The following is a 55143-nucleotide window of genomic DNA, read 5'->3' on the forward strand; positions in this document are numbered from 1 at the left end:
GTAGTGCTGCTCGTGACATGTCGTACGGCAATCGGGGTCAGAAGAGGAAGTAGCGTTGTGCCAGCGGGAGTTCGGCCGCGGGAGAGGGCTCCACCAGCTCCCCGTCGATCGTGACCGCGAAGCTGTCGGGCGCCACCTCCACCCGGGGCAGGGCGTCGTTCTCCCGCATGTCCGCCTTCGTACGTCCACGGGTGGAGCGGATGGCGACGAAGCGCCGTTCGAGGCCGAGGCGCTCGGGCAGGTCGTCGTCGAGGGCCGACTGGGTCACGAAGTTCAGGGAGTTGAGCGAGGGGGCCCGGCCGCGGCCGCCGAACATCGGGCGCGGGAGCACCGGCTGCGGGGTGGGGATCGAGGCGTTGGCGTCGCCCATCTGCGCGTACGCGATCTGCCCGCCCTTGAGGACCACCTGCGGCTTGACGCCGAAGAACGCAGGTTCCCAGAGGACCAGGTCGGCCAGCTTGCCGCTCTCCACCGAGCCGACCTCGTGCTCGATGCCCTGGGCGATGGCCGCGTTGATCGTGTACTTGGCGACGTAGCGGCGGGCCCGGTGGTTGTCGGCGCGGGTGTCGCCGGGCAGGGCGCCCCGGCGGCGCTTCATCACGTGCGCCGTCTGCCAGGTGCGCAGGATGACCTCGCCGACGCGGCCCATCGCCTGCGAGTCCGACGACATGATGGAGATCGCGCCCAGGTCGTGGAGGACGTCCTCGGCGGCGATGGTGGTGGGGCGGATGCGGGACTCGGCGAAGGCCAGGTCCTCCGGGACCGCCGGGTTGAGGTGGTGACAGACCATCAGCATGTCGAGGTGCTCCTCGACGGTGTTGACGGTGTGCGGGCGGGTCGGGTTGGTCGAGCTGGGGAGCATGTTCGGCAGCGAGACCGCCGTGATCATGTCGGGGGCGTGGCCGCCGCCCGCGCCCTCGACGTGGAAGGCGTGCATCGTACGGCCGCCGACCGCGGCGAAGGTGGCGTCGACGAAGCCCGCCTCGTTCAGGGTGTCGGTGTGGACGGCGAGCTGGGCGCCCGTGTCCTCGCAGACGTTCAGACAGGCGTCGATGACGGCGGGGGTCGCGCCCCAGTCCTCGTGGATCTTGAAGCTGACGGCGCCCGCGCGCAGCTGCGCGTGCATCGAGGCGGCGTTGGTGGTGTTGCCCTTGCCGAGGAACCCAATGTTGACGGGGCTGTTCTCCATCGCGGCGAACATCCGCGCCAGATGCCAGGCGCCGGGCGTGATGGTCGTGGCCTTGCTGCCCTCGGCGGGTCCCGTGCCGCCGCCGATGAGCGTGGTGACGCCGGCGGCGAGGGCCTCGTCGACGATGGTCGGCGAGATGAAGTGGATGTGCGTGTCGATGCCGCCCGCGGTGAGGATCTTGCCGTTGCCCGCGAGGATCTCGGTCTCGGGGCCGATGACGAGCTCGGGGTGCACTCCGTCCATGGTGTCCGGATTGCCCGCCTTGCCGATGCCGGTGACGCGGCCGTCGCGGATGCCGACGTCGGCCTTGACGATGCCCCAGTGGTCGATGATGAGCGCGCCGGTGATGACGGTGTCGGGCGCGCCCTCGGCACGGGTCGTGCGGGACTGGCCCATCGACTCGCGAATGACCTTGCCGCCGCCGAACACGGCCTCGTCGCCGGAGCGTCCGGGGCCGCCCGAGCGGTCCTCCTCGATCTCGACGAGCAGGTCGGTGTCGGCGAGCCGGACGCGGTCGCCGGTGGTGGGGCCGAAGAGGTCCGCGTACGCGGCTCGGGACAGCTCAGGCACCTGATGCTCCGTTCGCTTCGCCGCCGGCGAGGCGCCCGTGCGGGCCGTCGGTCGACTGCGGTCCAGTGGCTTCGCCCGCGTCGAGCGCGCCCCCGGTCTCCCCGCGCAGTCCGGGTACGACGCGGGCGCCGGCGAGGGGGACGAGCTCCACGTCCACCGGAATGCCGGGCTCGAAGCGCACGGCGGTGCCCGCGGCGATGTTGAGCCGCTTGCCGCGCGCGGCCACGCGGTCGAAGTCCAGACCGGGGTTGGCCTCGGCGAAGTGGTAGTGGGAGCCGACCTGGACGGGCCGGTCGGCGGCGTTCAGGACGGTGAGGCGGGTCGTCTCGCGGCCCTCGTTGTAGGGGACGGGCTCCTCGGCGAACAGGATCTCCCCGGGGATCGGCCCCGGGGTCGGCCCTGGGCCCGTGCCGGTCGCGGTCGCGGTGTTCATGCTGCGCGAACTCCCGTCACACGATCGGGTCATGGACGGTGACGAGCTTGGTGCCGTCCGGGAAGGTCGCCTCGACCTGGACGTCGTGGATCATCTCGGGGATGCCCTCCATGACGTCGTCCCGCGTGAGCACCCTGCGGCCCGACGACATCAGGTCGGCGACGCTGCGGCCGTCCCGGGCGCCCTCCAGGATGTGCGAGGTGATGAGGGCGATCGCCTCGGGGTGGTTGAGCCTGAGGCCGCGCGCCCTGCGCTTCTCGGCCACGTCGGCGGCCACATGGATGAGCAGTCTCTCCTGCTCGTGCGGGGTCAGTTGCACGTCCCACCTCACAGTCCTCGCCCCGGACCGTGCGGGGTCCGGCTGCCGCGGCCACCGCGACGGGGATAGATGTAACACGCAGCGACTCGCGTGCCGGTGTCCACTTTCGCTTACGGAATCCCCAGGTGGCGTGGCAGGGCAGGCTAGTTGGACGGAGTTTCAGCGAGGTTAACCAGCCTTTGACCCGATCATGACTGTCAGCGGGGCTCCGCCATACTCATCAGACCGCGCAGGCCGCTCTGCAGCGCCTCCACCGGGACGCCGTCGAACAGCGCGATCTGCGCGGCGAATCCCTGCGCGACGGCGATCATCGTGCGCGCGACGTGGTCGGCGGGGACGTCGGCCCGGATCATGCCCGCCTCCTGGTAGCCCTCGACGATCCGCACCCAGGCCGCGCGCACCGCCGCGTACCCGCCCTGCATGACCTCGCGCAGCTCGGCGTTGCGGAGCGTCTCCGTCCACACCTGGACGAGCAGGCGCGGGAAGTACGACTCGCCCCCCTCGCGCAGCCCCGGCTTCAGATCGAGGACCTGGCCGAGCGCGCGGCCCACGAGGACGTCCGGAGCGGGCGGCGGGACCTGGCGCGCGGCGGCCTCGAAGATGCCCCGGATCTCGTCGAGGACCTCGGAGACGATGGCCTTGATCAGCTCCTCCTTGCCGCTGAAGTAGCGGTACACCGCGCCCGCGGAGAGGCCGACCTCCTTGAGCACGTCCTGCATCGACGTGGCGTGGAAGCCGTTGCGGGCGAAGCAGAGCGCGGCGCCGTCGAGGATCTGGCGGCGACGGGCGTCGAGGTGTTCCTGGGATACGCGGGCCATGCGAATCAACGTAGAACGAACATTCCTTCTTGACAAGCGACGCACACCGCCGCACTGTGGGGCCAACAGCAAAAACGAACGATCCTTCTCTTTAAATCCTGCTCGCTAAATCTCTCTGTGAGTCCGCCCTCCTCCCGCGCTGGAGAAGCCATGCCCATGCCGTCCACGACCGCATCACCGCAGACCGGGCGCATGCTGACGGTCGTCGCGCTCGTCCCTGTCCTGGTGGCGCTCGCCCTGTGGGCCTTCGCCTGGCCCGCCGCCAGGACCGCCCCGCGCGACCTGCCGCTCGGCGTCGCGGGCCCGGCGGCCGCGGCCGCCCCCGTACAGCGCCAGCTGGAGCAGCGCGAGGGCGCGTTCGACATCCACCGGTACGCCGACGAGGCCGCGGCCCGGGCCGCGATCGAGGACCGGTCCGTCTACGGCGCGGTCGTCGTCACCGAGCGCGGGCCGAAGCTCCTGACCGCGTCGGCGGCGAGCCCGGTCGTCGCCCAGCTGCTCCAGCAGGCGGTGGCCGAGCGGGCGCCGGAGGGCGCGCGGGTGACGGCCGTCGACGTGGTGCCCGCGCCGCGCGCGGATCCGCGGGGCTCCGCGCTCGGGTCGAGCGTGCTGCCGCTGGCCATCGCCGGGGTGGCGGCGGGCTCCCTCGTCACCCTGCGCGGGCTGCGCGGAGCGCGGGCCGCGGCCACGCTGGTGCTCGCGGCGGCCCTCGTGGGCGTGGTCGCGGCGGCACTCGCCCACAGCTGGCTCGGCATCCTGACCGGTGACTGGTGGACGGAGGCCGGGGTGCTTGGGCTCACCGCGCTCGCCATCGCCTCGGCAGTGGCCGGGTGCGCGGCGCTGCTCGGCCCGGCGGGCATCGGCGCGGGCGCCCTGCTGATGGTGCTGCTCGGCAACCCGTTCTCGGGCGTGACGTCGGCGCCGCAGCTGCTGCCCGAACCGGTGGGGTTCATCGGACAGTTGCTGCCGCCGGGCGCGGGCGGCTCACTGCTCAGGTCGGTGGCGTTCTTCGACGGCGCGGCGGCCACGGGCCCCGCGGTCACCCTGGCCGTGTGGGCCGCGCTCGGCCTGGGAGCCGTACTGCTCGGGGCGCGGCGCGGGCAGCCCGCGCCGGGGACGGGCGCGCCGACCGTGGCGCGTGATGCGGTGCCGGTCGGCTGAGCGGGCCGCCCCCGCGCCCCTGGAGCTTCGACGCGAGCCGTCGTGCGCCCCCGTCCGCGAGAGCGGGCGGGGGCGCACGACGTTCGTGGTTCACTGCCGCGCCCGGCCGTGCGGCCGGCGTCGGCCCGCTACGTCATCCGCGGCCCGTGGTGCTCAGCCGCGATGCCGAAGCGCTGCCGCTCCCCGGCGGCGGCCGTGGCCGTGCCACCGATCGACGACACCGCGGTGATCACCTGCTCCTGCGCGGGCTCCTCCGCCTCTTCGAGGCGTCGCAGGTCGTCCGCCGACACCAGGGCCACGAGCGGCTTGCCGTGCCGCGTGACGACCACGCGCTCACCGCCGTACACCACGCGGTTGATCAGGTCGGCGAGCTCCGCCCGGGCTTGCGTCACCGGAATCTCGTAGGCCATGCCCCCATCATATCGTCACGTACGTCCTGTACATTTTTTACAGAAGGCCGTCGCGGTCGGTGGCGGCCTCGTGCTGCCAGGAGGCGTGCCATGCGCGGACCGTCCGCCCGTTCCGTCCTGCCGGAGTTCACCGAGCGCACCAGTTCGGGCCTGCGCACCTGGGATCCGTACTCCAAGCTCCTGGAGGAGCGCATCGTCTTCCTCGGCACGCCGATCGACGACGTCTCGGCGAACGACGTGATGGCCCAGGTCCTCTACTTGGAGCACGCGGCGCCGGACCGGGACATCTCGCTCTACATCAACTCCCCCGGCGGCGACTTCAGCGCGACGACGGCGATCTACGACACGCTGCTGTACGCCTCCTGCGAGGTGGAGACGGTCTGCCTCGGCCAGGCCGCGTCCGCCGCCGCGGTGCCGCTCGCCGCGGGCACCCCCGGCAAGCGGGCGATCCTGCCCGGCGCCCGGGTGCTGCTCCGGCAGCCCGCCCTGCCCGAGCCGGTGCGCGGCCAGCCGACCGACCTGGGCATCCGCGCGGAGGAACTGCGGCGCACCCGCGCGCTCCTGGAAGGGATGCTCGTCCGGCACACCGGGCGTACGCCCGGGCAGGTCTCGGCGGACATCGAGCGGGACACGGTGCTCGACGCCGAAGCCGCCCTCGCCTACGGTCTGGTGGACCGGGTCGTCCCGAGCCGCAAGGCCGCGCGCCCGGACGCGGGATGAGGCGCGGGTGCTTCCGGAACTGCCACCGCTGCCCGCCCTGACCCGCGCCGAAGGCGAGCTCGTCGACGCCTATCTGGCGGTCCTCGACCTCCTCGGCCGGATCAACCCGGCCCGCGCCGAGCACACCTACGGCGGGTTGCGCGCCGCGCAGGCGCTGATCACCCGGGCGACCGAGCTGCGCGACGCGCTGGCGCTCATGCATCAGCGCGGGGAGAGCGAGGTGCACGCGCCGACGCTCGCGCGAGCGATGCGCGTCCTGGACGGCGAGCGGCGCGCCGCGCGCGTGACCGTGCCGCCGCCGACGGGGCCGTGACGGAGGGGTCGCCGCCGCTGTCGGCATGAGGGTCCGTCATGATTCAGTCCGATTCACCCCCCACGACCGGCCGTCTCGTGCCAGACTTCCAGCCAGCCCTCATTCCGTTTTCGGCCTGGCGCGCCAGTGCGCCGGTCGCATCTGACGCCGTGAAACGCGCCCCGGACCCAGCGCGCCTGCGCCATCCGCCCGTTGCCGGTGTACGCGGATGCCAAGCCGGGTCCGGGGTTGCCCCGGAGATGACCAGAGATGATCGCCCCTTCTGTGTAATCGGCGGTCGTCCCAGCGGACCCCCGAAGATGCGCAACTCCCTTACGGCGCAGCCGGATTCGGGCGTTCCGGCGCTGATGGGGCAATCATCTCCGAGTGTGACCTAGACCCCATTCGGGCTCTGTCCACCGGAACGGGTCAGGCGTGAGGAGCCTCACATACCACCGATCCGGCTCGGTTTTTTCGCCTCTCTCGGGTGAAGATCCCTTCCGACGACAAGCCCCCGCCACAGGCGGCGGGGCGATCCGGGCGGACGCCGAGTCCTGCCGCCACCCGGATGCCCGGTCGACATCTGTGCACCGGCAGGAGTGGAGGACCCAGCAAGGCGGGCCGTCCGGCTAGTCCGGAAGGTCCTTGGGGTGAAGTCGCATCACGCGGCCGGGCATCTTCGCCTGCCCGAACCCGACAGGTCATCCTTCACAGGCGGCTGACGAAGGGTTGCGCATGACTGCGCTGCATCGTGTTCCGTCGCTGCTGACGAGGGCCGGTACGGCTTCGGCTCTCACACTCGCCGCCGTGGGCGGCGCCATCGTGGCCCCCGGGCTCACCGGAGAAGCACAAGCGGCCACCTCGCACGGGACGAAGGCGCTCAAGGTCGCGGCGTCCAAGAAGGGCTCCCCGTACCGCTACGGCGCGGTCGGGCCGAACCGGTTCGACTGCTCCGGCCTGACGCTCTACTCGTACAAGCGCGTGGGCAAGAAGCTGCCGCGCACCGCCCAACAGCAGTACAACAAGACCCGCAAGGTCTCCTCCGGCAACCGCACCCGCGGGGACCTGGTGTTCTTCCACTCCGGCCGGAACGTGTACCACGTCGGCATATACGCCGGTAAGGGCAAGATCTGGCACGCCCCGAAGCGGGGCACCGTGGTGCGGCTCGAGAAGATCTGGACCAACCAGGTCTGGTACGGCCGGGTCCGCTGACCCGCCGGCGGGCGGCGGCCTCCCTCGGGGCCCGAGCCGTCGCCCGCAGTGGGCGCCACCAGCGCCTTCCGCCGCCGTCCGGTCGGGGCACGGGCGGCGGCGACACCCGAGGACGGTCCGGACGGCAGTCCGGAGCGGCGCCCCGCCGACGTCACCCGCCCGGCCCCGCCGTCAGAGCGGGAGTGGAGCGGCCCCGCGCGGATACTCGTGGACCATGGCCGACCATCACCCCCATGCCGCGGGCGCCTCCAGACCCGGCTCCGCCCGGCACACGCGCAACGAGACGCCGCTGGAGCGGGCCGACCGCAACTTCTCCGAGCTGCTCCAGGAACTGCGGGTCACCCAGACCGGCGTGCAGATCCTCTTCGCGTTCCTGCTCACCCTCGCCTTCACGCCGCGCTTCCCGTCGCTCGACACCGTGCAGCGCGCCACGTACGTCATCACGCTGCTGCTCGCGGTGCTCGCCGCCGCGCTGTTCACGGCGCCCGCCGCGGTGCACCGCTCGCTGTTCGGGCGCGGCGCCAAGCCGCTGATCGTGACGGTGTCCTCGCGGCTCGCCGCCGTCGGACTCGCGGTGCTCGTGCTCGCGCTCACCGGATCCGTGCTGCTCGTCGTCGACGTCGCCGTGGGCCGCACGGACGGGGTGCTCGCGGCCGTGGGCACGTTCGTGGTGTGCGGCGGGCTGTGGGGCGTGCTGCCCCGCCTGGTCGGCCGCTCCAACGGGCGGCGGTGACCCCGCCGCCACCAGCGGCCCGAGCGCGCCGAGCGCCGCCCCGGACCTCAGCTCTGCACGGGTACCGACCACGGCAGCGTGATCCACACCGTCTTGCCGCCCTCCGGCGTGGGACAGACCGTGAGTCTGCCGCCGCACTCGGCGGTGAGCCAGCGGATGATGACCATGCCTCTGCCGTTGTCCTGCTGGACGGCGGCGGGCAGCCGCTTGGGGTAGCGGGGGTGGCTGTCGGTGACGCCGATGCGCAGCCGCTCGTCGCGGTCGAGCCGGACGTCCACCGTGAACGTGGGCGAGAGGCCGAGGGTGTGCTGCACGGCGTTCGTGGCGAGCTCGGACACGATGAGCCGCACCGTGTCGGCCACGTCGGCGTCCGCCGGCAGGCCCCAGTCGGTCAGGATGTCCCCGACGTACTTGCGGGCGGTGGAGACCGAGACAGGGTCGCTCGGCAGGGTGACTGATGCTTCCTGGTGGTCTGCCATGACGGCGCCGTCCCTTTCCCACCGGGACCGGGCTTCCGACGCGTGGCGGAAGTACTCGAGGACCGTCCCGGAGCTGGTGCTTCGCGCCACATTGCCACTCTCGGGCGGCCCGCGCCCGCCGATCCACCGAGATGTGCATATATCTGTCGCTCGAAGCGGTGAACTCTGCGACGGCAGACTGTATTTGGGCGCAACACTGGCAGTTCCTCTACCGTCCCCTACCGTTGGCGCCGACCTCCGGAAGGACCAGAAGGAGACAGCCATGCAGTACGGTCCCGCGGTGCGCCGTCGCAAGCTCGGCGCGGAATTGCGGGCGCTGCGCGCCGAGGCCGGGCTCACGAGCGGCGAGGCCGCGTCCCTCGTGGGGTGGCACCAGTCGAAGGTGAGCCGGATCGAGACGGGCCGCAGCGGCGTGAAGGCCACGGACGTACGACTCCTCCTTGAAGCGTACGGGGTCCAGGACCCGCATCTGCGGGAGCTGCTCGTCGCGCTCGCGGGCGGGGACGACGAGCACGGGCGCCACCACTGGTGGCACGCCTATCGAGGGCTCCTGCCGCCCGCGTACCGGGACTTCATCAGCCTGGAGTCGCAGGCCTGCCGGGTGCGCACCCTGGAGACCACGGTGGTTCCCGGCCTGCTCCAGACACCGGAGTACGCCCGCGCGGTGACACGTGCCGCGCTCGGCGGGCGGCCCGAGGAACAGGTCGAGGCCCTCGTGCAGGTGCGCCTCGCCCGGCAGGACGTGCTGCGCAGCAAGCCGCCGCTGCGGCTGAGCGTGATCCTGGACGAGGCGGTGCTGCGGCGGCAGGTGGGCGGGCCCGAGGTGCTTTCCGGACAGTTGCAGCGGTTACTGGACGCGGCCCAGCTGCCTCAAGTGCGTCTCCAAGTGCTGCCGTTCGCCTCTGGCGAGCACATCGGGCTGATCGGCCCTTTCGTTATTCTCTCCTTTCCGAACATTTCCGATCTGGATGTGGTTGTTCTCGACCACTTGACGAGTAGCCTCTACCTCGAACGGAAAGAAGACCTTCAGGCGTACACCGACGCCTTCAACTCACTTCGGGGACAGGCGCTTTCCGTTCAGGATTCAATGGATTTCATCGCCGGGTTAGGTGACGGCGCGTAAGGAGGCACCATGACTGCACTGCCTCGGTACGTTCCCTCCAGCACGTCTCTCAGGGGCGCGCGGTGGCGGCGCAGCAGCCGCAGCAACGGAATGAACAACTGTGTGGAGACGGCCCCGCTCGGCTCGGACCCCGTGACGGGTCTGCTCGCCGTGCGCGACTCGAAGAACGCGGCTGGCCCGGCCGTGCTCTTCTCCCCCACGGCCTGGGAAGCCTTCGTCGACGCCCTTTGACGATGGCGATGGCCCTTAGGTGAGGCCCGAGTGAGTGCGCCGGACCCTGGACCCAGGTCGTAGGTGCCAGATCTCAGGTGTCAGGGTGCGGTGCGGCTGATCACGGCGACGACCTCGGCGAGCTGCGTGTCGCTCAGGTCCGCGCGGGCGGTCAGCCGCAACCGCGAGACGCCGTCGGGGACCGACGGTGGACGGAAGCACCCCACGGCGAGACCCGCGGCCCGGCAGTCGGCCGCCCAGCGCACCGCGGCCCCGGGCGACGGGGCGCGCACCGAGACGACGGCGGCGTCCGGACGTACCGCCGAGAACCCCTCCCCCACCAGCAGTTCGTAGAGCCCGGTCGCCACCTCGCGCGCGCGTGCGGCACGCTCCGGCTCCCGGCGGAGCAGCCGCAGCGCGGCCAGGGCCGCCCCGGCGGCGGCGGGCGCGAGGCCCGTGTCGAAGATGAACGTACGGGCCGTGTTGACCAGGTGGTCGATGACCCGGGCCGGGCCGAGCACCGCGCCGCCCTGGCTGCCCAGGGACTTCGAGAGCGTGACGGTGACCACCGTGTCGGGCGCGCCCGCGAGCCCGGCGGCGTGCGCGGCGCCCCGGCCGCCGTCGCCGAGGACACCGAGTCCGTGGGCGTCGTCGACGACGAGGCCGGCGCCGGACTCCCGGCAGACGGCGGCCAGTTCGGCGAGGGGCGCGGCGTCGCCGTCCACCGAGAACACCGAGTCCGTGACGGCGATCGCGGGCCCCTCGTGGGTGCCGAGCGCCTTGCGCGCCGCCGCGGGGTCCGTGTGCGGCACGACCTGGGTGGTCCCGCGCGCCAGGCGGCAGCCGTCGATCAGCGAGGCGTGGTTGCCCGCGTCCGAGACGATCAGCGAGCCGTACGGGGCCAGGGCGGTGACGGCCGCGAGGTTCGCCGCGTAGCCGGAGGACAGCACGAGGGCGGCCTCGAAGCCGCAGAACGCGGCCAGCTCCCGCTCCAGTTCCGCGTGCAGTTCGGTGGAGCCCGTCACCAGGCGCGAGCCGGTCGCGCCGCCGCCCCAGCGGTGGGCCGCCGCGGCCGCGCCCGCGGTGACCTCCGGGTGGCGGGTGAGGCCGAGGTAGTCGTTGCCCGCGAGGTCGAGCAGGGTGGTTTCGGCCGGGCGGGGGCGCAGGCCGCGGACGAGCCCGGCGCGCTCGCGCGCCCGCGCCTGCTCGTCGATCCAGTCGAACGGCGCGCTCGCCATGGGGCCTCCAGGTCGTCGTCCGCACGGGCGGTGCGAAGGGATGCGTTTGTAGACAGTGCACAGACCCTAGCGGCCGCGCCACCCGGCCATGGTGTGGCAATACCCACAGCTGTCGGAGGTTCTGTTGTGTAGTTTCTCCATGGTCAGACGGAGCGGGGTACGCCAGGATCGGCGCCATGGATCTGCTCAACACGCTGGTGGACAAGGGGCTTCGGCGCGAGCTGCCGACCCGTGACGAGGCGCTGGCCGTGCTCGCGACCTCCGACGACGAACTGCTCGACGTGGTGGCGGCGGCCGGAAAGGTGCGGCGCCACTGGTTCGGTCGGCGGGTGAAACTCAACTATCTGGTCAATCTGAAGTCCGGCCTGTGCCCCGAGGACTGCTCGTACTGCTCGCAGCGGCTCGGCGCGGACACCGGCATCCTGAAGTACACCTGGCTGAAGCCGGACGAGGCGTCCGAGGCCGCGGCGGCCGGGCTCGCGGGCGGCGCCAAGCGGGTCTGCCTGGTGGCGAGCGGCCGGGGGCCGACGGACCGGGACGTCGACCGGGTCTCCGACACCATCAAGGCGATCAAGGAGCAGAACGAAGGCGTCGAGGTGTGCGCGTGCCTCGGCCTGCTCTCCGACGGCCAGGCCGAGCGGCTGCGCGGCGCGGGCGCCGACGCGTACAACCACAACCTGAACACCTCGGAGTCGACGTACGGCGACATCACCAAGACGCACACCTACGCCGACCGCGTCGACACCGTGCGGAAGGCCCACGCGGCCGGTCTCTCCGCCTGCTCGGGGCTGATCTCGGGCATGGGCGAGACGGACGAGGACCTGGTCGACGTCGTCTTCGCGCTGCGCGACCTCGACGCGGACTCCGTGCCGGTGAACTTCCTCATCCCCTTCGAGGGCACCCCGCTCGCCAAGGAGTGGAACCTCACGCCGCAGCGCTGCCTGCGCATCCTCGCGATGGTGCGGTTCGTCTGCCCGGACATCGAGGTCCGCATCGCGGGCGGCCGCGAGCTGCACCTGCGCACGCTCCAGCCGCTGGCCCTGCACCTGGCCAACTCGATCTTCCTCGGCGACTATCTGACCAGCGAGGGCCAGGCGGGCAAGGCCGATCTGGAGATGATCGCGGACGCCGGTTTCGAGGTGGAGACCACGGACCAGGTGACGCTGCCGGAGCACCGCCGGGGCGGAGGCTGTGGTTCCGGCTCCGGCGCCGCGGAAGGCTCGGGATGCGGCTCCGTCTGCGCGCCCGCCGAGGCCCCTGCGGCCACCGGGACCACCGCGCAGGCCGAACCCGGCGACGCGCGCACCGATCTGGTGGCGGTGCGCCGCAGGGGCGCGGGGACGGACGTGGCGCCCAATGCCTGACCTGCGGGAGATCCTGGACCTCGACCGCGCGCACGTCTGGCACCCCTACGGGCCGATGCCGGGCCGGCAGGAGCCGCTGGTCGTCGAGGAGGCGAGCGGGGTCCGGCTGCGGATCGCGGGCGTCGGCGACGTGGTCGACGGGATGTCGTCGTGGTGGTCGGCGATCCACGGCTACAACCACCCGGTCCTCAACGAGGCGGTGCGCGACCAGCTCGGCCGCATGAGCCACGTCATGTTCGGCGGCCTCACCCACGAGCCCGCCGTGCGCCTGGCGAAGCGGCTCGTGGACCTCACGCCGGACGGCCTCGAACACGTCTTCCTCTCCGACTCCGGCTCGGTGTCGGTCGAGGTCGCCGTCAAGATGTGCCTCCAGTACTGGCGCTCCGTCGGCAGGCCCGAGAAGCAGCGGATGCTCACCTGGCGCGGCGGCTACCACGGCGACACCTGGCAGCCGATGGCCGTGTGCGACCCGCAGGGCGGCATGCACTCCCTGTGGCAGGGCGTCCTGCCGCAGCAGGTGTTCGCCGACATGCCGCCCGCGGGCTTCGACGCGTACGACGACGCGTACGCGGCCCACCTCCACGACGTCATCGGGCGGCACGCCCACGAACTGGCCGGGGTGATCGTCGAGCCGGTGGTGCAGGGCGCGGGCGGCATGCGCTTCCACTCGCCCCGCTATCTGCGGGCGCTGCGCGAGGCCTGCGACGCGCACGGCGTCCTGCTCGTGTTCGACGAGATCGCGACGGGCTTCGGCCGCACCGGCGCGCTGTTCGCCGCCGACCACGCGGCCGTCACCCCGGATGTGATGTGCCTCGGCAAGTCGCTGACCGGCGGCTATCTGACGATGGCGGCGACGCTGTGCACGCCGCGCGTCGCCGACGGCATCGCCCGCGGCGAGGTCCCCGTGCTCGCGCACGGCCCGACCTTCATGGGCAACCCCCTGGCCGCCGCGGTGGCGGGCGCCTCCATCGACCTGCTGCTCGGCCAGGACTGGCAGACCGAGGTCAAGCGGATCGAGACGGGCCTGCGGGCCGCTCTCGCCCCGGCCGCGGAGCTTCCGTACGTCCGTGACGTACGGGTCCTCGGCGCGCTCGGCGTCGTGCAGCTCGACCACCAGGTCGACATGGCGGCGGCCACGCGGGCCGCCGTGGGGGCGGGGGTGTGGCTGCGGCCGTTCCGCGACCTCATCTACACCATGCCGCCCTTCATCACCGGGGACGACGACGTGGCGCGCATCGGGCGCGCGGTGTGCGCGGCGGCGCGCGCGAGCGGGGAGGCGCAGGCGTGAGCGTGATCGTGGTGTCCGGTACGGGCACGGAGATCGGCAAGACGGTGACGACGGCGGCCGTCGCCGCCCTCGCGCTGGCCGCCGGGCGCAGCGTGGCCGTCCTCAAGCCCGCGCAGACCGGCGTGGGCCCCGGGGAGCCGGGCGACGTCGCCGAGGTGCAGCGGCTCGCGGGCGGCCGGGTGACGGGTGCCGAACTGGCCCGCTTCCCCGAGCCGCTGGCCCCGGCGACGGCCGCCCGGCGCGCGGGTCTCGCGCCCGTCGGTCCCGCCGACGTCGTCGAGGCCGCGCGGAAGCTGGCGGCCTCGCACGACCTCGTCCTGGTCGAGGGCGCCGGTGGGCTGCTCGTGCACCTCGACGAGAGCGGCGCGTCCCTCGCGGACGCGGCGCGCGAGCTGGCGGCGCCGGTGCTCGTCGTGACGACGCCGGGGCTCGGCACCCTCAACGTGACGCAGCTGACCGGCGAGGCCCTGCGGGCACGCGGGATCGGGTGCCTCGGCGTGGTCATCGGCAGCTGGCCCGCCGCGCCCGACCTCGCGATGCGCTGCAACGTCGAGGAGCTGCCCCGGGTGGCGGGGGCACCGCTGCTCGGCGCGGTGCCCGAGGGGGCCGGGGGGCTGAGCGGGGAGGAGTTCCGCGCGGCGGTCCCGAAGTGGCTGGGGCCGGAGCTGGGGGGTGCTTGGGACGGGGTTTCGTTCCCATAGCCCGGTCTTTCACGGAACCGGGGTGCGGGTGGGGTGCGGGTGAAGCGCGGGGCGGTGCGCGGCGGCGGGGAATGCCCGTCCGGTGCTCGCGGGCGGGGGCCGGAGGCCGGTTGCGGTGCTCGACGGGCGGGGCCCGAGGCCGATTGCCGTACTCGCGGACGGAGGCCGAAGACCGGTCCCCGCGCTCACGGACGGCGGCGCCCGAGGCCGGTTGCGGTGCTTACGGACGGGGCCCGAGACCGGTTGCCGTGCCCGCGAACGGCGGCCCGAGGCCGGTTGCGGGGCCGTCGCAGGGGGGAAGAACCAGCCAATCCCCCTCCGTGAGGAGGCCTCCGTGCCGACCGCCAAGCCTTCCCCCCGTGCCCCCGTCCACCACCCCCTCTTCGCCCGTGTCTACGCCCGCGCCAGCGTCGCGGCCGAGCCGGCGATCGCCCCGTACCGCGCGGAGCTGCTCACCGGGGTCTCCGGCCGCGTCATCGAAGTGGGCGCGGGCAACGGGCTGAACTTCCCGCACTACCCCGCCGCCGTCTCCGAGGTCGTCGCGATCGAACCGGAGCGCCTGCTGCGCCAGTTGGCCGTGTCGGCGGCGCTGCGCGCGGACGTGCCGGTGGACGTGGTGCCGGGCGCGGCGGAGGCGCTGCCGGTCAAGAGCGAGGCCTTCGACGTGGCCGTGGCCTCGCTGGTGCTGTGCAGCGTGCGGGACGTGCCACGGGCGCTCGCGGAGCTGCGGCGGGTCCTGCGGCCGGGCGGCGAGCTGCGGTTCTTCGAGCACGGCCGGGCGCCGGGCACGGCCTTCGCCACGGCCCAGCGAGCCCTGGACCGCACGGTGTGGCCGCTGCTGTTCGGCGGCTGCCACACCGCGCGGGACCCGGTCGGCGCGCTGCGCGCCGCCGGGTTCGAGATCGGGCCCTACCGCCGGCTCCTGGTGCCCGCGAAGCGCCCGCGCCTGCCCACGTCGCCCTGTGTGCTCGGCACCGCGTGGCGGCCGGCGGAGGACGGGGCCTGAGCGGTCTCAGAGGGGCTGGACCAGGTTCACCGCGTTGCCGTCGGGGTCCTTGACGTGGGCGACCCGCTGGCCCCACGGCATGTCGTTCGGCGGCCCGAGCACCTGGCCGCCGAGGTCCGCCACGGGGCCGAGGAGCGCGTCCACGTCGTCGACCGTGACGCTGAGCAGCGAGCGCTGCGGCGCGTCCAGCGGGGCCTTCTCGTCGGCGACGATGCCGAGCTCCGACTCCCGTACGCGCAGGCCCACGAAGAACACCGGGCCTTCCTCGGGGACGCGGGTGGTCTGCTCGGCGCCGAGCAGCTGGGCGTAGAAGGACTGGAGCCGGATCACGTCCGGGGTGATGAGCACCGGCTGGATGGTGGCGGGCATGCCTGGCCTCCTGGGAGTCGTGCACGGGCACGCGGGTGGGGAACGGGCGCGTGGGGGTGACCGGCGCGGGGCACGGAACTCATCGGTGACCGGCGGGGCGCGTCATGCCGCGGAGCCCGTGGAGCCCGTCACCGACGGACGTGGCACCGGCCCCGGACGCGGCCCGTCACCGGCTCCACTGGCGCAGCTCGTGCGCTATCTCCCGTACGCCCGCCGAGTCCTCCTTCACCAGGCGGGCCAGGTCGCGCACCTGCTCGGGCGAGGTCACGACCTTCACACCGCTCGCGACGAGGTAGGCGTACGCGACGGACACCGCGAAGAGCGCGTTCGAACGCTCCAGGGCGGGCACGTGCAGGAGCACTTGGAGCAGGGCGGCGGCCCGGTCGTGCGGGCCCTCGTAGACGGGGACGTCGAAGATCTCGGCCCCGTGCCGGGCCACGGCCGCCGTCAAGGCGCCCCAGTCGGTGACTTGGGGGTCTCCCGGAGTCTTCTGTTCGGCGACCATCAGGAGCCAGGCGAGGTCGATGCGGAGGTTCAAGAGTCAGCGACGACCTTCGCGGTCCGCGCCGAACTCCTCGGCGAACACCTCTTCGTACTGCTTCATGAAGTCGGCGGCGGCCTCCACGAACGTATGGCCGAGCTCGCCGACGTCCTGTTTGACCAGCTCCTCGATGTAGCGGTTCACGCTCATGCCGCGGGCCAGGGCGCGCTCGCGCGCGGCCCGGGCGGTGTGCTCGTCCACCCGCACGTTCAGCTGCGTCTTCGCCATGCCCTCAAGCTAGCGTCGCCGCGCTAGCACCGACAAGGGCGCCAGGACCGTGCCCCTTACATACGTCCGGGTGCCCGACCTGCGAGGGATACCGGCCACCGCGCGCCGCCCCTACCCTCTGAACCCTCTTCACTCCTGCTCTCCACGGAGGCGGCCTTGTCCACACCTGCTTCGACGCCGCACGCGGAACGCGCCGAGCCCTCGGGCAGCGCCGCTCGCGCCCGCGGTCTGACCAAGGCGTACGGCTCGGGCGAGACCGCGGTGATCGCCCTGGACGCGGTGGACGTCGACATCGCGCGCCGCCGGTTCACGGCCGTGATGGGTCCCTCCGGCTCCGGCAAGTCCACCCTGATGCACACCCTCGCGGGACTCGACTCGGTCTCGGCGGGCCAGGTGTGGCTCGGCGACACCGAGATCACCGGCCTGAAGGAGCGCGAGCTGACGCAGCTCAGACGCGACCGGGTGGGCTTCATGTTCCAGTCGTTCAACCTGATCCCGACGCTCAACGCCCGTGAGAACATCACGCTGCCCATGGACATCGCGGGCAAGCGCCCCGACGGCGAGTGGCTGGAGCACGTCATCGACACGCTCGGCCTGCGCGACCGGCTCCGGCACCGGCCCGCGCAGCTGTCCGGCGGGCAGCAGCAGCGCGTCGCCTGCGCGCGGGCCCTGGCGTCACGGCCCGAGCTGATCTTCGCCGACGAGCCGACCGGCAACCTCGACTCGCGGGCCGGGCTCGAAGTCCTCGGGTTCCTGCGCGACGCCGTGGACGCGCTGGGCCAGACCGTGGTGATGGTCACGCACGACCCGGGCGCCGCCGCCCACTCCGACCTGGTGCTCTTCCTCGCCGACGGCCGGATCGTGGACCAGATGGACCGGCCGACGGCGGAGACGGTCCTGGAGCGCATGAAGCGGTTCGACGTGCTGCACGGAGCGCCCCACGACACCGGTGCCGCGCCGCGGCGCACCCCCGACGAGGACTGAGGCGGACCGCCGTGCTGAAGTCCACGCTCCGGAGCTTCCTCGCGCACAAGGGCAGGCTCTTCCTCTCCGCGCTCGCCGTGATCCTCTCGGTGGCCTTCGTCGCGGGCAGCCTGATCTTCTCGGACACGGTCAACCGCACCTTCGACCGGCTCTTCGCGTCCACATCGGCCGACGTCGCGGTCTCCCCCAAGGACGACAGCGACGAGCGCGTGCCGACCGGGCACACCCCGACGCTGCCCGCCGCCGTGGCGAAGGAGGTCGCGAAGGTCGACGGCGTCGCGGCCACGCACGTCGACGCGTCCGTGGAGAACATCACCGTCGTCGACCGCGACAACGACCCGGTGGGCCCGACGACCGGCGCCCCCACCATCGCCGTCAACTGGTACGAGACCGAGCGCAGCCCGGTGCGCCTCACCTCGGGCCACGCCCCGCGCGGCCCCGGTCAGGCCCTGCTGGACGCGGACACGGCCGACAAGAAGGACGTGGAGATCGGCGACCCGCTGACCGTGATCGCCCCGCCCGGCTCCTTCGAGGTGAAGGTCGTCGGCATCGTCACGTTCCGCACCACCAACCCCGGTGCCGCGCTGCTCTTCCTGGACACCCCGACCGCGCAGACCAAGCTGCTCGGCGACGCGGACGCGGCGACGGGCATCGCCGTGGACGCGGCGCCCGGGGTGAGCGACGCGGAGCTGAAGAAGCGCGTCGCCGCCGAACTCGGCTCGACGTACGAGCTGAAGACCTCGGCCGAGCAGGCCGAGTCCGCCGCCGACGAGCTCGGCGGGTTCCTGGACGTCATCAAGTACGTGATGCTCGGCTTCGCCGGGGTCGCCGTCCTCGTCGGCGTGTTCCTGATCGTCAACACCTTCTCCATGCTCATCGCGCAGCGCACCCGCGAGCTGGGGCTGCTGCGCGCGCTCGGCGCCGACCGCAGGCAGGTGCGCCGCTCGGTGCTCATCGAGGCCGTGCTGCTCGGCGTGGTCGGCTCCACCCTGGGGCTCGGCGCCGGGATCGGGCTCGCGGTCGGGCTCATCGAGCTGATGGGCCTGTTCGGCATGAACCTGAAGTCGACGGAGATGGTGATCGGCTGGCAGACGCCCGTCGCCTCGTACGTCGTGGGCGTCGGCGTCACGTTCGTCGCGGCGTACCTGCCCGCGCGCCGGGCCGCCCGGGTCTCGCCGATGGCCGCGCTCGCGGACGCGGAGATCGCCGGTGTGGGGCGGCCGTTGAAGCTGCGGGCGCTCGTCGGGGCCCTGGTCGCGGCGGCCGGCACGGCGGCGCTCGTGGGGTGCGCGGTCGCGGGCGACACCTCGACGTCGGCCTCGCTGCTCGGGCTCGGCGTCGCCCTCACGCTCGTCGCCATGGTCGTGGCGGGTCCGCTGCTCGTCCGCCCGGTGATCCGGGTGCTCGGCGGTGCCTTCCCCGCGCTCTTCGGGTCCGTGGGCCGCATGAGCCAGCGCAACGCGCTGCGCAACCCGCGCCGCACGGGCGCGACGGCGGCCGCCCTCATGGTGGGCCTGGCCCTGGTGGGCGGCCTGTCGGTGGCGAGCGCCTCGATGACGAAGTCGTTCGACGAGCAGATCGACAGGACGCTGGGGGCGGACTTCGTCGTCAACGGCGCCGCCAACCCCTTCGCCCCGTTCCCCGCCGAGGTCACCGAGAAGGTGCGGAAGACGGAGGGCGCGGGGCTCACCGTCCGCAACCGCTTCGCGACCCTGACGCTGCGCATGCCCGACGGCAAGAGCGTGAAGTCCACCGCGGCGGGCTACGACCAGCGGGTCGACGAGGTCCTCAACCTCTCGTACGCGCGCGGCAGTACGGCCCGCGCGCTGGCCCCCGGACACGTGGCGATGGACAAGGACTTCGCCGAGGAGCACGGCGTGCGCGTCGGTTCGGTGCTGCCCGTGGAGGTCGCGGACCGGCGCAAGGCCGACCTCACGGTCGGCGCCCTCACCGACATGGACCTCGCGGAGGGCCCCGGCCTGGAGGGCGGGCTCTTCATGGGCCTCGGCACGCTGGAGAAGTACGCGCCCGGCGGACAGGACGCCACGCTGTACGTCAACGCCGCCGACGGCACGGGCGCCGGCACGCTGCGGGACCGGCTGGAGTCCGTGCTCGACCCGTACCCGCAGTTGAAGGTGCTCGACCAGGCCGACTACAAGAAGCTGATCCGCGAGCAGATCGCCGTGCTGCTCTACCTCGTGTACGCGCTGCTCGGCCTGGCGATCGTCATCGCCGTGCTCGGCGTGGTCAACACCCTGGCCCTGTCGGTCGTGGAGCGCACCCGCGAGATCGGGCTGCTGCGCGCGATCGGCCTCGCGCGGCGGCAGCTGCGGCGCATGATCCGCCTGGAGTCGGTGGTGATCGCGGTGTTCGGCGCGGTGCTCGGCCTCGCGCTCGGCCTGGTGTGGGGCGTGTCGATGCAGCAGGTCCTGGCGTTGCAGGGGCTGAAGGCGTTCGCGGTGCCGTGGTCGACGATCGTCGCCGTGGTGGTGGGTTCGGTGGTCGTGGGGATCGTGGCGGCGCTGCTCCCGGCGCTGCGGGCCTCGCGCATGAACGTACTGGAGGCGATCGCGCACGAGTGACGGGCCTGGCGGCCGGTACCGTCGACGGAGCAGGGGAACTCGGGGGCAGGGGTACGCGGGGCACGGACACGTGGGGCACGGACACGTGGGGCACGGGCACGTGGGGCACGGGCACACGGAGGCAGGGCTCGCGCCCCCCCAACCGCGCGACAGGTGAGGAGAGTTCATGACCAGGCCGTTCCGGTTCGGCGTCACCATGATGACCCCCTCGGCGGGGGACGAGTGGCGCAAGAAGTGCCGCCGGGCTGAAGAGCTCGGCTACGACGTGATTCTGGTCCCCGACCATCTGGGGAAGCCCGCGCCGTTCCCCGCCCTCGTCGCGGCGGCCGAGGCCACGGAGCGGCCGCGGGTGGGCACCTTCGTCCTCAACGCCGGGTTCTGGAACGCCGCGCTGCTCGCCCGCGAGGTCGCCACCACGGACGCGCTCACCGGCGGCAGGCTCGAACTGGGGCTCGGCACCGGGTACGTCCAGGCGGAGTTCGACGCGGCGGGCCTGCCGTGGCCCACGCCGGGCGAGCGCGTGTCCCATCTGGCCCGCACGGTCGAGGAGTTGGACCGCCTGCTCACCTCGCCGGAGCACCAGCCGGAGCCCCGGCAGCGGCCGCGCCCGCCGCTGCTGGTCGGCGGCGACGGCGACCGCGTCCTGAAGGTGACCGCCGAACACGCCGACATCGCGGCGTTCACCGGTACGCGCGCGGTCCCGGGCGACCCGGGCGGCAAGCTGGCCGTCCTCACGGCGGACGCCGTGGGCGAGCGCGTGGCGGCGTACCGGCGCTTCGCCGCGGGGCGCTCCGCCCCCGCCGAGCTGAACCTCCTGATCCAGGTGGTCGAGGAGACCCCGGACCGGCGGGCCACCATCCGGCCCTCCCTCGGGCTCCTCCCGCACCTCACCGAGGACGAGGCCCTGGACGCGCCGATCTTCCTGCTCGGCACGGTCCGGCAGATGGCCGAGCAGCTGCGCGCCCAGCGGGAGCGGTACGGCTTCTCGTACCTCACGGTCCTGGAGCCGAGCCTGGAGGCGTTCGGTCCGGTCATCGAGGAGTTGCGCGGCGAGTGACGCGTACCGCTGTCCGGATTTTGGAATTCCGGGTGGTGGGGCCGCGTCCGGTGATGGGATGCGGCCATGGATGATCTACGCATTCGACCCGCCACACCCGCCGACCTGGACGCGGTCCTCGCCTTCTGGAAGGTGGCCGCGGAGGGCACGAGCATCAGCGACGACCGCTCGGGGGTGGAGTGGCTCGTGGCCCGGGACCCCGACGCCCTGCTCCTCGCCGAGCTCGACGGCGAGCTCGTCGGCACGGTGATCGCGGGCTTCGACGGCTGGCGGTGCCATCTGTACCGGCTCGCCGTACACCCGGACCAGCGGCGGCGCGGGATCGGCTCGGCGCTGCTCGCGGCGGCGGAGGAGCGGTTCGCGGCGCTCGGCGGACGCCGCGCGGACGCCATGGTGCTCAACCGCAACGAGCGGGCCCATCACGCCTGGCACGCGGCCGGGTACGCGCCGGAGCCGCAGTGGAGCCGCTGGGTGAAGCACCTCGGCGAGTGACGCTTCGCTAATTTTGGCTACGGAGTGTCATGCTCGCGGTAGCGCTTTGCTGGTCCTTTAACATGAATGGTCCCCTGCACCCCCGACGAAAGGTGTGAGCGTCCGCCCATGGGCGAGCCTCCCAGTACCCGACATCGCGCATTCACCACGCCCCTGGCCGATCATGGGACGGAGGTGACCCGATGACCGAAGTGCTCCTGCTCCTCGTGGCGGTGCTGCTCTCGCTCGCGTGCGGCGTCTTCGTCGCGGCCGAGTTCTCGCTCACCACCGTCGAGCGCAGCGAACTTGAGAGCGCGGCGGAGCGCGGCGAGCGCGGCGCCGAGAGCGCCCTCAAGGCGGTCAAGAACCTCACCTTCCAGCTCTCCGGCGCACAGCTCGGCATCACCGTGACCGGCCTCGTCGTCGGCATGCTCGCCAAGCCCGCGATCGGCGACCTGATCGAGGGCCCGCTCGGCTCCGTCGGCGTTCCCGACGCGGCCGCTTCGACCGTCGCCCTCATGCTCGGCACGGCGCTCTCCACCGTCTTCCTGATGGTCGTCGGCGAGCTGGTGCCCAAGAACTGGGCGATCTCATCGCCGCTGCCCATCGCCAAGCGCGTCGCGACCCCGCAGCGGATCTTCAGCGCGGCCTTCCGGCCCTTCATCACGCACCTGAACAACACCGCGAACCGCGCCGTGCGCCGCATGGGCATGGAGCCCGCCGAGGAGCTCGCCTCCGCGCGCGGCCCCAAGGAGCTCGCGGCCCTGGCCCGGCACTCCGCCAAGGAGGGCGCCCTGGAGGCGGAGGCCGCCGAGCGGTTCATGCGCACGCTGAACCTCGCCGACCTGACCGCCGAGAACGTGATGACGCCACGCGTCCAGGTCGTGGCCCTGGAGGCCCAGGCCACCTGCCAGGACGTCGCCAACGCGACCCGCGGGACCGGCCTGTCCCGCTTCCCCGTCTACCAGGGCTCCCTCGACGCGGTCGTCGGCGTCGTCCACATCAAGGACGTCATCGCGCTGCCCGCCGAGCGCAGGCCCCGCCTGCCCGTCCGCGAGCTCATGCGCGAGCCGCTGCTCGTACCGGAGTCCCTGACCGTCGACCGGCTGCTCGACCGGCTTTCGGGCAAGCGCACCATGGCCGTCGTCATCGACGAGTACGGCGGCACCGCGGGCGTCGCCACCCTGGAGGACATCGTCGAGGAAGTCGTCGGCGAGGTGCACGACGAGCACGACCCGCACGAGACGCCCGACCTGGCCGCGGTCGGCACCGACGAGGACGGCCGCGAGCTGTACTCGGCGGACGGCGCGGCCCGCACCGACGAGCTGGCCCGCGTGGGCCTGCGCGTGCCGGACGGCCCGTACGAGACCCTCGCCGGAGTCGTCGCGACCGAGCTCGGCCGCATCCCCGCCGTCGGCGACCGCGTCGACGTCGGCGGCTGGCACCTGGAAGTCGTCGACGCCAGCGGCCGCCGCGCCGCGCGCGTGCTGCTGCACGCCCCGGTGCCGACCGACGAAGCGAACGAGAACGGCACCGGCGACAAGAGCGGCGGGACCCGACAGCACCGTGCGCACCTCAAGAAGGGGAAGGACGAGCGATGACCGCCATCCAGCTGCTGATCGGCCTGGCGACGCTCGTCGTCAACGCCTTCTTCGTCGGCGCCGAGTTCGCCCTGATCTCGGTGCGCCGCAGCCAGATCGAACCGCACGCCGAGGACGGCGACCGGCGCGCCAAGAGCGTGCTGTGGGGGCTGCAGCACGTGTCCGTCCTGATGGCCGCGGCACAGCTCGGCATCACGCTGTGCACCCTGGTGCTCGGCGTCGTCGCCGAACCCGCGATCGCGCATCTGCTGGAGCCGCTGTTCGACGCGGTGGGCGTGCCGCACGGCCTGGTCCACCCCATCTCGTTCGTCATCGCGCTCGCCGTGGCGACGTATCTGCACATGCTGCTCGGCGAGATGATCCCCAAGAACGTCGCACTGGCCGAGCCGGTGCGCAGCGCGCTGCTGCTCGGGCCGCCCCTGGTGACCCTCGCCCGCGCGCTGCGGCCCGTGGTCTTCACGATCAACGCGTTCGCCAACGGGATCCTGAAGCTGCTGCGGGTCGAGACGAAGGACGAGGTCGCGGCGACCTTCTCGGACGCCGAACTGGCCCGCATCGTGCAGGACTCCAGCGACGCGGGGCTGATCGACGACCGCGCGCAGGAGCGGCTGCACGACGCGCTCGAACTCGGCCGCCGACCGGTGCGCGACGTGGTGCTGCCGCTGGAGCGCGTGGTCTACGCGCGCGTGGGCGTCACCCCGGAGAAGCTGGAGCGCCTGTCGGCGGACAGCGGCTTCTCGCGCTTCCCCGTCGTCGACGAGGGGCGCCGGATCGTCGGCTACCTGCACGTGAAGGACGCGCTGGAGGTCTCGCCGCGCGACCTGCCCTTCCGGGTGGCGGACATGCGGCCGATCGCGCGCGTGCGCGAGACCACGCCACTGGACGGCGTCCTCACCGCCATGCGGGGCAGCCGCACGCACGTGGCCGCCGTGCTCGGCGCGGACGGCCGCCTGGCCGGCATGGTCACGATGGAGGACGTGCTGCGGGAGCTGTTCGGGCAGCCCGTCTAGTTCAAGTCGAGAACACTAGAACGAGGGTTCTAGAGACGGGATCGGGGCGGGGTCCGGACGGGGCTCGGACAGGGTCCCGGGCGGGATTCGAGGGCGAGTGCTCCGGGAAGGGCGCGCTGCCGTCAGAGGACGGGAGCGCGCCCTCCGCCGTCCGGGGTCTCCGTGAGGCCGGGCCCCGGCGGGCCGACCTTCGCCGACCCAAGGGCGGTGAGGACCGCGAGCAGCGCCGCCATGCCCGCCGTGCCGAGGGCGGCCGGCCAGGCCACGTCGAGGAGGTTCGTCGCCCCGGCGACGAGGACCGCGGCGAGTGCCTGCGCGAACGTGCGGACGGCACGCTCCGCGGTGGCTTTCCAGAAGGCAGCGCTCCACATGGCGGCCCCCTCTCCAGGAGCGAGGCCTCACGGTTGAGCCCTCAACTGCCGCTATCGTCGCGCCCCTTGGCGCCGCTTGTCGACGCGTCGGCAGCAGGTCGCTCGCTGCCCGGCCCCTCGGCGGCGGCCCCGGGCATGAGGGCGTCCTGGAGCCGGGTGAGGAAGGCATGGGCGGCGGGCCCCTGCGGGCCGTCCGCACGGCGGGCGAGGGCGATCCGGCCGCGCGGCCCCGGCTCTGCGAACGGCAGCGCCCGAAGACCGAGCTCCGCGGCCTCCGTCTCCGCCGCGGGGAAGACCGCCACGCCCAGGCCGCGCGCCGCGAGCTGGGCCACCAGATCGGGCGCGGCCGCCTCGAAGGCGACGCGCGGCGTGAACCCGGCCTGCGCGCAGGCCCGCTCCAGGGCCGCCCGCAGGCCGGTGCCGCGCGGCAGGCTGATCAGGGGCCGGTCCGCGAGCGCGGCCAGCGGGAGACCGGGCGCCGCACCGGGCTCGCCGCCCGCGCACTGCTCCGCGTACGCGATGAGCGGGTCGCCCTCCGCCACGACGGCCGCCAGCGGCTCGTCCACCACGATGTCCCAGAGGATGCCCTGCGGCGGGTCCGCGGTCGTCGGGCCGACCAGGGCGACGTCGAGTTCGCCCGCCCGCAGGGCGGCCAGCATGCGCTCCGAGGTGTCCTCGGTCAGGGCGATCTCGACGTGCGGATGGTCGTCGTGGAAGTCGGCGAGCAGTTCCGCCGCGCCGAACACGCTCGTGGCGGAGCCCGAGACGACCCCGAGCGTGACGCGGCCGCGCAGCAGTCCGGTGAACTCGTCGGCCGTCTGCCGCATCCCCTCCACCGCGGCGAGCGCGGCGCGGGCGTACGGCAGCACCGCCGCGCCCGCCTCCGTCACGGTGACCGCCCGGCCCGAGCGGTCCAGGAGCCGCTGCCCCAGCTCCCGCTCCAACTGGCGGACCTGCGCGCTCACCCCGGGCTGCGCCACGTGCAACCGGGCGGCGGCACGAGTGAAGTTGGCCTCTTCCACAACGGTCAGGAAGTAGCGGAGCTGGCGAAGTTCCATAGCCGTGAATGCTAGTCACGAGACGTACTGGCTCTTGGACTTATCGCACCACCCCTTGGATCTTGGAACCATGGGGAACACACGGAGCACTGGCCCTGGAACCGCGTCGGAACAGCGCATACGGTCCGCCATCGCGGCCGAGCGCCGCGAGCTGGCCGATCTCCTGGAGAGCCTGACGCCCGAGCAGTGGGACGCGCCGTCGCTGTGCGCGGGCTGGCGGGTGCGGGAGGTCGCGGCCCATATGTCGCTCGGCTTCCGCTATCCGCTCCCCCGCGTGCTGTGGCAGCTCGTCAGGGCGGGCGGCAGCCTGCACCGCATGACGGACCGGTGCGCCCGCGCGGACGCGGCGGCGTACGGGACGGCCGAGCTCGCCGGTTTCCTCCGCGAGCACGCGCACCACCCGTGGACCCCGCCCGTCGGCGGCTTCGCCAGCGCGCTCGGCCACGACGTGGTGCACGGCATGGACATCACGGTGGCCCTCGGCCTCGACCGGCGCGTGCCGGAGGGCCGGGTGCGGATCCTCCTCGACCACGTCACCGTCAAGAGCGCCAAGTTCTTCGGCGCCGACCTCACCGGGGTCCAGCTGTGCGCCGACGACCTCGACTGGACGTACGGCTCCGGGGCGCCGCTGCGGGGATCCGGCCAGGACCTGCTGCTCGCCGCGTTCGGCCGCGCGGTGCCCGCGGGACGTCTGCACGGCGAGCGGAGCGGCCGCTTCACAGCGGCCTGACCGGGGACGGTGCGCACAGGCCCGCGCCGGGGCTGCGCGGAGGTCGGCGCAAGGGGCTTCGCCGAGGTCGGCGCAGGCGGCTTCGCCGAGGTGCGGATGCCCGTCGGGCGGCCCGGGCCCGGCCCGGACGCGCGGGATACCATCGACCCCGCCATGCAGATCAACGCCAACCACACCAGCCTCGTCGCGCTCGGCGACTCCTTCACCGAGGGCATGTCCGACCTGCTGCCCGACGGCGGCTACCGCGGCTGGGCGGACGTCCTGGCCGAGCGCGTCGCCGCCCGCACCCCCGGCTTCCGGTACGCCAACCTCGCCGTGCGCGGCAAGCTCATCGGGCAGATCGTCGACGAGCAGGTCGACGTGGCGGCCGGACTCGGCGCCGATGTGATCACGCTCGTGGGCGGTCTGAACGACACCCTGCGCCCCAAGTGCGACATGGGCCGCGTACGCGACCTGCTCGAACAGGCCGTGGAGACCCTCGCCCCGGCCTGCAAACAGCTCGTCCTGATGCGCAGCCCCGGCCGCCAGGGCCCGGTCCTCGAACGCTTCCGGCCGCGCATGGAGGAGCTCTTCTCGCACGTCGACGACCTCGCGGCCCGCCATGGCGCCGTCGTCGTCGACCTGTACGGGTCGACGGCGCTCGGCGACCAGCGCATGTGGGACGTGGACCGGCTGCACCTGACGGCGGAGGGGCATCGCAGGGTCGCCGAGGCGGTGTGGCAGACGCTCGGCTACGCGCCGGAGGAGGACTGGCAGGCGCCCCTGCCCCTCGCCGTGCAGCCCTCCTGGTCCGCGCGCCGCGTCGCCGACGCCCGCTTCGCCAGGCAGCACCTGGCCCCGTGGATCGGCCGCCGTCTGACGGGCCGCTCCTCCGGCGACGGCCGGACGGGGGCCCATGTGGACCCCGCGACGGGCCGCGCCTTCTGGGTCACCCCGGCCGACGCCACGACTCCCGGTCCCGTCCAGGCGTGGCAGCGCGTGGAGCCGGGCCCGGCCTGAGCCCGCGGCACCTTCGGGTACGTCGCGCACCCGCCCCTCCCTTCGTAGTTTCAGACGAACCCAGCCATGGCGCTGGCCTGCAGAAACCGCCAGTAGAATGTTCGACTGTGACTGCTGCGCCTGCTAAGCCCCGTATCCCGAACGTCCTCGCCGGGCGTTACGCCTCCGCCGAGCTCGCCACGCTCTGGTCGCCCGAGCAGAAGGTCAAGCTCGAGCGTCAGCTCTGGCTCGCCGTGCTGCGTGCGCAGAAGGACCTCGGCATCGAGGTGCCGGACACGGCGCTCGCCGACTACGAGCGGGTCCTCGACCAGGTCGACCTGGCCTCCATCGCCGAGCGCGAGAAGGTCACGCGCCACGACGTGAAGGCCCGCATCGAGGAGTTCAACGCCCTCGCGGGGCACGAGCACGTCCACAAGGGCATGACCTCCCGCGACCTGACGGAGAACGTGGAGCAGCTGCAGATCCGGCTCTCCCTGGAGCTGGTGCGGGACCGCACGGTCGCGGTGCTCGCGCGGCTCGGCCGGCTCTCCGCCGAGTACGCGGAGCTGGTCATGGCGGGCCGCTCGCACAACGTGGCCGCGCAGGCGACGACCCTCGGCAAGCGCTTCGCGACCGCCGCCGACGAGCTGCTCGTCGCCCACCGCCGCGTCGAGGACCTCCTCGGCCGCTATCCGCTGCGCGGCATCAAGGGCCCCGTCGGCACCGCGCAGGACATGCTGGACCTGCTCGGCGGCGACGCGGACAAGCTCGCCGACCTGGAGCGCCGCATCGCGACGCACCTGGGCTTCGACCGTGCCTTCACCTCCGTCGGCCAGGTCTACCCGCGCTCCCTCGACTACGAGGTCGTCACCGCGCTGGTGCAGCTGGCCGCCGCCCCGTCGTCCCTGGCGAAGACGATCCGGCTGATGGCCGGGCACGAGCTGGTCACCGAGGGCTTCAAGCCCGGCCAGGTCGGGTCGTCCGCCATGCCGCACAAGATGAACACCCGCTCCTGCGAGCGCGTCAACGGCCTGACGGTCATCCTGCGGGGCTACGCCTCCATGACCGCCGAGCTCGCCGGCGACCAGTGGAACGAGGGCGACGTGTCCTGCTCTGTGGTCCGCCGCGTGGCCCTGCCCGACGCCTTCTTCGCGCTCGACGGACTCCTTGAGACGTTCCTGACGGTGCTCGACGAGTTCGGCGCCTTCCCCGCCGTCGTCGCCCGGGAACTCGACCGCTATCTGCCGTTCCTCGCCACCACCAAGGTGCTGATGGCGTCGGTGCGGGCGGGTGTGGGCCGTGAGGAGGCGCACGAGGCGATCAAGGAGAACGCGGTGGCTTCCGCGCTCGCCATGCGCGAGCAGGGCGCCGAGCGCAACGAGCTCCTCGACAAGCTGGCCGCCGACTCCCGCATTCCGCTGGACCGCGCGCAGCTGGACGAGCTGATGGCCGACAAGCTGTCGTTCACCGGCGCTGCCAGCGACCAGGTCGCCGCGGTCGTCGCACAGATCGAGGCGGTACTCAAGGAGCACCCCGCGGCAGCGGCGTACGCGCCGGGCGCCATTCTCTGAGGCACGGCCTCCCGCACGCGCGGGTCATGGGCACAGAGCCGCTGGCCGGGCCGCCCCCGAGGGGGAGTGAGGGGGCGGCCCGCCTTCGCTGCGGCTAGAGGCCGACGTCCCGGCTGCGGAAGTCCTCCAGAGACTCGCGGCGCACCAGGAGGCGGGCGTGGCCACCTTCGACGGCGACGACCGGCGGGCGGCCGACGAGGTTGTAGCCGGAGGCCATCGACAGGTGGTAGGCGCCCGCGACGGGCACGGCGAGCAGGTCGCCGGGGTGGGTGTCGCCGGGCAGCTGGATGTCGGTGGCGAGGACGTCCCCGGCCTCGCAGTGCCGGCCGACGACGGTGACGGTGGCGGGTGCGGCGGTGGAGCGGCGGCCGATGAGGCGCGGCAGATAGCGCACTCCGTACAGCGCGGGGCGCGGGTTGTCGCTCATGCCGCCGTCGACGGCGACGAAGGTCCGCTCGCTGGTGCGCTTCACGGACAGGACGCGGTAGAGGGCGACACCGGCGGGTCCTGCGATGGCGCGGCCGGGCTCGACGATCAGACGGGGCACGGGGAGGCCGGCCGCCGCGCAGCTCTCGGCGAGTTCGGTGCGTACCTTGCGGGCCAGCGTGGTGATGTCGAGCGCGTCCTCACCGGGGCGGTAGGCGATGCCGTGGCCGCCGCCGAGGTCCAGTTCGGGCAGGGTGATGCCGTGGTGCTCCTTGATGCGCGCCATCAGGCCGACCAGGCGGCGCACGGCGCACAGGTACGGCTTGTCCGTGGTGATCTGCGAACCCAAGTGGCAGTGCAGGCCGACCAGTTCGAGCCCGGGCTGGTCCAGGATGCGGGCGATGGCGTGCTGGGCGGAGCCGTCGGTGATGGACAGGCCGAACTTCTGGTCCTCGGTGCCGGTGCGGATCTTGCTGTGGCCGCCCGCGGCGATGCCGGGTACCACGCGCACGAGGACCTTCTGGCGGCTGCCGTGGGGCACGGCAGCGGCGAGCCGGGCGATCTCGGATGCGCTGTCGATGACGATGCGGCCGACGCCGAGCCGCAGGGCGGCGTGCAGGTCCTGCGGGCTCTTGGCGTTGCCGTGCAGGACGATGCGGTCGGCGGGGAAGCCGGTGGTGACGGCGAGTTCGAGCTCGCCCGCGGAGCACACGTCGAGGCCGAGCCCCTCCTCCGCCACCCAGTGCGCCATTGCGCGGCACAGGAAGGCCTTGGCCGCGTACAGCACGTCGGCGTTGGGGAAGGCGTGCTGATAGGTGCGGCAGCGGTCGCGTACGTCGGCTTCGTCCAGGAGGTAGGCGGGGGTGCCGAAGCGGTCCGCTATCTCGGTGAGTGCCACGCCGCCGACGGACAGGTCGCCGTGCGGGAGCCGCGTCGTGGAGTGCGGCCAGACCGTCAGGTCGTCGGCGGCGTCGGCGTCCAGGGGCGCGGCGGGCGCTGGGGCCGCGGCGTGGTCCCGGGCCGCGGGCAGGTCGGCAAGGGTCATGGCAAGCTCCTCGTTTCGCCTCGTCTTCACGTCGTCACCTGGCCGTCTCAGCCGATCCAGGCGGTCAGCGCGCCGACCAGGGCGGCGGCCCCGGTCACGCGCAGTGCCCCCACGGCCTGCGGATCCCACTCCCGCCAGAGTGCGAGGCCGCGGGACGAAGGGGCACCGGCGGAAGGCGCGGCGACCTGAGGTACGGGAGCGGCCAGAGGCGCGGAGGCGGCCGGTGCGTCGGAGGTGAGTCGCGGGTCGACGGTGACCCGGGTGACGCCCAGCGGCTCGGTGAGGGCGCGCAGCGCAGGTTCGGAGAGGCGGATCCACGGCTGGCGGGCGCCGAGCGTGGCGGTCAGCCGCTGCCGGGAGGTGAAGGCGACGGCGGTGCGGCCGCCGACGGGTGTGCGGAACAGGCGGGCGACGAAGCCCGCGGGTCCCGGCCGGACGGGTACGAACAGCGGTCCGGCCGGGCCCCGTTCAGCAGGCTCGGGGTCTTCGCCGCACACCAGGGGCTGGGTCATGGTTCCTCCTTGAGCAGCCTCGGGTGAGGCTCTCGTGGGTCGGTCGGGCGCCGCGGGCTCGGTCACGGGGGCGCCGTGGGCCCGGTGACGAGCACCGGGCACATGGTGACGTTATGCCCGGCACGGGGTGTCAACCGACCCTCCATGACGTCCCGTTGACGGCGATCGGGCGCACGCTGACACTCTGCTGACGCGCCCCCGGTCGACGGGCCCGGAACGAGTGAACGGGCGGGAACGGGCGGGACCGTGCGCGGCGCCCGGGATCCGCCTCCTCACTCCTCGAACCGGTAGCCCATCCCCGGCGCGGTGATCAGATGCCGCGGATGGGCCGGGTCCGGCTCCAGTTTGCGGCGCAGTTGGGCCATGTACACGCGCAGGTAGTTGGTGCGCGTGCTGTGCGAGGGACCCCATACCTCGCCGAGCAGCTGCTGCTGGCTGACCAGTCGGCCCCGGTGGCGGATCAGGACCTCCAGGAAGTGCCACTCGGTCGGCGTGAGGCGCACGACACGGCCGTCGCGCAGGGCCTTCTTGGCCAGCAGGTCGAGGGTGAAGCCCGGTGTCTCGACGAGCGCCGGGGACTCGTCGTGCTCCGCGGGCCTGCTCCTGCGGGCCGCGGCCCGCAGCCGGGCGAGGAGTTCGTCCATGCTGAACGGTTTGGGAATGTAGTCGTCGGCGCCCGCGTCGAGCGCCGCGACCTTCTCGTCGGAGGCCTGGCGGGCGGACACGACGAGGATCGGCGCGCGGCTGAACCCGCGCAGCCAGCCGATCAGATCGATGCCGTCCATGTCGGGCAGCCCGAGATCAAGGAGGACCACGTCCGGCGGACGTGCCGACGCCAGACGCTGGGCAGTGCCCCCGTCGACCGCCGCGTCCACCTCGTACTTACGCGCCTTGAGGTTGATCTCCAGAGCCCGTACGAGCTGTGGGTCGTCCTCGACCACCAGCACCCGGGTCATCGGTGTGCCGCCTCCTGACAGTGCGGGCGGACCCTGCCCGCGACCGTACGCGGCCGAAGCGGAACGGGCCCACAGAATTAGTGCGGTCCCGTGAAGCAAAGCGTCCACCAGCACGTTCGCCGCCGCTCTTGATGTCTCTCATACGGCAGGCCCAACTGCGTTGACGCCTCTCTTACGTTGCGCCCCGACGGGTGCGCGCGTACGCCGGGGCGCGTGCGACGGCGTCGTTCCGGACGAGGAAACGTCCCGGAGAAGAACCGGAAAAGAAGGAGGGGAACCGGAAGAGACAACGTCCCGGCTCCCGGCCCCCCTCGTGGCCGGGACCCGGGACGTCCGCTCGGACGGACGACGGGTCCCCGGTGCGGGGCGCGCACGGTCCCTACCCCCGTACTGGACCTGCGCGCCGCGGGCGGTGGTCGTCGTCACACGCCCTCCGAGCCCGCACCGGGTTCCGTTCGTCCGTCCCCCCGTGGTGATCAGTCTTGGGCCGGTTCCGGACGTTCCCGTTCTTGTTGACGCTCTCCTGATGCGTCATCAGGGCCCCTTGACGCGGTCTTGACGGGTGGTCAGGGGTCCGCCGGCCGACGCTGTCAGAGCGTCGTCAATTCCCGGTCGCGAAGGTGGGTCCGGGAGGTCCGCGCGGCTACTTTCCTCTGCGCGCGGCCGCGTTCCGTGGCCGGTCTCCCTGCAGAAAGTCACCTTCACCGATGCTTCCCGCCGCCTCGCAGCAGGCTCCTTCCCCGCCCGAAGACCCCGTAGGAACCGAAGGCCCCGTAGGAACCGACGGCCCCGTAGGACCCGACACCCCCGAGGGCGGGTCCGGGCGCGGCCCGCGGCTCCGGCCCGGCCGTCGGCACCGGGCCGGCACCGGTGGACTCGTCGACCCTGTGCAGCTGTTCACGTCGCAGCTCCTCACGTCTTTCCCCGACGCCGTGCACAAGCTGCGGCCGCGCGCGCTGGTGAAGAACCCCGTCCTGTTCGTCGTGGGGTGCGGCGCGGTCATCACCACGGGCTCCGCCGTGCTCCACCCGTCGGTGTTCTCCTGGGTCATCAGCGGCTGGCTCTGGCTCACGGTGGTCTTCGCGAACCTCGCGGAGGCCGTCGCCGAGGGCCGCGGCAAGGCGCAGGCACGGGCCCTGCGCAAGGCGCGTACGGACACGGCCGCCCGCCGGCTGCGCCACAACTGGCGCATGGGCATGGACATCGCGGGCGCCGAGACGGAGTCCGTCGCCGCGACCGAGCTGCGGCCCTTCGACTTCGTCGTGGTCGAGGCGGGCGAGCTGATCCCGGCCGACGGCGACGTCGTGGAGGGGGTCGCGGCGGTCGACGAGTCCGCCGTGACCGGGGAGTCGGCGCCGGTCATCCGCGAGTCGGGCGGCGACCGCAGCGGCGTCACGGGCGGTACGACGGTCCTCTCCGACCGGATCGTCGTGCGTGTGACCTCGCGCTCCGGGCACTCCTTCCTCGACCGCATGATCTCGCTCGTGGAGGGCGCGTCCCGGCAGAAGACGCCCAACGAGATCGCCCTGAACATCCTCCTCGCGGCGCTCACCGTCGTCTTCGTCCTGGTCGTCGTGGCGCTGCAGCCGATGGCGTCGTACGCGGACGCGGCGCAGCCCACGACCGTGCTCGTCGCGCTCCTGGTGACGCTGATCCCGACGACGATCGGCGCGCTCCTCTCGGCGATCGGCATCGCGGGCATGGACCGGCTCGTGCAGCGCAACGTGCTCGCGATGTCGGGCCGCGCGGTGGAGGCAGCGGGCGACGTGAACACGCTGCTCCTGGACAAGACCGGCACGATCACGCTCGGCAACCGCGAGGCGGACGCGTTCCTCGCGCTGCCCGGCGTCGACGAGACGCACCTCGCGGACGCCGCGCAGCTGTCGTCGCTCGCGGACGAGACGCCCGAGGGCCGCTCCATCGTGGTGCACGCCAAGGACGCGTACGGTCTGCGCGCCCCGGCCAGGGGCGAGCTGGCCAACGCCACGTTCGTGGAGTTCACGGCGCAGACCCGGATGAGCGGCATCGACCTGCGCTGGGACAACGGCGCGGCCTGCGCGATCCGCAAGGGCGCCGCCGCCCAGGTGATCAGCTGGGTGGAGCTGCGCGGCGGCCACGTGCCGCCCGAGGCACGGTCGTTCGCCGCCGCGGTGGCGGCTGCGGGCGGCACGCCGCTGCTCGTCGCGGTGCACGACTGGGACGGGCCGCGCGTCCTCGGCGTCGTCCGTCTGAAGGACGTCGTGAAGGACGGCATCCGTGAACGGTTCGCCGAGCTGCGCCGCATGGGCATCAGGACCGTGATGATCACCGGCGACAACGCGCTCACGGCGCGCGCCATCGCCCGGGAGGCGGGCGTGGACGACTTCCTCGCGGAGGCCACGCCCGAGGACAAGCTCGCCCTGATCAAGAAGGAGCAGGAGGGCGGCAAGCTCGTCGCGATGACCGGCGACGGCACGAACGACGCGCCCGCGCTCGCGCAGGCCGACGTCGGCGTCGCCATGAACACCGGCACCTCGGCCGCCAAGGAGGCCGGGAACATGGTGGACCTGGACTCCAACCCCACCAAGCTCATCGACATCGTCGAGATCGGCAAGCAGCTGCTCATCACGCGCGGCGCCCTGACCACCTTCTCGATCACGAACGACGTGGCGAAGTACTTCGCGATCATCCCGGCCATGTTCGCGAGCGCCTATCCGGGCCTCGAGTCGCTCAACGTCATGGGGCTGCACAGCCCGAAGTCGGCGATCACCTCCGCGATCATCTTCAACGCGCTGATCATCGTCGCGCTGATCCCGCTGGCGCTGCGCGGCGTCCGCTACACGCCCGCGTCGGCGCACGACCTGCTGCGCCGCAACCTCGCGCTGTACGGGCTCGGCGGGCTCGTCCTGCCGTTCCTCGGCATCAAGCTGATCGACCTGGCGGTCTCCGCGCTTCCCGGGCTCGGCTGACCCGCGCCCCGCTCCCCCGCCCCGCGCGCCAGCCGTATCAGGGCCCCGTCAAGGAGCGCACGGACGGCTTGAAGCCCCGCTCAGGGGCCAGTTGGATGAGTGTCGTGAACAGCTTCGCGCGCCATGACGACCGGCCGCCTCATACGGCGGTGCCGGTCGCGCGCCCGTACTCGTGACGGGGCGCTGACTCCGCACCGCACCAGCCGCACCGCAGCAGCCACACGCCCCAGCCGCATCGCAGCAGCCGCACCACAGCCGCCCTGCCGCACCAGGCGTGCCCACGCGCACCAGCCGTGCCGCACCCGCCGTGCCCGGCGCCCCTGACCGGCGTTCACGCCCCCCTTCACCCCGCATGCCCCGCCCCCGCCGGGGGCCTCCTCGGCATGCCCCGACCCAGGAACACAGCCATGTCCTCTGCCTCCCTGTCCGGCCGCACCGCGCTCGTCACCGGCGCCACCTCCGGAATCGGCTTCGAGACCGCCCGCCTGCTCGCCGAGCGCGGCGTCACCGTCCTGCTGCACGGCCGCACCGCCGACGAGGCCCGGGCCGCCGCCGACGCGCTCGTCGCCACGGCCCGCCCCGACGCGCCGCGCCCGTGCCCCCTCGCCGCCGACTTCACCCGCCTGGAGGAGGTCGAGCGGCTCGCGCGGCACGTCGTCGCCGACCACCCCCACCTGGACGTCCTGGTGAACAACGCGGGCATCGCGGCCCCCGAGCGGCACACCGTCACCGCCGACGGCAACGAGATCGCCTTCCAGGTGAACTTCCTCGCGCACTACCTCCTGACCAGCCTCCTTGAGCCCGCCCTGACCAGCGAGCGGGGCGGCCGCGTCGTCAACGTGTCCTCGTCGCTGCACCGCACGGCGTCGATCCAGTGGAACGACCCGAACCGCGCCCGCCGCTACTCGCGCCTGGCCGCCTACGCCCAGTCGCAGCTCGCGCTCACCGTCTTCGCCGCCGATCCGCGCGTGACCGCCGTGTCCGTGCACCCGGGCGCGTGCGACACCGCGCTCCTGCCGCTGTACGCGCACGAGGGCGCGTCCGCCGCCGAGGGCGCCGCCCACGTGGTGCGCCTGTGCGACCCGGCCGTCGAGATCGTCAACGGCGCGTACTACGACCGCGACGAGCGCGTCGAACCCGCCGCGGCCGCCCTGGAGGACCGCACCGTCAAGCGCCTCACCAAACTCGCCGACCTGCTGGTCGGCCACGCCTCTTGAAGGGAGCGCCGGACACCGCGCCCGGCCCGGTCGCCCCCTCGCGCGGCCCGGCCGGGCGTGTCCCGCCGCGTGCGCCCTCTATCCTCTCGATCGCTCGTTGACACCCCTGGAGGACGGCTTCCGTGATCCCGCTCGCGCCGCGTCAACTTCCCCCTCTCTCCGACTGGTTCGCCATCGGGGCGCCCGGTACCGCCGCCCTGCCCGAGCACGCCCTGGCGCACGGCGCAGGACAGTGGTGGGCGGACCGCGCCGAGGCGCCGCGCGCGCTCGCGGTGGCCTGCGCCGGGCACGTCCTGCTGCGCGGCGACCCGCGCGCGGTGACGCCGGCGGAGCTCGCGCCGTTCGCGGCAGGCCACGTCGAGGCCCCGTTGCGCTTCCTGCCCGTGCTCGGCGCCGCCTTCGAGCGCCTGGTGCCCGTCGAGCGCATGGTCTACGTCCACCGGGAGCCCGTCGCCGTCCAGCGCCCGCCGCGCGGGGTGCGGATCCGCCGGGTCACGGCGGGCGACGCGGCCGCGCTTGCCACGCGGTGGCCCGGCTCCGACTGGATCCACGACAGCTGGGGCGGCGCCGAGGGGCTCGCCGCCTCCGGCCACGCGGTCGCCGCCTTCGACCGCGGCGGCCGGGTCCTGTCCGTCGCCTGCTCCTACTTCGCGGGCGCCGCCTACGAGGACGTGGCCGTCGCCACCGCGCCCGCGCACCGCCGCAAGGGACTCGCGCACGCCTGCGTGACCGCGCTCACCGCGGACATCGCGGCCCGGGGCCGCACCGCGAGCTGGTCCTGCGCCCGCGACAACCGCCCCAGCCGCCTCCTCGCCTGGACGACGGGCTTCCGGCTCGCACGCGAATACACACGATTCGCCACCGGCGCTCCCCTACCTCAATCGGCGGCATTGGGCAAGCCCCTCCCGGACCCCACATCACCCCTGATGCCCCTTCTGTGACGTGCGGCAATAGCGTTCCGGCCGCCCGACTTCAAGAGCATCCGAAGAGTCCAAGGTCACAGCCGTGCCTCGGCCTCAGGTGCCGAATCCGCCCTAGCATCGACGCATGACGGTCCTGCCTGATGACGGGCTTTCGCTGGCCGCCGATTTCCCTGATGCGACCCATGAGCAGTGGCAGCGCCTGGTGGAAGGCGTACTGCGTAAGTCGGGCAAGGACGTATCGGGGGCGGCGGCTGAGGAAGCGCTGTCCACCGCACTCGAGGACGGGCTCAGCACCCGCCCCCTGTACACCGCCCGTGACGCCGTGGCCGACGTGGGCCACCCAGGCTTCGCCCCCTTCGTGCGGGGCGGCTCCGCCGCGGGTGGCGCCGCCACCGGGTGGGACGTACGCCAGCGGCACGCGACGAGCGACCCCGGGCGCACGAACGAAGCGGTCCTCGCCGACCTGGAGAACGGCGTCACCTCGCTGTGGCTGGCCCTCGGCCCGGACGCGCTGCCCGTGTCCGGCCTTGAGCGGGCGCTCGACGGGGTGTACTTGGACCTGGCGCCGGTCGCCCTCGACGCCGGCGCGGCGTACGAGGGGGCGGCGCACGCCTTCCTCGGGCTCGTGGACGCTGCGGGTGTCGCCAAGAGCGCGGTACGCGGCACCCTCGGCGCCGATCCGCTCGGACACGAGGCGCGTACGGGCGAGGAGTTGGACGCGGCCGCGGCCGTCGGGCTCGCGCGGCTCACCGGCCGTGAGTACGGCGGCCTGCGGGCCCTGGTCGTGGACGCGCTGCCCTACCACGAGGCGGGCGGCTCGGCCGCGCAGGAGCTCGGCGCCTCGCTCGCGACCGGCGTGGCGTATCTGCGGCTCCTCACGGACGCGGGCCTGTCGCTCCACGAGGCCTGCGCTCAGCTGGAGTTCCGCTACGCGGCCACCGCCGACCAGTTCCTGACCATCGCCAAGCTGCGGGCGGCGCGGCAGCTGTGGGCCCGGGTGGCCGAGGCCTGCGGCGACGCGGACGCGGGCGCCCAGCGCCAGCACGCGGTCACGTCCCCGGTGATGATGGCCCGCCGCGACCCGTGGGTGAACATGCTGCGGACGACGGTGGCCAGCCTGGCCGCCGGAGTGGGCGGCGCCGACGCGGTCACGGTGCTGCCGTTCGACCACGCCCTGGGCCAGCCGGACGCGTTCGCGCGCCGGATCGCCCGCAACACCTCGACGATCCTCCTCGAGGAGTCGCACCTGTCGCGCGTCATCGACCCGGCGGGCGGCTCCTGGTACGTGGAGCGCCTGACCGCCGAACTGGCCGACGCGGCCTGGGCGTTCTTCCAGGAGATCGAGCGCGCGGGCGGCCAGGCGGCGGCCCTGCGCTCGGGCCTGCTCGGCGAGCGCCTCGCGGCGACCTGGGCCGAGCGCAGCCGCAAGCTCGCCAAGCGGCGCGAACCGATCACCGGCGTCAGCGAGTTCCCGCACCTCGGCGAGAAGCCGGTCGAGCGCGAGCCCGCCCCCGCGGGGCCGACCGGCGGACTGCCGCGGGTGCGCCGTGACGAGGCGTACGAGGCGCTGCGCTCCCGCTCGGACGCGCACCTCGCGGCCACCGGCGCCCGGCCGAAGGTGTTCCTGGCCGCGCTCGGCCCGGCCGCCGCGCACACCGCGCGCGCCACGTTCGCCGCGAACCTCTTCCAGGCGGGCGGCGTCGAGCCCGTCCACGACCCGGTGTCGGTGACCGCGGAGACCGCCGCCGACGCGTTCCGCGCCAGCGGGGCGACGATCGCGTGCCTGTGTTCGAGCGACGCGCTGTACGCCGATGAGGCGGCGGCCGTCGCGGCCGCACTGCAGGCCGCGGGCGCGCGGCGGGTGTTCCTCGCGGGGCGGCCCGGCGAGGCCACCGAGCACGCCGCCGTCGACGCGTACGTCTTCGCCGGCTGCGACGCCGTGGCCGTGCTGTCCTCCACCCTCGACCTCATGGGAGTGGCGCCATGACGATCCCCGACTTCTCCGGCATCGGCCTGGGGGCGGGCGCGCCGCCGCGGGGCTCCGCCGAGCAGTGGCGCGCCGCCGTCGAGTCGGTCACCGGCAAGGACGCGGACGACCTGCTCTGGGAGACGCCGGAGGGCATCGCGGTCAAGCCGCTGTACACCGGCGCGGACGTGGAGGGCCTGGACTTCCTGGGCACGTACCCGGGCGTGGCGCCGTATCTGCGCGGGCCGTACCCGACGATGTACGTGAACCAGCCGTGGACGATCCGCCAGTACGCGGGCTTCTCCACCGCGGAGGAGTCCAACGCCTTCTACCGGCGCAACCTGGCCGCCGGGCAGAAGGGCCTCTCGGTCGCCTTCGACCTGCCCACCCACCGCGGCTACGACAGCGACCACCCGCGGGTGACCGGCGACGTCGGCATGGCGGGCGTGGCCATCGACTCGATCTACGACATGCGCCAGTTGTTCGACGGCATCCCGCTGGACAGGATGACCGTGTCGATGACGATGAACGGCGCGGTGCTCCCGGTGCTCGCGCTGTACATCGTCGCCGCCGAGGAGCAGGGCGTGCCGCCGGAGAAGCTGGCGGGGACCATTCAGAACGACATCCTCAAGGAGTTCATGGTCCGCAACACCTACATCTATCCGCCCAAGCCGTCCATGCGGATCATCTCCGACATCTTCGCGTACACCTCGCAGAAGATGCCGCGGTACAACTCCATCTCGATCTCCGGGTACCACATCCAGGAGGCCGGGGCGACGGCCGACCTGGAGCTGGCGTACACCCTCGCGGACGGCGTGGAGTACCTGCGGGCGGGGCGGGACGCGGGTCTGGACGTGGACGCGTTCGCGCCGCGGCTCTCGTTCTTCTGGGCGATCGGCATGAACTTCTTCATGGAGGTCGCCAAGTTGCGGGCGGCGCGCCTGCTGTGGGCCAAGCTGGTCAAGCAGTTCGACCCGCAGAACCCGAAGTCGCTGTCGCTGCGCACGCATTCGCAGACGTCCGGCTGGTCGCTCACCGCGCAGGACGTGTTCAACAACGTGACGCGCACGTGCGTGGAGGCCATGGCCGCCACGCAGGGCCACACCCAGTCGCTGCACACCAACGCCCTCGACGAGGCGCTCGCGCTGCCCACGGACTTCTCCGCCCGCATCGCGCGCAACACCCAGCTGCTCATCCAGCAGGAGTCGGGGACCTGCCGGGTCATCGACCCGTGGGGCGGCAGCGCGTACGTGGAGCGGCTCACCTACGACCTGGCCCGCCGCACCTGGCAGCACATCCAGGAGGTCGAGGCCGCGGGCGGCATGGCGCAGGCCATCGACGCGGGCATCCCGAAGCTGCGCGTCGAGGAGGCCGCGGCCCGTACGCAGGCGCGGATCGACTCCGGCCGCCAGCCGGTGATCGGCGTGAACAAGTACCGGGTGGACAGCGACGAGCAGATCGAGGTCCTGAAGGTCGACAACTCCTCGGTGCGTACGCAGCAGATCGAGAAGCTGCGGCGGCTGCGCGCCGAGCGCGACGACGCGGTCTGCCAGGACGCGCTGGCCAAGCTGACGGCGGCGGCCGAGCGCGGCTCCGGCACCGGCCTGGAGGGGAACCTCCTGGCGCTCGCCGTGGACGCGGCCCGCGCGAAGGCGACGGTCGGCGAGATCTCCGACGCCCTGGAGAAGGCGTACGGACGGCACGCGGGCCAGATCCGTACGATCTCCGGTGTGTACCGCACCGAAGCAGGCCCGTCGCCGTCCGTGGCGCGCACCCGCGCGCTGGTGGAGTCCTTCGAGGAGGCCGAGGGGCGCCGTCCGCGCATCCTGGTCGCCAAGATGGGCCAGGACGGCCACGACCGCGGCCAGAAAGTCATCGCCACGGCCTTCGCCGACCTGGGCTTCGACGTCGACGTCGGCCCGCTGTTCCAGACGCCCGCCGAGGTGGCGCGCCAGGCCGTCGAGGCGGACGTGCACATCGTGGGCGTCTCCTCGCTGGCGGCCGGGCACCTGACGCTGGTGCCGGCGCTGCGCGAGGAGCTCGCCGCCGAGGGCCGCGAGGACATCATGATCGTCGTGGGCGGCGTGATTCCCCCGCAGGACGTGCCGACGCTCCTGGAGATGGGCGCCGCGGCCGTGTTCCCGCCGGGCACGGTGATCCCGGACGCGGCGTACGACCTGGTGCGGCGGCTCGCCGAGAGCCTCGGCCACGCACTGGCCGCCGACGGTCCCGGGGACGAACAGACCGCCGACGGTCCCGGGAACGGGCTGTGAGCCGCTGACCCCATGGCACCGACGATCGATCTCGACAGTTATGTGAAGGGCGTGCTCGACGGCAAGCGCGCGCACATCGCGCGCGCGATCACGCTCGTGGAGTCCACCAAGGCCGAACACCGCGTCCTCGCCCAGCGGTTGCTGACGCAGCTCCTTCCGCACGCGGGGCGGGCGCGGCGCGTCGGCATCAGCGGGGTGCCCGGCGTCGGCAAGTCGACGTTCATCGACGCGCTCGGCACGATGCTCACCTCGCTGGGCCACCGGGTCGCGGTGCTCGCCGTCGACCCGTCGTCGACGCGCACGGGCGGTTCCATCCTGGGCGACAAGACGCGCATGGAGCGCCTGGCCGTGGACCCGATGGCGTTCGTGCGCCCCTCCCCCACGGCGGGGACGCTCGGCGGCGTGGCCAAGGCGACCCGGGAGTCCATCGTGGTGATGGAGGCCGCGGGCTACGACGTGGTGCTCGTGGAGACCGTCGGCGTGGGCCAGTCGGAGACGGCCGTCGCCAACATGGTCGACTCGTTCCTGCTGCTCACCCTCGCCCGTACCGGAGACCAGCTGCAGGGCATCAAGAAGGGCGTCCTGGAGCTCGCGGACGTCATCGCGGTCAACAAGGCCGACGGCCCGCACGAGCGGGACGCGCGCTCGGCCGCCCGCGAACTGGCGGGCGCGCTGCGCCTGATGCACGGCAAGGACGCGGTGTGGACGCCTCCGGTGCTCAGTTGCAGCGCCCGTGAGGGCTCGGGGCTCGACACGCTGTGGGAGCGCCTGGAGCAGCACCGCGCGCTCCTCGACTCCACCGGCCGCCTCGCCGCCAAGCGCCGCGACCAGCAGGTCGACTGGACGTGGACGATGGTGCGCGAGGAGCTGCTCGGCCGTCTGTACGCGCATCCCGACGTGCGGCGCCTCGCACCGGACCTCGAACGGGGCGTGCGCGAGGGGACGGTGACCGCGACGACCGCCGCGGAGCGGATCCTGGCCGCGTTCCAGGACCCCGGGGCGCCGGGTGGCGCCGCCGACGGGAGCACCGGGCCGCGCCCGGCCCCGCAGAGCGCCCCGCCACCGAGCCCGGCCCCGCACGACGCACCACCGAAGGACGGAACCACCTCGTGAGCCACGACGCACCACCTCCGGTCCTGCTGCGCACCGAGGGCCGCGCGGCCCACGTCGTCCTGAACCGGCCCCGCGCGCTCAACGCCCTGGACCACACCATGGTCCGCCTGATCGACGACGCGCTCACCGCGTGGGAGCGGGACGACGCGGTGGCGACGGTCGTGGTGTCCGGCGCCGGGGAGCGGGGCCTGTGCGCGGGCGGTGACATCCGTGCCGTGCGCGAGGACCTCCTCGCGGGCGGCGGCGCCGCGTCGGCGGCCTTCTGGCACGACGAGTACGTGCTCAACTCCCGCATCGCGCACTACCCGAAGCCCTACGTCGCCCTCATGGACGGCTATGTGATGGGCGGCGGCGTCGGCGTCTCGGCCCACGGCGGCGTGCGGGTCGTCACGGAGCGCTCGCGGGTCGCCATGCCCGAGACGATCATCGGCTTCGTGCCCGACGTCGGCGGGACGTACCTGCTGTCGCGGGCGCCGGGCGAGCTGGGCACGCATCTGGCCCTGACCGGTGCGTCCGCGGGTGCCGCGGACGCCCTGCTGTGCGGGCTCGCCGACCACTACGTGCCGTCCGGTCGGCTCGCGGACCTCACCGCCGCGCTCGCGGACGGCGAGGCGGCGGACGTGGTGGCCCGGTTCGCCGAGGCCGCGCCCGAGGGCGAGCTGGCCGCGCACCGGGAGTGGATCGACTCCTGCTACGCCGCCGGGTCCGTGGAGGAGATCGTCGACCGGCTGCGAAGCTGTGGCGAGCCGGCGGCGAAGGAGGCCGCGGAGACGCTGCTCTCGCGCTCGCCCACGTCCTTGAAGGTCACGCTCGCCGCCGTGCGCCGGGCCCGTGCCCTCGGCTCCCTGGAGGCCGTGCTGCGCCAGGAGTACCGCACGTCGTGCGCGTGTCTGACCTCCCCGGACTTCCCCGAGGGCGTACGCGCCCAGGTCGTGGACAAGGACCGCAGGCCCCGCTGGTCCCCCGCGAGCCTCGCGGAGGTGGGGGACGCGGAGGTGGCGCGCTTCTTCCTGCCGTCCCCGTACGGGGAGTTGAAGCTGGGGAGCTGAGCCGGTGCCGTGGCGACGACCGGTGCGGTCGGCGCTACGGCGGGTCGGTCTCGGTGATCACCGCGAGGAGTTGCAGCGCGTCCCAGCCGCCCCAGCGCGCCACGCCGAGGGCTATCCAGTGGGCTTCGGCCCGCCACAGGTGGACGTCGGGGACCGTCTCGCTGAGGGTGGCCCAGGGCTCCGGCACGTCGCCCGAACCGGCCACGACGCGGGCGAAGGCGCTGGCGAGGCTGAAGACGTGGGGCTCGCCCCAGCGCGCGGTCAGCAGCACGGTGAGCGCGTCGCGCTCCGCCTCGTACTGCTCCTCCACGGCGTCGCGGGCCGTGCCGTCGTCGTCCTCCGCCGTCTCGTACGTGCGTAACTCCGCGATGTGGAAGCCGGGTCCGGCGCGACCGGCCTCGGACCTGCCGGGCGCCTCGGGGAAGTCCCGGGCGCGCAGCAGGTCGATCGTCGCGATGTGCTCTGCGCTGCTCATGCGGTCCAGTAAAGCGGCCGCCACTGACAATCAGTCACCAACAGCGAGCGGGCGACGGGCCGTCGGGGCTTCCGGGCCGCCGGTCAGGCGTCCCTGCGGCGCACCGCCCACCAGCCGGCGAGCAGCGCGGCGGCCGCCCAGGCCGCCGTCACGGCGAGCCCCGCCCACGGGCCGAGCACGCCCGTGGGGTCCTCGTGCAGGACCTGCTGCCCGGCCTTGTCGGGCAGGAACTGCGCGGCACCGCCCGCGACGTCGCCGACCACGAAGGACACGATGAGGATGAACGGGATCAGCAGGCTGAGCACGACCGCTCCGCTGCGCAGCAGCGTGGTGAGGCCCGCCGCGAACAGCGCCATCAGGGCCAGGTAGACCCCGCCGCCCAGGCAGGCGCGCAGCGCTCCGGGGTGGCCGAGGCCGATGGCGTACTCCCCCAGGAAGGCCTGGCCCGCGAGGAACGCGCCGAAGCAGGTGGCGAGGCCCACGACCAGGGCCGCCGCGCCGACGACGGCGGCCTTCGCGGCGTAGAACAGGCCCCTGCGCGGGACGGCCGCGAGCGAGACGCGCAGCGCCCCCGTGACGTACTCGGAGCCGACGGCGGCCGTGCCGAAGCTGATGGCCGCGATCTGGCCGAAGTTGAGGGCGTAGAAGGCGTCGAAGACGGGTTCGGCGTCGGCGTTGTCGGCCTCCGCCCTGCCCACGGTGGCGAACGCGAGGACGGTGATGGCGAGGGTCGCGGCGAACACCGCGAGGAGCGGGACAAGCGCCGCCCGCAGCGACTTGATCTTGATCCACTCGGAGTGGAGTACGGCGGCGGTCGACATGGTCAGGCCTCCTGGTGGGTCGTGGTGGTCGCGGAGCCGGTGGTACTGGTGGGGCCTGTCGTACTGGTGTGGTCTGTAGTACTGGTGTGGTCTGTCGCGCCGGTGGGGTCCGTGGAACTGGTGTGGCCCTTGGTACTGGTGGAGTCTGTGGCACTGGTCGAGCCTGTGAGGCTCACGGGACCCGTGGAACTCGCGGAGAATTCCGTCTCCTGTGCGGTCAGGGCCAGATACGCCTGCTCCAAAGAGGCCTCCTCGTCGGCGAGTTCGAGGATCGGTACGCCCTCGCGGGCGGCCAGCGCGCCGACCTCGGCGGCGCGGGCGCCTTCGACCGTCCACGCGCCGCCCTCGCCTTCGACGAGGTCGTGTCCCGCGCGGGCCAGCGCGGCCCGCAGCCGGGCCGGGTCGCTGGTGCGGGCCCGCACGCGGGGACTGCTGTGCGCGGTGATGAACTCCCGCATGGGGGTGTCCGTCAGGAGCCGGCCCTTGCCGAGGACGACGAGGTGGTCGGCGAACGTGGCGGTCTCGTTCATCAGGTGGCTCGACACGAGCACGGTGCGGCCCTCTCGGGCCAGGCGGCGCATCAGCTCGCGGATCCAGATGATCCCCTCCGGGTCGAGGCCGTTCGACGGCTCGTCCAGGAGGACCACGGCCGGGTCGCCGAGCAGGGCGGCCGCGATGCCGAGGCGCTGACGCATGCCCAGCGAGAACGTCTTGATCCGCTTGTGCGCGACGGCGGCGAGGCCGGTCTCCTCCAGGACTTCGCCCACGCGCGGGGCGGCGATCCGGTTGCTGACGGCGAGGGCACGCAGGTGGTCGCGGGCGGTGCGCGAGCCGTGGGCGGCCTGCGCGTCGAGCAGGGCACCGACCTGGCGCAGCGGCTCGTCGTACGTGGCGAACGGGCGGCCGCCGACGGTGGCGGTGCCCGACGTGGGCCGGTCGAGGCCGAGCACGAGGCGCATGGTAGTGGACTTGCCCGCGCCATTGGGGCCGAGGAAGCCGGTGACGCGGCCGGGCCCGACGCTGAAGGTCAGGTCGTCGACCGCGCGCCTGGTGCCGTACTCCTTGGTCAGCTGGTGGACGTCGATGCTGGTCATGGGGCAACCCTCGCGTCCGGTGCCGGTACGGGGCCTCCCCCGGCCGAGGAGATCGTCTCCCCCGCACGGGGGAGCCGGGCCACGCGCGCGTGCTGGCACGATGATCCGCATGATCCGCCTGCTGCGACCGCTGACCCGCGCGGTCACCTACACCCGCTGGCTGCATCTGCTCGTCGGCGGCCTCGTGGTCCTCGCCGCGGCCACGATCCACGGTGTCGAGAGCGCCACCGCGCGGGACTGGCTGGTCATCACCCTGCTGCCCATCCCCTTCGTGGCGGCGGTCGCCCTGGTGCCCGCGATGCGCCGGGCCGAGGGGCTCCAGGCGCGCCTGATGCTGTTCCCCGGGGCGCACGCGCCGGAGGCGCGGACCGGGGACCCCGGAGTCGGCCCCGTCGACCCCGGTGTCTCCGGGGCGCCCTCGGCCTCGTGGCGCGACCGCGGCAGGACCGCCGTGTGGCTCGTGGTGCGCCTGGAGCTGGGGTGGGGGCTCGGCGTGGCCTCGGTGCAGCTCATCGGGTACGCGCTCGCGCTGCTCGGCACGACCTCGGAGGCCCCCGACGACGACGGCCTGTTCCTGCCCCGGCCGGAGCAGGCCGCTTGGAGCGCCCTGCTCCTGCCGCTGCCCCTGATCTGCCTGAGCGTCCTGGTGGTCGCGGCGGGCGGTGTCGCCACGGCCGCCGCCCGGAGCCTGCTCGGCCCCTCGCCCACCGAGCGCCTGGCGGCCCTGGAGGAGCGCACCGAGCAGCTCTTGGAGCGCAACCGCATCGCCCGCGAGCTGCACGACTCCATCGGGCACGCCCTGACCGTCGCCGTGGTGCAGGCCGGTGCCGCCCGGGCCGCCGCGGACCCTGCGTTCACCGACCGCGCCCTGGAGGCCATCGAGGAGACCGGCCGCGACGCCCTGGAGGACCTGGAGCGGGTCCTCCGGGTCCTGCGGGAGGACGCGGAGCCCGCCCACCGCCGCCCCACCCTCGCCGCCGCGGACCGGCTCCTGGAGTCCGCGCGGACGGTGGGCGCCAAGGTCGACGCCGAGGTGTCGGGCCCGGTGGACGACCTGCCGGGGCCCGTCTCGCGTGAGGGCTACCGCATGCTCCAGGAGGCGCTGACGAACGTCCTGCGGCACGCGGGTCCGGTTCCGGTTCGGGTGCGCGTCGCGGTGGCCGAAGACCGGCTGACCCTCGACGTGCGCAACGCCCTGCCGCACCGGACGGCCCCCACCGGCCGTGGCGGCAGCGGCCTGCGCGGCATCCGCGAGCGCGCCGTGCTGCTCGGCGGCCGGGCGAGCACCGGGCCCGCGGACGGCGAGTGGCGGGTGCACGCCGAACTGCCGCTGCGCTGAGGCCCCCTGAGCCGCTCCCGGGCTCGTGATCTAGGCTGGCCGGATGCCCGTGACCGTGCTCCTCGTCGACGACGAGCCCCTCGTCCGCGCGGGCCTGCGCGCCGTCCTGGAGGCACAGCCCGACATCGAGGTCGTCGGGGAGGCCGCCGACGGCGCGGCCGTCATCCCCCTGGTGCGGCAGCTGCGCCCGGACGTCGTCGCGATGGACGTGCGCATGCCCCTCCTGGACGGCATCGAGGCCACGCGCGCGGTGCTGCGGACCGTGCAGGACCCACCCAAGATCGTCGTCATCACGACCTTCGAGAACGACGAGTACGTGTACGAGGCGCTGCGCGCGGGCGCCGACGGCTTCCTGCTCAAGCGGGCCAGGCCCGCGGAGATCGTGCACGCGGTGCGCCTGGTGGCCGAGGGCGAGTCGCTGCTGTTCCCGGCCGCGGTGCGCCGTCTCGCCGCCAGCCACGGCGAGGAGCGGGGCGAGGAGGGCGCCAGGGCCGCGTTCGCGCGGGCCGGGCTCACCGGGCGCGAGGAGGAGGTGCTGCGCCTGATGGCGCGCGGCCTGTCGAACGCGGAGATCGCCGAGCGGCTCGTGGTCGGCACCGAGACGGTCAAGTCGCACGTGAGCGCGGTGCTCGCGAAGCTCGGCGCGCGGGACCGCACGCAGGCGGTGATCGTGGCCTACGAGTCCGGTTTCGTGGCCCCGGGATGAGGCGGTCCGGAATCGGTCGGCGCGATCGGCACTCGCACCGGCGGACGCCTTCCGAGTACCATCCGCCCATCATGCGCATGAGATGGAAGGACGGACGTTGGGGCGGCTGACCGGCGGAGATCCATCTCTGCTACGGCGGATCAACTCCTCGGTGGTGCTGCACGCGCTGCGCGCCGCGGATTTCGCGACACTCACGGAGATCACCCGGGCGACGGGCCTGTCACGGCCCACCGTCGAGGGCGTGGTCGAGGGGCTCATCGAGGCCGGTCTCGTGGTGGAGACCGACGTGGACGACGGCGCGGCACGGCGCCAGGGACGACCGGCACGGAAGTTCCGCTTCCGCGCGGAGGCGGGACATCTCCTCGGCTTGGAGATCGGCCCGCACCGGGTGGCCGCGGTCCTGTCGGACCTGCACGGCAAGATCCTCGGCACGGCGGCCAAGGACGTCTCCGAGACGGCGTCGGCGGACGAGCGCCTGGAGCGGCTGCGCGGCGCGGTCGCCGATCTGCTGCGCCGTGCCGGGGTGGCCCGCGGTTCGCTGCGCGCCGTCGGCGTGGGCAGCCCCGGCATCGTGGAGGCGGACGGCTCGGTGCGCCTCAGCACGGCGCTGCCCGGCTGGACGGGCCTGCCGCTGGGCGAGCGGCTGCGCCGCTCCTTCAAGTGCCCGGTCCTGGTCGAGAACGACGCGAACGCGGCGGCGGTGGCCGAGCACTGGAAGGGCGCGGCGACGAAGTCGGACGACGTGGTGTTCGTCCTGGCCGGGCTCAGCCCCGGGGCGGGCTCGCTGATCGGCGGGCGGCTGCACCGCGGCTACGGGGGCGCGGCGGGCGAGATCGGCGCGCTGCACCTGCTGGGCCGCGAGGTGAAGCCGGAGACGCTGCTCTCGACCACGGACGAGCCGCTGCACCCGCTGGACGAGCAGGCGGTGGCGGAGGTCTTCGCGCACGCCCGCGAGGGCGACGAGCGGGCGCTCGCGGCGGTGGACCGGTTCATCCGGCGCCTGGTGCACGACGTGGCGGCGCTCGTCCTCGCGCTCGATCCGGAGCTGGTCGTGGTGGGCGGCTGGGCGGCGGGCCTGGACGGCGTCCTGGACCCGCTGCGCCACGAGCTGGCCCGCTACTGCCTCAGGCCGCCGCGGGTGGCCCTTTCGGTCCTTGGCGAGGCCGCGGTGGCGACGGGCGCGTTGCGCTTGGCGCTTGACCATGTGGAGGACGAGCTGTTCGCGGTGGAGGGCACCGTGACCGCGGGGCGGTGAGGTGCGGGCTTTCCCGCGCTGCGCGCTTGTCCTCAAACGCCGGACGGGCACATTTCTGTGCCCGTCCGGGGTTCGTCACCCCACTGAGGCTTCAGGAAGCCTGGCGCTCCGGGCCGTGGTGGATCTCCACCGCGCCCTCGTCGCCGAACGTGAGGCGGCAGGTGTCCGCCCGGTACGTCGCCACGGAGAGCGCCGCCGTGCGGCCGCCCGCGAGGAAGCGGGTGGTGACGACGAGGACCGGGGCGCCGGGCAGCCGGTCGAGGGCCCGGGCGTCGTCGGCGCGGGCCGAGCCGAGCTCGACGGCGCGGTCCTGGCCTTCGAGGTCGAGCCGGTCGAGCTCCCGCAGCACGGCACGCGCGCGTGCCGGTCCCGCGGGGGCGTCGATGGCGGTGAGGTCGGGCACCGACGACGACGGCACGTACAGCAGCTCGGCGGCTACGGGCTGGCCGTGCGAGACGCGGGTGCGGCGGACCGTGTGCACGAGCTCGTCCGGGCCGGTCTCCAGGGCGCGGGCGACGTCGGCGGGCGGCACGGCGGGCTCGCTGTCGGCGGGCTGCCAGTCGTCCCCGGGCGCACCGGGCCAGCTGCCCCGGTCGGTGCCGACGGCCACGCCCATGCGCGGCGGGGCGACGGTCGTGCCGACGCCGCGGCGGCGCTGCAGCCTGCCCTCCAGCTCCAGCTGCTCCAGGGCCTGGCGCAGCGTCGCGCGGGCGACGCCGAACCGGGCCGCGAGGTCGCGCTCGTTCGGCAGGATCTCGCCGACGGCGAACTCGGAGTCGAGTGCTTCGCTGAGCACGGTCTTGAGGTGCCAGTACTTCGGCTCCGGCACCGTTTCCAGCTGCGTGGTCCCCACCCTGTCCTCCGCATTCGCCGTGCGCAGGCGGCTTTTCAGCGCCTTGTTTATTAAAGGTTCCTGCACTATCTCAGCGACGATAGAGCCGCACCCACCCTTGGTCAAGACCAATCCTGCTTCCGTTACTGCCCGCACAGAAGTGGTGCCACAGAGCATTCATGCGGTGTTCGCGAAGGGTCGACACCTCACCCCCTGGCGTGACGAAAACCGATACGTCCCCCACGCGCGCGGACGACACGAAGCCCCCGCCCATTGCACGGGCGGGGGCCTGGTCCGGGAGGCCGGGGGCCTAGGCGGACAGGGACACGAGCTTGTCCGGATTCCGCACAATGTAGACGCGCTGTACACGACCGTCGGCGACATCCAGCTGGAAGATGCTGTCCACCTTGCCGTCCACCAGGAACACGACGGAGGCGGCGCCGTTGAGCTCCACGAAGCGGAACTCGACCCGCTCGGCGTCCGGCAGGCCCTTCTTCGTCGCGCCCAGCACGAAGCGGCCCACCTTGTCGGCGGACTCCACGACCCGCAGCGGCGCCCTGGCCTTGCCGCCGCTGTCGCCGACCAGGCGCACGTCCGGGGCGAGCAGCGCCATGAGGCCGTCCAGGTCGCCGTCCGTCGCCGCGGCGAGGAAGCGCTCGGTCAGGTCGCGCCGCTCGACGGGGTCGACCTCGTAGCGCGGCCTGCCCTCGTCGACGTGCTTGCGGGCGCGGCCGGCGAGCTGGCGCACGGCGGCCTCGCTGCGGTCGAGGGTGACGGCGATCTCGGAGTACGGGAACCCGAAGGCCTCGCGGAGCACGAACACCGCGCGCTCCAGGGGTGAGAGGGACTCCAGGACGACGAGGACGGCGAGCGACACGGAGTCGGCGAGCATGGCCCGCTCCGCGGTGTCGGGGACGGTCGGCCCGAAGTCGGTCTCGAAGGGTTCGGGCAGCCAGGGCCCCACGTAGGACTCGCGCCGCGACTGCACGTGGCGGAGCCGGTCGATGGCCAGGCGCGTGGTGACGCGCACCAAGTAGGCGCGCGGTTCGCGCACTTGCTCCCGGTCGGCGGTCGACCAGCGCAGCCAGGCGTCCTGGACGACGTCCTCCGCGTCGGCCACCCGGCCGAGCATGCGGTAGGCGACGCCGATGAGGACGGGCCGGTGTTCTTCGAAGACGTCGGTCGCGGTGTCGGTAGCCACGGTCCCATCCCAGCTCACCGGCCCTCCGCTGTCCACCCGTGGCGGGCACGGGCGGACGAGGATCACAGCCGTGCGCGGCCGCGCCTCCCCCGCCGGAGCCGACCGGCCCCTTGAACTCGGCGCTACTGAGCGGTAATTCTTGCTGACAAGCCGTCTAAGTCAGGAGTGGTCATGGCCGCAGAGGTGGCAGAGGTCTCATTCGCCGTCGAATCGCCTCGCGGGCCGCGCACGGTGACCGTCTCCTACCGGCGCACGGGTAGCGGCGCGCCCCTGCTGCTCCTGCACGGCATCGGGCACCACCGCCAGGCCTGGGACCCGGTCGTGGACGTCCTGGCGGCCGAGCGCGACGTGATCGCCGTGGACCTGCCGGGCTTCGGCGTGTCGCCGCCGCTCCCGGACGGACTCGCGTACGGCCTGCCGTCGGTGGTGCCGGCGCTCGCCGCGCTGTGCGCGGCCCTGGACGTCGAGCGGCCGCACGTGGCGGGCAATTCGCTGGGCGGCCTGCTCGCCCTGGAGCTCGGCCGCGAGAAGCTCGTACGGTCCGTCACGGCTCTTTCGCCCGCCGGGTTCTGGACCCAGGCCGAGCGGCGGTACGCGTTCGCGACGCTGCTCTCCATGCGGCGCCTCGCGTCCGCCGTGCCGGTGCCCGTGATCGAGCGGCTCTCCCGCAGCGCCGCGGGCCGCACGGCCCTGACGAGCACCATCTACGCCCGGCCCGCGCGCCGGGCGCCGGAGGCCGTCGTCGCCGAGACGCTCGCGCTGCGGTACGCGACCGGGTTCGAGCAGACGCTGGCCGCGGGGCGCGACGTGGTGTTCCGGGACGATGTGCCGGGCCTTCCGGTGACGATCGCCTGGGGCACCCGCGACCGGCTGCTGCTGCGCCGCCAGGGCGTGCGCGCCAAGCGGGCCGTCCCCGAGGCCCGGCTCGTCCGGCTGCCCGGCTGCGGGCACGTGCCGATGAACGACGACCCCGCGCGCGTGGCGCGCGTCATCCTCGACACGAGCCGCTGACGCCCCGGGCGGGCGTCAGGAGTTGAACCACGCGCGCGTGGAGAGCACCAGGCGGTAGCCGTCGGGGTCCTCGGTGGGCCGCGACTCCACGGGGGCGGCCTGCTCGTGGACGAGCTCCAGGTGCCAGGAGGCGTCCGGCGAGCCGACCATGAGCGGCGCGTGCCCGCCATGCGGGCGATGTGGATGTGGCTCGAACCGTTGACGGGCACGGGGGCTCCTTACGTCCTGCTGGGGTGCGGCGCGCCCTGGCACGCGCCGTCCGGGCCACTTCCGGACGGGCCCGCGCGGCGGTTCCCCTGGGGCCATGGCCAGTTGTTCACTTGGGGTTCGCGTGCGAGCCGTGACGCGAAAGTAAACGTGACTCCGCACACCGATCGACCGCCGTCTCTGGAGGCGCCCTCATGTCACACCGTCCGTCGAGCCCGTCCCCGCGCCGCCGCAGCGTGCTGCGCGGCTCGCTCGCCGTGCCCGCCGCGCTCGCCGTGCCCGCCGTCTCCGCGCTCGGCGGCGCCGCCCCGGCCTTCGCCCGCTCGGGTCGCCCCAGCGCCCGCTGGGGCGTGCAGGCCGGTGACGTGGGCGCGCACTCGGGTCTGGTGTGGGTCCGCTCCGACCGCCCCGCCCGCATGATCGTGGAGACCTCCGCCACCGAGTCGTTCCGCAGACCCAAGCGCTGGTACGGGCCGCTGCTCGGCCCGCGCACCGACTTCACGGGGACGACGCGGCTGCGCGAACTGCCCTCCGGGGAGCAGATCCACTACCGCGTGCTCCTGGCCGACCCGGACGACCCCAGGCGCACCGGCAAACCGGTCACGGGCACGTTCCGCACGGTCTCCCGCTCGCGCAAGGACGGCGTGCGCTTCCTGTGGTCGGGCGACATCGCGGGCCAGGGCTGGGGTATCAACCCGGACCTCGGCGGCTGGCAGGTCTACGAGGAGATGCGCCGGCGCAACCCCGACTTCTTCCTGTGCAGCGGCGACAACATCTACGCCGACGGCCCCATCCAGGCGAGCGTCACGCTGCCCGACGGGCGGGTGTGGCGGAACGTCACCACCGAGGAGAAGTCGAAGGTCGCCGAGACGCTCGCGGAGTTCCGCGGCAACTTCCGCTACAACCTGCTCGACGAGCACGTGCGCCGCTTCAACGCCCAGGTGCCCTCCATCGTGCAGTGGGACGACCACGAGGTGCGCAACAACTGGTACCCGGGGCAGATCCTCGACGACCCGCGCTACACGGAGAAGGACGTCGACGTCCTCGCGGGGCGTTCGCTGCGGGCGTTCAGCGAGTACTACCCGATCTCGACGCAGCGCCCGGGCGACAAGGACGGGCGGGTGTACCGGGTCCTGCGGCACGGCCCGCTCCTGGACGTGTTCGTGCTCGACATGCGCACGTACCGCAACGCGAACTCGCCGAACCGCCAGCCGGAGGACGCCACGGGCATCCTCGGCGCCGAGCAGCTCGCCTGGCTCAAGCGGGAGTTGTCGCGCTCGCGCGCGGTGTGGAAGGTCATCGCGTCCGACATGCCGCTCGGCCTGGTCGTCGCGGACGGCCGGACGAACTTCGAGGCCGTCGCGCAGGGCGACCCGGGCGCGCCGCTCGGCCGCGAGCTGCAGATCGCCGAGCTGCTCCGGCACATCAAGCACCGCCGGATCACCGGCACGGTGTGGCTGACCGCCGACGTGCACTACACCTCGGCGCAGCACTACGACCCGTCGCGCGCCGCGTTCAAGGACTTCGCCCCGTTCTGGGAGTTCGTGTCCGGGCCGCTGGCCGCGGGCGGCTTCCCCGCCGTGAAGCTCGATGGAACCTTCGGTCCGGACCAGACGTTCGTCAAAGCGCCGGACCGGCCCAACACGTCGCCGGCGGAGACACCGCCGTACTACGGAGAGGTGGACATCGACGGCGGCAGCGGCGAGTTGACGGTGCGGCTGCGCCAGCAGGGCGGGGGCGTGCTCTTCACCAAGGTGCTGCAGCCGGGGCGCGTGGGCCAGTGAGCCTCCGGCGGACGCGTCCGCCGGTGAGCGCTCGCGGGTGCTTCCGTTGGCGCGTACGGATGGGCGCTTCCGCCGGTGAAGTGCTGGACGGCACGACCACCGGTGCGCCACGGTGGACGCGGTGCCGCTGACGGCCCGCGGTCGGTGACGACGCGCGGGCCCGCGGCGGCCACAGGACCGGGCGGGCCGGGAGGCCCGCGACGGTCGAAAGGGTCGGACCGACCGAGAGGTCAGTGACGATCAATGGGCCGGTGACGGCCGACGGGGGAGATCGATGGACCATCACGGTGAACAAAAAGGAATGAAAGCGACAGAACCGCACTTAACCCATCAGTCACAAGGCGTTCGCGATCACGCAACACCCTTGAGCCACAGTGACGGTATGAGTGCTGACATGCCTGATGTGACACGGAGGAAGGACGGCCGGCCGGTGCACCACTGGCGCCGGGACGTCATCGAACTGGCCGCGCTGTTCACGGCCGTGGCCGTGGCGGACGCCGTGGCGAATCTCGTGGGACACGGCCCGGACGGGCCCGAGCTGCTGCTCGTCTCGGCCGTCGTCCTGGTCGCCACGGCCGGGTTCCACACCTGGTGGGCGCGGCGCCACACCCATGCGCCGCCCGGCACGGGCGATGCCGAGACCGATACCGGCGCCCGGACCTCCGCTCCGGAGGACCGGGCCGCCACCGCGTCCGGACCGGCGGCGGCCGCGGACCGGTCAGCGCCGCCCGCAGACGGGTCGACGCTGTGGCGCATGCGGACGACCGTGCGCGACGAGCCGGGTTCGCTGGCCGCGCTGTGCACGGCGCTCGCGCACGAGCGCGTCGACATCCTCAGCCTGCAGACGCATCCGCTGGCCGACGGCACGGTCGACGAGTTCCTGCTGCGCGCGCCCGCCGCGCTGCCCGCGGCGGGCCTCACGCGCGCGATCTCCGCGGCGGGCGGATCGAGCACCTGGATCGAGCGGGCGGACGCGCACGACCTGGTGGACGCGCCCACGCGCATCCTGAGCCTCGCCACCCGCACGGCCCTGGACGCGGCCGAACTGCCGCTCGCGCTGCGCCAGTTGCTGGGCCGCTGCACGATCCGCTCGCTGCCCGCCCGGCAGGATCAGGGCACCGAAGGGGCGGTGCCCGTCGAAGGCGCCTGGGAGGGCACCGTCCTGCGGCTCCG

The 55143-nt window shown here is 73.3% G+C and carries 52 protein-coding genes, 3 pseudogenes and 1 riboswitch (2 of these 56 cut by a window edge); of the genes and pseudogenes, 33 read left to right on the forward strand and 22 right to left on the reverse strand.

Features of this window, described 5'->3' with window-relative positions:
• The 5 genes and pseudogenes from IG74_RS0116220 to IG74_RS0116240 all read right to left on the reverse strand — a co-directional run.
• A protein-coding gene (locus IG74_RS0116220) for an urease accessory protein UreF (RefSeq protein ID WP_030676634.1) crosses the window boundary here: on the reverse strand, positions 1 to 19 show its 5' end (the start). It extends 659 nt beyond the left edge of the window; 19 of the gene's 678 nt are visible here — the first part of the coding sequence; it begins with the start codon at positions 17 to 19; its stop codon lies off the left edge, out of view.
• Positions 20 to 37: 18 nt separating this feature from the next.
• A complete protein-coding gene (locus tag IG74_RS0116225; RefSeq protein WP_030676636.1) occupies positions 38 to 1759 on the reverse strand; it encodes an urease subunit alpha in 1722 nt (573 codons plus the stop codon).
• A gap of 76 nt (positions 1760 to 1835) precedes the next feature.
• Positions 1836 to 2192 (reverse strand): annotated as a pseudogene (locus tag IG74_RS0116230) (urease subunit beta); the annotation flags it as partial.
• A gap of 16 nt (positions 2193 to 2208) precedes the next feature.
• Complete coding sequence (locus IG74_RS0116235) at positions 2209 to 2511, reverse strand: urease subunit gamma (RefSeq protein ID WP_030676640.1); 303 nt, start codon at positions 2509 to 2511, stop codon at positions 2209 to 2211.
• 197 nt (positions 2512 to 2708) lie between these two features.
• Positions 2709 to 3329 (reverse strand): TetR/AcrR family transcriptional regulator, encoded by a 621-nt coding sequence (locus IG74_RS0116240; protein ID WP_030676642.1) that lies wholly within the window; start codon positions 3327 to 3329, stop codon positions 2709 to 2711.
• A gap of 156 nt (positions 3330 to 3485) precedes the next feature.
• On the opposite strand from IG74_RS0116240, the gene IG74_RS0116245 reads away from it, so the two are divergent.
• Positions 3486 to 4490, forward strand: coding sequence for a hypothetical protein (locus IG74_RS0116245; RefSeq protein WP_030676645.1), 1005 nt, complete (start codon positions 3486 to 3488; stop codon positions 4488 to 4490).
• A gap of 128 nt (positions 4491 to 4618) precedes the next feature.
• Here IG74_RS0116245 and IG74_RS0116250 read toward each other — a convergent pair whose 3' ends face one another.
• Entirely contained in the window at positions 4619 to 4900 is a 282-nt protein-coding gene (locus IG74_RS0116250; RefSeq protein WP_030676648.1) for a type II toxin-antitoxin system Phd/YefM family antitoxin, read from the reverse strand.
• 90 nt (positions 4901 to 4990) lie between these two features.
• Between IG74_RS0116250 and IG74_RS0116255 the strand changes: the two genes are divergently transcribed.
• The 4 genes from IG74_RS0116255 to IG74_RS0116270 all read left to right on the forward strand — a co-directional run bounded on the left by IG74_RS0116255 (position 4991) and on the right by IG74_RS0116270 (position 7857).
• Positions 4991 to 5620, forward strand: a complete 630-nt coding sequence (locus IG74_RS0116255; RefSeq protein ID WP_030676652.1) for an ATP-dependent Clp protease proteolytic subunit — start codon at positions 4991 to 4993, stop codon at positions 5618 to 5620.
• Between the two features lie 7 nt (positions 5621 to 5627).
• Positions 5628 to 5933 (forward strand): hypothetical protein, encoded by a 306-nt coding sequence (locus IG74_RS0116260; RefSeq protein WP_030676655.1) that lies wholly within the window; start codon positions 5628 to 5630, stop codon positions 5931 to 5933.
• Positions 5934 to 6476: 543 nt separating this feature from the next.
• A riboswitch (cyclic di-AMP (ydaO/yuaA leader) is annotated at positions 6477 to 6644 on the forward strand.
• A gap of 3 nt (positions 6645 to 6647) precedes the next feature.
• Complete coding sequence (locus tag IG74_RS0116265) at positions 6648 to 7124, forward strand: C40 family peptidase (RefSeq protein WP_030676658.1); 477 nt, start codon at positions 6648 to 6650, stop codon at positions 7122 to 7124.
• Positions 7125 to 7338: 214 nt separating this feature from the next.
• Positions 7339 to 7857 (forward strand): DUF6328 family protein, encoded by a 519-nt coding sequence (locus tag IG74_RS0116270; RefSeq protein ID WP_051854938.1) that lies wholly within the window; start codon positions 7339 to 7341, stop codon positions 7855 to 7857.
• Positions 7858 to 7904: 47 nt separating this feature from the next.
• Here the strand turns inward: IG74_RS0116270 and IG74_RS0116275 are convergent, their stop codons facing one another.
• Positions 7905 to 8336 (reverse strand): ATP-binding protein, encoded by a 432-nt coding sequence (locus IG74_RS0116275; protein WP_030676664.1) that lies wholly within the window; start codon positions 8334 to 8336, stop codon positions 7905 to 7907.
• A gap of 262 nt (positions 8337 to 8598) precedes the next feature.
• Between IG74_RS0116275 and IG74_RS0116280 the strand changes: the two genes are divergently transcribed.
• On the forward strand, positions 8599 to 9459 hold the full coding sequence (locus IG74_RS0116280; protein ID WP_030676667.1) for a helix-turn-helix domain-containing protein: 861 nt from the start codon (positions 8599 to 8601) through the stop codon (positions 9457 to 9459).
• 9 nt (positions 9460 to 9468) lie between these two features.
• Positions 9469 to 9690, forward strand: a complete 222-nt coding sequence (locus IG74_RS0116285; protein ID WP_030676670.1) for a DUF397 domain-containing protein — start codon at positions 9469 to 9471, stop codon at positions 9688 to 9690.
• 80 nt (positions 9691 to 9770) lie between these two features.
• Here the strand turns inward: IG74_RS0116285 and IG74_RS0116290 are convergent, their stop codons facing one another.
• A complete protein-coding gene (locus IG74_RS0116290; RefSeq protein WP_030676673.1) occupies positions 9771 to 10907 on the reverse strand; it encodes an 8-amino-7-oxononanoate synthase in 1137 nt (378 codons plus the stop codon).
• Positions 10908 to 11083: 176 nt separating this feature from the next.
• Between IG74_RS0116290 and bioB the strand changes: the two genes are divergently transcribed.
• The 4 genes from bioB (at position 11084) to IG74_RS0116310 (ending at position 15266) form a co-directional block, all read left to right on the forward strand.
• Entirely contained in the window at positions 11084 to 12271 is a 1188-nt protein-coding gene (bioB, locus tag IG74_RS0116295) for a biotin synthase BioB (RefSeq protein WP_030676676.1), read from the forward strand.
• Positions 12264 to 13559 carry an adenosylmethionine--8-amino-7-oxononanoate transaminase gene (locus IG74_RS0116300; RefSeq protein ID WP_030676679.1) on the forward strand — a complete coding sequence of 432 codons (1296 nt, stop codon included), beginning with the start codon at positions 12264 to 12266 and terminating at the stop codon, positions 13557 to 13559. Before bioB ends, IG74_RS0116300 begins: the two co-directional genes overlap by 8 nt.
• The gene (gene bioD / locus IG74_RS0116305) at positions 13556 to 14260 is read left to right on the forward strand and encodes a dethiobiotin synthase (RefSeq protein WP_030676682.1); all 705 of its coding nucleotides are present in this window, start codon (positions 13556 to 13558) and stop codon (positions 14258 to 14260) included. The genes IG74_RS0116300 and bioD overlap by 4 nt, the downstream gene beginning before the upstream one ends.
• Positions 14261 to 14594: 334 nt before the next feature.
• Positions 14595 to 15266, forward strand: a complete 672-nt coding sequence (locus IG74_RS0116310; protein ID WP_030676684.1) for a class I SAM-dependent methyltransferase — start codon at positions 14595 to 14597, stop codon at positions 15264 to 15266.
• A gap of 6 nt (positions 15267 to 15272) precedes the next feature.
• Here IG74_RS0116310 and IG74_RS0116315 read toward each other — a convergent pair whose 3' ends face one another.
• The 3 genes from IG74_RS0116315 to IG74_RS0116325 all read right to left on the reverse strand — a co-directional run bounded on the left by IG74_RS0116315 (position 15273) and on the right by IG74_RS0116325 (position 16404).
• The gene (locus tag IG74_RS0116315) at positions 15273 to 15635 is read right to left on the reverse strand and encodes a VOC family protein (RefSeq protein ID WP_030676687.1); all 363 of its coding nucleotides are present in this window, start codon (positions 15633 to 15635) and stop codon (positions 15273 to 15275) included.
• 166 nt (positions 15636 to 15801) lie between these two features.
• A complete protein-coding gene (locus IG74_RS0116320) occupies positions 15802 to 16140 on the reverse strand; it encodes a hypothetical protein (protein WP_051854949.1) in 339 nt (112 codons plus the stop codon).
• Positions 16141 to 16176: 36 nt separating this feature from the next.
• Positions 16177 to 16404, reverse strand: a complete 228-nt coding sequence (locus IG74_RS0116325) for a hypothetical protein (RefSeq protein WP_030676693.1) — start codon at positions 16402 to 16404, stop codon at positions 16177 to 16179.
• A 156-nt stretch (positions 16405 to 16560) separates the two neighbouring features.
• Here IG74_RS0116325 and IG74_RS0116330 point away from each other — a divergent pair, with 156 nt between their 5' ends.
• The 6 genes from IG74_RS0116330 (at position 16561) to IG74_RS0116355 (ending at position 24109) form a co-directional block, all read left to right on the forward strand.
• Positions 16561 to 17388 carry an ABC transporter ATP-binding protein gene (locus IG74_RS0116330; protein WP_051854939.1) on the forward strand — a complete coding sequence of 276 codons (828 nt, stop codon included), beginning with the start codon at positions 16561 to 16563 and terminating at the stop codon, positions 17386 to 17388.
• An 11-nt stretch (positions 17389 to 17399) separates the two neighbouring features.
• Positions 17400 to 19970 carry an ABC transporter permease gene (locus tag IG74_RS0116335; RefSeq protein WP_030676699.1) on the forward strand — a complete coding sequence of 857 codons (2571 nt, stop codon included), beginning with the start codon at positions 17400 to 17402 and terminating at the stop codon, positions 19968 to 19970.
• Positions 19971 to 20136: 166 nt separating this feature from the next.
• Positions 20137 to 21027: an LLM class F420-dependent oxidoreductase gene (locus IG74_RS0116340; RefSeq protein WP_030676702.1), complete on the forward strand. Its 891-nt coding sequence runs from the start codon at positions 20137 to 20139 to the stop codon at positions 21025 to 21027.
• Between the two features lie 66 nt (positions 21028 to 21093).
• Complete coding sequence (locus tag IG74_RS0116345) at positions 21094 to 21519, forward strand: GNAT family N-acetyltransferase (RefSeq protein ID WP_030676703.1); 426 nt, start codon at positions 21094 to 21096, stop codon at positions 21517 to 21519.
• A gap of 182 nt (positions 21520 to 21701) precedes the next feature.
• Entirely contained in the window at positions 21702 to 23099 is a 1398-nt protein-coding gene (locus IG74_RS0116350) for a hemolysin family protein (RefSeq protein WP_051854940.1), read from the forward strand.
• Positions 23096 to 24109: a hemolysin family protein gene (locus tag IG74_RS0116355; protein WP_030676707.1), complete on the forward strand. Its 1014-nt coding sequence runs from the start codon at positions 23096 to 23098 to the stop codon at positions 24107 to 24109. Before IG74_RS0116350 ends, IG74_RS0116355 begins: the two co-directional genes overlap by 4 nt.
• Before the next feature lie 122 nt (positions 24110 to 24231).
• Here IG74_RS0116355 and IG74_RS0116360 read toward each other — a convergent pair whose 3' ends face one another.
• Together IG74_RS0116360 and IG74_RS0116365 are read right to left on the reverse strand one after the other, a co-directional pair.
• A complete protein-coding gene (locus IG74_RS0116360) occupies positions 24232 to 24480 on the reverse strand; it encodes a holin (RefSeq protein ID WP_030676710.1) in 249 nt (82 codons plus the stop codon).
• A gap of 41 nt (positions 24481 to 24521) precedes the next feature.
• Positions 24522 to 25538 (reverse strand): LysR family transcriptional regulator, encoded by a 1017-nt coding sequence (locus IG74_RS0116365; RefSeq protein WP_051854941.1) that lies wholly within the window; start codon positions 25536 to 25538, stop codon positions 24522 to 24524.
• 70 nt (positions 25539 to 25608) lie between these two features.
• On the opposite strand from IG74_RS0116365, the gene IG74_RS0116370 reads away from it, so the two are divergent.
• From IG74_RS0116370 to purB, 3 genes are all read left to right on the forward strand, one after another.
• Complete coding sequence (locus tag IG74_RS0116370; RefSeq protein ID WP_051854942.1) at positions 25609 to 26268, forward strand: maleylpyruvate isomerase family mycothiol-dependent enzyme; 660 nt, start codon at positions 25609 to 25611, stop codon at positions 26266 to 26268.
• A gap of 153 nt (positions 26269 to 26421) precedes the next feature.
• Positions 26422 to 27267, forward strand: a complete 846-nt coding sequence (locus tag IG74_RS0116375) for an SGNH/GDSL hydrolase family protein (protein WP_030676719.1) — start codon at positions 26422 to 26424, stop codon at positions 27265 to 27267.
• A gap of 107 nt (positions 27268 to 27374) precedes the next feature.
• The gene (purB, locus tag IG74_RS0116380) at positions 27375 to 28817 is read left to right on the forward strand and encodes an adenylosuccinate lyase (RefSeq protein WP_030676721.1); all 1443 of its coding nucleotides are present in this window, start codon (positions 27375 to 27377) and stop codon (positions 28815 to 28817) included.
• Positions 28818 to 28911: 94 nt separating this feature from the next.
• Here the strand turns inward: purB and lysA are convergent, their stop codons facing one another.
• The 3 genes from lysA to IG74_RS0116395 form a co-directional block, all read right to left on the reverse strand.
• Positions 28912 to 30288: a diaminopimelate decarboxylase gene (gene lysA / locus IG74_RS0116385; RefSeq protein WP_051854943.1), complete on the reverse strand. Its 1377-nt coding sequence runs from the start codon at positions 30286 to 30288 to the stop codon at positions 28912 to 28914.
• A 47-nt stretch (positions 30289 to 30335) separates the two neighbouring features.
• Positions 30336 to 30800, reverse strand: coding sequence for an SAV_915 family protein (locus IG74_RS0116390; protein WP_030676729.1), 465 nt, complete (start codon positions 30798 to 30800; stop codon positions 30336 to 30338).
• Between the two features lie 272 nt (positions 30801 to 31072).
• Positions 31073 to 31756, reverse strand: coding sequence for a response regulator (locus IG74_RS0116395; RefSeq protein ID WP_030676732.1), 684 nt, complete (start codon positions 31754 to 31756; stop codon positions 31073 to 31075).
• A gap of 707 nt (positions 31757 to 32463) precedes the next feature.
• Between IG74_RS0116395 and kdpB the strand changes: the two genes are divergently transcribed.
• From kdpB to IG74_RS0116430, 7 genes are all read left to right on the forward strand, one after another.
• On the forward strand, positions 32464 to 34704 hold the full coding sequence (gene kdpB, locus IG74_RS0116400) for a potassium-transporting ATPase subunit KdpB (protein WP_078868807.1): 2241 nt from the start codon (positions 32464 to 32466) through the stop codon (positions 34702 to 34704).
• Between the two features lie 407 nt (positions 34705 to 35111).
• Entirely contained in the window at positions 35112 to 35921 is an 810-nt protein-coding gene (locus IG74_RS0116405) for an SDR family NAD(P)-dependent oxidoreductase (RefSeq protein WP_030676739.1), read from the forward strand.
• 122 nt (positions 35922 to 36043) lie between these two features.
• Positions 36044 to 36862, forward strand: a complete 819-nt coding sequence (locus IG74_RS0116410; protein WP_051854944.1) for a GNAT family N-acetyltransferase — start codon at positions 36044 to 36046, stop codon at positions 36860 to 36862.
• A 106-nt stretch (positions 36863 to 36968) separates the two neighbouring features.
• Positions 36969 to 38831: a methylmalonyl-CoA mutase small subunit gene (gene mutA / locus IG74_RS0116415; RefSeq protein WP_030676746.1), complete on the forward strand. Its 1863-nt coding sequence runs from the start codon at positions 36969 to 36971 to the stop codon at positions 38829 to 38831.
• Positions 38828 to 41083 carry a methylmalonyl-CoA mutase gene (scpA, locus tag IG74_RS0116420; protein ID WP_051854945.1) on the forward strand — a complete coding sequence of 752 codons (2256 nt, stop codon included), beginning with the start codon at positions 38828 to 38830 and terminating at the stop codon, positions 41081 to 41083. Before mutA ends, scpA begins: the two co-directional genes overlap by 4 nt.
• Positions 41084 to 41095: 12 nt before the next feature.
• Positions 41096 to 42196 carry a methylmalonyl Co-A mutase-associated GTPase MeaB gene (gene meaB, locus IG74_RS0116425; RefSeq protein ID WP_234334344.1) on the forward strand — a complete coding sequence of 367 codons (1101 nt, stop codon included), beginning with the start codon at positions 41096 to 41098 and terminating at the stop codon, positions 42194 to 42196.
• Positions 42193 to 43245 carry an enoyl-CoA hydratase/isomerase family protein gene (locus IG74_RS0116430; RefSeq protein ID WP_030676753.1) on the forward strand — a complete coding sequence of 351 codons (1053 nt, stop codon included), beginning with the start codon at positions 42193 to 42195 and terminating at the stop codon, positions 43243 to 43245. The genes meaB and IG74_RS0116430 overlap by 4 nt, the downstream gene beginning before the upstream one ends.
• A 34-nt stretch (positions 43246 to 43279) precedes the next feature.
• On the opposite strand, the gene IG74_RS0116435 is transcribed toward IG74_RS0116430, so the two are convergent.
• The 3 genes and pseudogenes from IG74_RS0116435 to IG74_RS0116445 all read right to left on the reverse strand — a co-directional run.
• On the reverse strand, positions 43280 to 43720 hold the full coding sequence (locus IG74_RS0116435) for a hypothetical protein (RefSeq protein WP_030676755.1): 441 nt from the start codon (positions 43718 to 43720) through the stop codon (positions 43280 to 43282).
• Positions 43721 to 43803: 83 nt separating this feature from the next.
• Positions 43804 to 44541, reverse strand: a complete 738-nt coding sequence (locus tag IG74_RS0116440; protein WP_030676757.1) for an ABC transporter permease — start codon at positions 44539 to 44541, stop codon at positions 43804 to 43806.
• A 191-nt stretch (positions 44542 to 44732) separates the two neighbouring features.
• Positions 44733 to 45635 (reverse strand): annotated as a pseudogene (locus IG74_RS0116445) (ABC transporter ATP-binding protein); the annotation flags it as partial.
• Positions 45636 to 45744: 109 nt separating this feature from the next.
• On the opposite strand from IG74_RS0116445, the gene IG74_RS0116450 reads away from it, so the two are divergent.
• The 3 genes from IG74_RS0116450 (at position 45745) to IG74_RS0116460 (ending at position 48935) form a co-directional block, all read left to right on the forward strand.
• Entirely contained in the window at positions 45745 to 46974 is a 1230-nt protein-coding gene (locus IG74_RS0116450) for a sensor histidine kinase (protein WP_030676761.1), read from the forward strand.
• A 43-nt stretch (positions 46975 to 47017) separates the two neighbouring features.
• A complete protein-coding gene (locus tag IG74_RS0116455; RefSeq protein WP_030676763.1) occupies positions 47018 to 47680 on the forward strand; it encodes a response regulator transcription factor in 663 nt (220 codons plus the stop codon).
• Positions 47681 to 47777: 97 nt separating this feature from the next.
• A complete protein-coding gene (locus IG74_RS0116460; protein ID WP_030676766.1) occupies positions 47778 to 48935 on the forward strand; it encodes an ROK family transcriptional regulator in 1158 nt (385 codons plus the stop codon).
• Between the two features lie 91 nt (positions 48936 to 49026).
• Here IG74_RS0116460 and IG74_RS0116465 read toward each other — a convergent pair whose 3' ends face one another.
• Together IG74_RS0116465 and IG74_RS0116470 are read right to left on the reverse strand one after the other, a co-directional pair.
• Positions 49027 to 49788: a GntR family transcriptional regulator gene (locus tag IG74_RS0116465; RefSeq protein ID WP_030676769.1), complete on the reverse strand. Its 762-nt coding sequence runs from the start codon at positions 49786 to 49788 to the stop codon at positions 49027 to 49029.
• Positions 49789 to 50077: 289 nt separating this feature from the next.
• Positions 50078 to 50968: an RNA polymerase sigma-70 factor gene (locus IG74_RS0116470; protein ID WP_030676773.1), complete on the reverse strand. Its 891-nt coding sequence runs from the start codon at positions 50966 to 50968 to the stop codon at positions 50078 to 50080.
• A 171-nt stretch (positions 50969 to 51139) separates the two neighbouring features.
• On the opposite strand from IG74_RS0116470, the gene IG74_RS0116475 reads away from it, so the two are divergent.
• Positions 51140 to 51979 (forward strand): alpha/beta fold hydrolase, encoded by an 840-nt coding sequence (locus IG74_RS0116475; RefSeq protein WP_030676776.1) that lies wholly within the window; start codon positions 51140 to 51142, stop codon positions 51977 to 51979.
• A 15-nt stretch (positions 51980 to 51994) separates the two neighbouring features.
• Here IG74_RS0116475 and IG74_RS50980 read toward each other — a convergent pair.
• Positions 51995 to 52147 (reverse strand): annotated as a pseudogene (locus IG74_RS50980) (VOC family protein); the annotation flags it as partial.
• 233 nt (positions 52148 to 52380) lie between these two features.
• On the opposite strand from IG74_RS50980, the gene IG74_RS0116485 reads away from it, so the two are divergent.
• Entirely contained in the window at positions 52381 to 53970 is a 1590-nt protein-coding gene (locus IG74_RS0116485) for an alkaline phosphatase D family protein (protein WP_030676779.1), read from the forward strand.
• Positions 53971 to 54364: 394 nt separating this feature from the next.
• Positions 54365 to 55143 carry the 5' portion of a GNAT family N-acetyltransferase gene (locus IG74_RS0116490; RefSeq protein WP_234334345.1) on the forward strand. The gene runs 646 nt beyond the window's last position, so only the first 779 of its 1425 coding nucleotides appear in the window; it begins with the start codon at positions 54365 to 54367; its stop codon lies beyond the right edge, outside the window.

This window comes from Streptomyces sp. NRRL B-1347, assembly GCF_000720325.1.
Lineage (GTDB): Bacteria > Actinomycetota > Actinomycetes > Streptomycetales > Streptomycetaceae > Streptomyces.

Coding starts and splice junctions, on each gene's coding strand:
- IG74_RS0116250 (WP_030676648.1), bottom strand. CDS start 4,900: ATGGCCTACGAGATTCCGGTGACGCAAGCCCGGGCGGAGCTCGCCGAC.
- IG74_RS0116320 (WP_051854949.1), bottom strand. CDS start 16,140: ATGGTCGCCGAACAGAAGACTCCGGGAGACCCCCAAGTCACCGACTGG.
- IG74_RS0116275 (WP_030676664.1), bottom strand. CDS start 8,336: ATGGCAGACCACCAGGAAGCATCAGTCACCCTGCCGAGCGACCCTGTC.
- IG74_RS0116315 (WP_030676687.1), bottom strand. CDS start 15,635: ATGCCCGCCACCATCCAGCCGGTGCTCATCACCCCGGACGTGATCCGG.
- IG74_RS0116300 (WP_030676679.1), top strand. CDS start 12,264: ATGCCTGACCTGCGGGAGATCCTGGACCTCGACCGCGCGCACGTCTGG.
- IG74_RS0116395 (WP_030676732.1), bottom strand. CDS start 31,756: ATGACCCGGGTGCTGGTGGTCGAGGACGACCCACAGCTCGTACGGGCT.
- IG74_RS0116475 (WP_030676776.1), top strand. CDS start 51,140: ATGGCCGCAGAGGTGGCAGAGGTCTCATTCGCCGTCGAATCGCCTCGC.
- IG74_RS0116370 (WP_051854942.1), top strand. CDS start 25,609: ATGGGGAACACACGGAGCACTGGCCCTGGAACCGCGTCGGAACAGCGC.
- IG74_RS0116345 (WP_030676703.1), top strand. CDS start 21,094: ATGGATGATCTACGCATTCGACCCGCCACACCCGCCGACCTGGACGCG.
- IG74_RS0116405 (WP_030676739.1), top strand. CDS start 35,112: ATGTCCTCTGCCTCCCTGTCCGGCCGCACCGCGCTCGTCACCGGCGCC.
- IG74_RS0116435 (WP_030676755.1), bottom strand. CDS start 43,720: ATGAGCAGCGCAGAGCACATCGCGACGATCGACCTGCTGCGCGCCCGG.
- bioB (WP_030676676.1), top strand. CDS start 11,084: ATGGATCTGCTCAACACGCTGGTGGACAAGGGGCTTCGGCGCGAGCTG.
- IG74_RS0116355 (WP_030676707.1), top strand. CDS start 23,096: ATGACCGCCATCCAGCTGCTGATCGGCCTGGCGACGCTCGTCGTCAAC.
- IG74_RS0116240 (WP_030676642.1), bottom strand. CDS start 3,329: ATGGCCCGCGTATCCCAGGAACACCTCGACGCCCGTCGCCGCCAGATC.
- IG74_RS0116390 (WP_030676729.1), bottom strand. CDS start 30,800: ATGACCCAGCCCCTGGTGTGCGGCGAAGACCCCGAGCCTGCTGAACGG.
- IG74_RS0116270 (WP_051854938.1), top strand. CDS start 7,339: ATGGCCGACCATCACCCCCATGCCGCGGGCGCCTCCAGACCCGGCTCC.
- IG74_RS0116375 (WP_030676719.1), top strand. CDS start 26,422: ATGCAGATCAACGCCAACCACACCAGCCTCGTCGCGCTCGGCGACTCC.
- IG74_RS0116245 (WP_030676645.1), top strand. CDS start 3,486: ATGCCGTCCACGACCGCATCACCGCAGACCGGGCGCATGCTGACGGTC.
- meaB (WP_234334344.1), top strand. CDS start 41,096: ATGGCACCGACGATCGATCTCGACAGTTATGTGAAGGGCGTGCTCGAC.
- IG74_RS0116285 (WP_030676670.1), top strand. CDS start 9,469: ATGACTGCACTGCCTCGGTACGTTCCCTCCAGCACGTCTCTCAGGGGC.
- IG74_RS0116450 (WP_030676761.1), top strand. CDS start 45,745: ATGATCCGCCTGCTGCGACCGCTGACCCGCGCGGTCACCTACACCCGC.
- IG74_RS0116485 (WP_030676779.1), top strand. CDS start 52,381: ATGTCACACCGTCCGTCGAGCCCGTCCCCGCGCCGCCGCAGCGTGCTG.
- IG74_RS0116440 (WP_030676757.1), bottom strand. CDS start 44,541: ATGTCGACCGCCGCCGTACTCCACTCCGAGTGGATCAAGATCAAGTCG.
- IG74_RS0116290 (WP_030676673.1), bottom strand. CDS start 10,907: ATGGCGAGCGCGCCGTTCGACTGGATCGACGAGCAGGCGCGGGCGCGC.
- IG74_RS0116255 (WP_030676652.1), top strand. CDS start 4,991: ATGCGCGGACCGTCCGCCCGTTCCGTCCTGCCGGAGTTCACCGAGCGC.
- scpA (WP_051854945.1), top strand. CDS start 38,828: ATGACGATCCCCGACTTCTCCGGCATCGGCCTGGGGGCGGGCGCGCCG.
- lysA (WP_051854943.1), bottom strand. CDS start 30,288: ATGACCCTTGCCGACCTGCCCGCGGCCCGGGACCACGCCGCGGCCCCA.
- kdpB (WP_078868807.1), top strand. CDS start 32,464: ATGCTTCCCGCCGCCTCGCAGCAGGCTCCTTCCCCGCCCGAAGACCCC.
- IG74_RS0116360 (WP_030676710.1), bottom strand. CDS start 24,480: ATGTGGAGCGCTGCCTTCTGGAAAGCCACCGCGGAGCGTGCCGTCCGC.
- IG74_RS0116265 (WP_030676658.1), top strand. CDS start 6,648: ATGACTGCGCTGCATCGTGTTCCGTCGCTGCTGACGAGGGCCGGTACG.
- IG74_RS0116340 (WP_030676702.1), top strand. CDS start 20,137: ATGACCAGGCCGTTCCGGTTCGGCGTCACCATGATGACCCCCTCGGCG.
- IG74_RS0116325 (WP_030676693.1), bottom strand. CDS start 16,404: ATGGCGAAGACGCAGCTGAACGTGCGGGTGGACGAGCACACCGCCCGG.
- IG74_RS0116455 (WP_030676763.1), top strand. CDS start 47,018: ATGCCCGTGACCGTGCTCCTCGTCGACGACGAGCCCCTCGTCCGCGCG.
- IG74_RS0116280 (WP_030676667.1), top strand. CDS start 8,599: ATGCAGTACGGTCCCGCGGTGCGCCGTCGCAAGCTCGGCGCGGAATTG.
- mutA (WP_030676746.1), top strand. CDS start 36,969: ATGACGGTCCTGCCTGATGACGGGCTTTCGCTGGCCGCCGATTTCCCT.
- IG74_RS0116365 (WP_051854941.1), bottom strand. CDS start 25,538: ATGGAACTTCGCCAGCTCCGCTACTTCCTGACCGTTGTGGAAGAGGCC.
- IG74_RS0116350 (WP_051854940.1), top strand. CDS start 21,702: ATGACCGAAGTGCTCCTGCTCCTCGTGGCGGTGCTGCTCTCGCTCGCG.